This window comes from Streptomyces lacaronensis (genome assembly GCF_047337785.1).
In the GTDB taxonomy this organism is placed as follows: domain Bacteria; phylum Actinomycetota; class Actinomycetes; order Streptomycetales; family Streptomycetaceae; genus Streptomyces; species Streptomyces lycopersici.
The window spans coordinates 9,789,579-9,847,249 of record NZ_JBLHDK010000003.1; the positions used below are offsets into that span (position 1 = coordinate 9,789,579).

Consider the following 57,671-nt stretch of genomic DNA (forward strand, 5'->3'; position numbering starts at 1 on the left):
CCTCGGCGTAGGCGAGGATCACCGAGACGTCGTCCTGCATGGCGAGCCAGTGGACGCACTCGGCGACGTCGGTGCCCGCCTCGTTGCCGGTGGACACCCAATAGCCGATGTCCATGTTGCGGCGGCGGCACAGATAGGCCAGGTGCCCACCATAGGCACCGCTCTGACTGACCACGGCGACGTTGCCCCCGGTGGGGATCTCCTCGTCGAAGGCGCTGCTGAAGGTGCCGATGAAACCGCTGGCCGCGTGCAGGAGCCCCAGACAGTTGGGACCGAACAGCCGCAGATTCCCGCGCCGCGCGATCTCGGCGAGCTCTTCCTGGAGCGCCTGGCCGTCCTCGCTCGTCTCCGCGAAGCCGGCGGCGTAGATGACCGCCGCGCCCACGCCCTTGGCCACGCAGTCCGTGACCGCCTGCTTGAGGAGACCCGAGGACAGGCCGATCAGCGCCATGTCCGGGACCTCGGGCACGGCGTCCAGCGACGGATAGGCGTCCAGCCCCTGCACCGTCGCCCGCTTGTGGTTGACCGGGTAGACGGCGCCCTGATAGCCGGCGCGGCGCAGGTAGTGCAGTGCCCGGCCGGAGATCCGGCTGGGGTCGTCCGAGGCGCCGATCACGGCGACCGAACGCGGGCGGAATGCCTGCTCGAAGCCCACGGGTTCGGGCGTGGAAGGCACGGCTGACATGGGGCGGCTCCCTTGGTGCTCTGTCAGTGCGTGTGGTGCGAGTCACCCTGCCGATCCCGTTACGGCCATACAATCCCCAAGCGGAATTCGCCAAGTCTTGATACATGCGAGGTATCACCATGGAGCTGCGGCAGCTCAGGCACTTCCTGGAGGTGGCGGAAACCCTCAACTTCCGTACGGCGGCCGAGCGTCTGCACATGACACAGCCCCCGCTGTCGGTCTCCATCCGAAAGCTGGAGGAGGAGATCGGTGCCAGGCTCTTCCTGCGTTCCACTCACAGTGTCGAGCTGACCTCGGCCGGTGAGGCCGCCCTGGAGCACGCCCGTGCCGTCGTCTTCCATTCGACGGAACTGGCCCGGGTCGCGGAGTCCACGGCAGCGGGGGCCACCGGCAACCTGCGTGTGGGCTTCGTCGGCTCCGCGAAGAACCGGCTGCTGCCCCTGCTGCTCCCCGCCTTCCGCCGGACCTATCCGGGCGTGGCCCTGAAGTTCACCGAGGACACCAATACCGGCCTCATCGACTCCCTGGAACGTCACACGCTGGACGTGTGCATCGTCCGCGTCCCCCTCACCCGGCGCAGCGATCTCCAGTACGTCACCGTCGAGGCCGACCGCTTCGTCCTCGCGCTGCCCACCGGGCACCCCTTCACCCGCCAGAAGCGGATCACCCTCAAGGACATCGCGGACGAGCCGTTCATCGACTACACCCAGCACGCCATTCCCGGCCTGCACGCCCTGTCCACGATGCTGTTCCAGGAGGCCGGGGTGACGCCGAAGGTGGCGCAGGAAGCAGTGCAGGTCGAGACGGTCCTCTTTCTGGTCGGCAGCGGGATGGGCGTCGCCCTCGTCCCCTCCAGCGCCGCACGCAAGGGCCGCGACGGCGTGGAGTTCCGGGAGCTGATCACCTCGGGTCCCCAGCCGCCACTGGGCCTCGCGGTCGCCTGGAACCCGCGCTACCAGAGCCAGGCCGGGATCCGGTTCCGCGAACTGGCCGAAGAAGTAGGCGCGTCCCCGCCCGGTCCCTGAGCCCTTCCCCCTGGTTCGCGGCGCACGGCTCGAAACCGGTTACGTCAGTGGTATGGCGTTGTAACAGTCGCGGCGGAGGCTCATGGCGCACCTCCGGTCTCCTCAGTAACTCGCACCCCCCACGTGACCGGGTTGACCGAACGACCGCTCCCCGGCCGGCGCGCGCCCCGGGGTGCGGATGAGGAGGAATTGATGGCTGCAGAGCAGTCCCCGGCATCCCGTCGCAACTTCCTGAGATCCGTCGGCGTCGCGGGTGGCGCCGGAGTGCTGTACTCGGCGATGGGCGCACTCGGGCTCGCCCCGGTGCCGGACGTGCGGGCGGATGAGTACCGGGCGCCCCAGCGAAGCGACTTCGCGCTCACCGGGCGCGGCGGCAAGCAGGTGCTCGTGCTCGGCGGCGGCATAGCCGGCCTGGCGACGGCGTACGAGCTGGGCAAAGCCGGTTACGACTGCCGGATCCTGGAGGCGAAGGACCGCCCCGGGGGCCGCAACTGGACGGTCCGCGGCGGCACGATGCTGACCGACCTCGACGGGCGTACGCAGACGGCGTCGTTCACCAAGGGCCAGTACATGAACGCCGGCCCGGCCCGTCTGCCGCAGTCCCACGTCACTCTTGAGTACTGCCGCGAACTCGGCGTCGAACTACAGGTGTTCACCAACCAGAACGCCAACGCGTACATCTACCACGAGAGCAGTGCCGCCCTCGCGGGCAAGCCCATGCGCTGGCGCACGGCGAAGGCCGATGTCTACGGCTACATCTCCGAGCTGCTCGCCAAGGCCACCGACCACGGCGCCCTGGACGCGCAGCTCACCGCGCAGGACAAGGAACGACTGATCGCGTTCCTGCAGAGCTTCGGCGCTATCAAGGGCAAAGCCGACGGCTACGCCTACACCGGCACCGACCGGCGAGGCTACTCCGTCGAGCCGGGCGCGGCCTTCGAGGACGGCACGGTCCTTGGCCCGGTGCCGACGCTGTCGGACGTCATCGCCAGCGGCGTGGGGCAGCGCTTCGCCTTCGAACTCGGCTACGACCAGGCCATGCTGATGTTCCAGCCGGTGGGCGGCATGGACGCGATCCCGTACGCCCTGGCCAAGGCGATCGGCCAGAACCGCATCACCTATGGCGCCCAGGTGCTGGAGGTCAAGGACCTGCCGGATGGTGCCGAGGTCACGTACAAGAGCGACGACGGCCGTACCCGCACCCAGCGCGCCGACTTCGTTGTCGCGGCCATGCCGCCGATGGTCATGGCCCGCCTCAAGCACAACCTGGGGACCGACATCACCGCGGCGCTGAAGGACGCCGTCCCGACCCCCGTCGGCAAGATCGGGCTCGAGTACCGCAGCCGATGGTGGGAGACGGACGAGCATGTCTACGGTGGCATCACGCCGACCGACACCGACTTGGCCACCATCTGGTACCCCTCCTACGGCTACCAGGGCCGCCGCGGCACACTCATCGGCTACTACAACTCCGGTGCCGACGCCGTCGCGTACGGCGATCTGCCGCACGCCCAGCGCCTTGCGCGGGCGGTGAGCCGGGGCGTGAAGATCCACGGCGACAAGTACCGCACCGAACTCGATCACTCCTTCAGCGTGGCCTGGCACCGCACGCCTCATATCGAGGCCGGCTGGGTGGGCTGGCCCTCGCAGACCGGTCCCGAGTACAAGCTGCTCAACCAGCCCGCGGGGCATGTCTACTTCGCCGGCGACTGGCTCAGCCATGTCATCGCCTGGCAGCACGGCGCGTTCACCTCGGCCCGCAAGGTCGTGACCGACATCCACGAAAGGGTGATGGCCGCATGAAGCGACGTACGAAGGTGGTGATCGGTACGGCCTTGACCGCCGCGCTCCTCACCGGCGGCACCGCGCTCGCCGAGGGCAAGGGCTGGTGGCCCGGGCCCAGAGAGGTCCGCGTCATGCTGCCCGAGGGCCAGTCCAACCCGGCCATCGCCACGGGAGTGGCGACCGGCGGTGAGGCGGCGATCTACCAGAGCAGCGGCCTTGGCCCGACCGCGCTCAACCCGTCCGCGCCGGCCGGCTCACCCGAGCTCTACACCGACCCGGCCCTCATTCAGGGCGCCACGGGAGTCACGGTCACCGAGGCCCAGGCACTGGTCGTCCTGCGCAACATCAAGGCCAACCTCGAAGCGGCGGGCCTGACCCTGGCCGACGTCATCACCATGAAGTGCTACCTGATGAAACCGCCCGGCGCCGAGACCGCCGACTACGCGGGATGGAACCGCGCGTACCGCCAGTACTTCGCCAACATCGACCTCACCTCGAAGGCGGTCGTCCCGGTCCCGATGGGCACCTCCGCCCCCAAGGCACCGCTGGTCGCCAACAAGGCCCGTCCCGCGCGCGCCACGATGGAGGTCGCGTCGCTGGCCGCCAAGGGCTGGCTGGTGGAGGTCGAGGTCACCGCCGCGTACAAGGCGCGCTGACGGGCGCAGACCCGCGGGGCAACCGCAGCGAGGGGCCGGGCCCGTAACCGGGCCCGGCCCCGAAGCGACGCTGCCCCTGCCGCGCGGCGCCCCCGGTCAGCCGTCGGAGGTGCCGGCCTTCACCGGGCCGCAAGCTGCTCTGAGGCGGTATGCGTCCCACCGTATGCCCACTTCCCGGGCTCATGCGCGTCGCGGGGTCGGCTTGGGCGGTGAGGTCAGACCTGATCGTTCTGCGGTGGGGTGCGCAGCAGGTGCCGTGTGCGGCGGATGACGTCGCGCTGGGCGGGGTTGTACAGCTCCCGTAAGGCCTTGTCGATCGTCCGCCCGATGACGCGCGCGCTGTACGGGTCGTCGAGATGCGGGGCGTTCAGTCCCGGGTGTTCCGCGTGGAGCACGCGAACGTAGGGGACCAGACGCTCGGCCACGTCCTGGCGGGTCCGTTCGTCGGCTTCGGGGGACAGGCCGTTGAACTCTGAGGTCACGGGATCGTCGGGGTGGTTCCGCAGCATTTCCGCGTATGCTTGCCGGCGCTGGGGACCCACGACCCGGGACAGGACGGCGAGGAACGAGCGATCGGCCTCGGGTACGTCCGCCTGGGCGATGGCCGGGGCGAACTCGGGCGGCAGCTCGGACGGCATGGACTGGCGCAGGAACAGACCGATGTCGACGCGGCCTGTTGGAGCCTTCCGATGGTGGCGGTGAGTTCGGCGTCGAGGCCGCGCAGGACCTCCTCCGGGGGACCGTCGGCCTCACCCATGGCGGCGATCTGGGACAGGGAGAACCCGAGGCCCGTCAGGCGGTTGATCCGCAGCAACCGGACCAGATGGGGGACCCCGTACTGCTTGTAGCCGTTGGCGCGCCGCTCCGGCTCCTCGAGCAGTCCGACCTCGTGATAGTGGCGTACCGCCCGCAGGCTGGTTCCGGCGAGCTCGGCGATCTCACGAGTGCTCCATGCCACGACCGTCACCTCGTTCCGAAAGCGTTGCCGCCGACCGCGGTCGGACGGCTTATGCCAGTCGAAACTATGCCGCTGCGGCATGATCAAGCGCAGACACGCCTCGGTGGCCACGAAGGTGGCGTGGATCACTCGCCCCCGGGCGCAAGCCGCCTTCGTGGAACTGCGTGGGGTGCCCGGGGCCGGGCCCCGGGCACCCCACAGGTCAGCGGTATGCGCCGGTCAAGCAGTGCACACGGTGCTCCCGCTGGTGGTGGTGCAGGTCGTGGTGCCCGCGTGCCGGTCGACGGCCGCCTCTTCGGTCTCCATCAGCTGAAGTGCCAGGACTTCTTCCAACTCCATGGGGTTTCCCCTTCTCTTCTCGCTTCTCATGAGAACGGTCGGCCGCGGGTCGCGGTGGACCGTCCCTTCCCGGGGACCGGGAAAGGGCTGTGGGGGCCGCCGCCCGGTTCCTCGCGCGGCCGGTGTCCTGTCGGCGGGCTGCCGGGATCATCCGCAGGGGAGGGCGCCATCGGCGTCGAGGAGGGCGTCGACGGTGAAGAACATGTCGGCGCGGCCGTCCAGCACCCGAGTCAGGGCCAGCAGCACACCGGCCGAGCCGCTCCACAGGTCAGCCGTGAACTTCATCAGGTACTCGCCGTGGAAGCGGGCTCCGCTCGGATCGGACACGGCGTGGCTGAACAGCCCCTTCGCCGCGTGGACTGCCGCCGCGTGCCCGGAGGCCGTGCCGGTCAGCCGGGCGTGCTCGGCCAGGGCGAAGACCAGACCGGAGTGCCCCTCGTACAGGCCCGCGTAGACGGTCGTCGCCACCGTGCTCGCTCGTATCGCCCGGTCCACGGCCACGGCGAGGTTCTCGTCCGCCACCGGCAGGAACCGGGCGCCGACGAGGGCGAAGCCGGCCGAGCCTCGGTGCAGATACGGATACAGGCGCTGGTCCGCGGTGGAGACGCGGAAGCCGATGCCGCCCCCGGGGTAGGGGTCGGCCATGGCCGCTTCCTCCCTGAGGAGGTCCAGGCCCCGCCGCTTGGCGCTCTCGTCGCCCAGCAGTCGGTGGAGGAAGTAGTCGAGCAGCGCGATGCCGACCCGTCCGTGCAGCAGGCCGGTCACGCCCTCCCGCTGCAGGACGGGGGCGAGGTCCGCGCCGTCGGGTATGCGGGCGCGCAGCCGGGCGGCGGCCGTCAGGTGGCTCTCGTCGCCGTCGTGCCCGTACAACGCCAGGTGCGTCAGGGCGACCCCCGCGATGCCCTCGCCGAGGGTGGCCCGCTGTGCCAGGACGGGGTGCTCCTCGGCGGCTTCCAGCAGAAAGCGTGCCTCCTCGACCATGCCGAGATCGGCCAGTACCCAGGCGATTCCCGCGTTGCCGGTGTGCAGGCCGGGGGCGGCGCGGCCGGCCAGCTTCAGGCTCTCGGTGCGCATGCGCTCCAGCACCGCATCCGGAACGGTGCGCTCCGCGAGACGTAGGGCGTGCACGATTCCGGCGGTGCCGTAGGGGACCCCGTGCTGATGGGTGGCGTAGCCGTTCGGGACCGTGGGGAACACCACCCTGCCCTCGGGGTCGGCCATGGCCAGCAGGGCGTCGGCGGTCGCCTGCTGAAGCCGGCGCAGGCATCCTGTCGGGTCGTCGTCCACCTGACGGGGGGAGGGCAGGGGGCTGGCGGCATCCGGGGACGTGAAGGCGGTGGCCCGCGCCCACAGGTCGTGCGGCAGCGGCACCCCGGCGTCCTTTGATATGCGGTGGCTCAGATGGTGCAGTACGGCCGGCTCCCGCTGGATGACGTGGTGCTTCATGCCGAAGGCCAGGAGTTGCGCGAGGGCGGCGAGTCCGTAGCGGTCACAGTACGTCGGGTCCTTGCGCATCCTCTCCTCGAGCCGGTCCGACGGCTCGTCCGGAAAGAAGCCCGGAGTGCCGAAGAGGCCGGCGGGCTCGCCGAGCCGCGCCGCGGTCTCGAAGTCGATCAGCCGCACGTTGTCGTCATCGTCCACCAGCACATTGCGGGGACTGACGTCGAGAAACGCGTAGCCGACGCCGTGCAGCCGCTCCAAACGGGCCGTCAGCCGCTCCAGGATGCGCCGCGACCGTTGCCAGTAGGACCCGTACTCCTCGGCGCCCGCGCCGATGACGAATCCGGGGTGCTCGTGGGTGACCCATTCCAGCAGGGAGCGGCCCGGAACGAGTTCCGTGACCAGATAGCTGTGTTCCCAGTGCCGGAAGAAGCCGAGGGGCTTCGGCGCCAGCCCTGGTGCGTGTTCGTCCAGGGTCCGCAGGACGCGGTGCTCGTGCGCCAGGTAGTCCGGTGCGGCGCCGCCCCGGTGCAGCCCCGTGTGGGGACGCGCTTCCTTGACGAACACCTCCTCCCCGGTGTCGGTGGTCACGGCCCGGTACGCGCCGCCTCCGTTGGAGTGCCGCAGCACCTTCTCGAAGCGCAGGCCCTCGAATGAGACGCTGTCCGCTTCCGGAGACGACTTCCGCGGCTTCTTCGGCGTCTGCGGACTCCGTGGGCGGCCCGGAGTGTCCGCCGCATTCGCGAAAGGATCGGTTATCCCCGCCGGCAGGGTGAAGCTCAACCCTCTTACATCGGGCACCAGTTGCCCGGTGGCGTCCGGCACCATGAAATCCTCGACACCGTCCGGCAGCATCCCCGTCCTCGCCGGACGTGGTACGGGCCAGCGCCTCCATCAGCTTCCTGGCGGCAGCCTCGTCGGGTGGGTAGGCGGCGATGAACTTCCCGCTCTGCGGACGGTAGGCCTGCTTGTGGTGGAGCATGATGAAGAACAGCGACGAGCGCAAGTGCTTGAACGGGACTTCCCGCTCCACGCACACGGCCGCGGCGGCGTCGAGCACGTCCTGAGCCCGCTTGTAGGACGCGGATACATGGACCTTCCAGCCATGGGTCACCGTCGGCGCGCCCGGCGGCCTGTGCATGGCCCAGATTCCCGACTGGTTCCGCCTCCAGTCGTCCGGGACCACGCTTGCTCGGTAAACGGTCCCGATATCCTCGGCCTCTTCCAACGGGCGGTAGAAGTCTCGGTGCGCTTGCACATAAGGCAAGTAGTCCATCGTGCCACCTGATTGCCTCGTTGCCGGATGGTGCGTCAGAGCGAAAGCGATCGGAATTCCACTGGTCCGGACCTGGCCCGCGTCGATACGGAACCCGGGTCCTTCCGGCACTCGAGCGCCGACGGTCGACAGTCAAAACCGTGCCGCCACGGCATGGTCAACCACTGTCGCGCGGAGAGGACGCTCGCGAACGGGCGCGACTCGCCCGCTTGTTCCGATCAGGTTGCTGAGTTGGGCGTTCTCTGTCGCTGGTGAGGCAATCGGAGAGGTGTGGTGTGGTACTCGCTGAGCAGCCCACAGAGCATCTGCCGGTTGGCGCCACCGCCGCACGCCGGCCCAAGCAATGCCCGCGCCTGGTCCCGCATCCGCCGGCGAAGATCAGCGGCACCTCAGCGAGGGGCCGGGGCCACCACGCCTTGTGCGCGTAGCACGGCGATGTCGTCCTCGGTGACGCCGAGTTCGGCGAGCAGGGCGTCGGTGTGCTGACCGAGTGCGGGGATCCCACCCATCGGTGGCTCGTAGCCGGCGATGACCGGAGGTGGAAGCAGAGCGGGTACCCGACCGTGAGGTGTGTCGATCCGGCGCCACCGGTCGCGGGCCATCAGATGCGGATGGGCTATGACCTCGCTCGGTGTGTTGAACCGGGCATTGCCGATCCCCGCGGCATCCGCGTCGCTCTGCACCTGCGCCAGGTCATGGCGTGCGCACCAGTCGGCGATCTCCGCGTCCAGGAACTCACGGTGCTCGGCCCGGCCGGAGGTGGTACGAAAGCGTTCGTCGTCGGCCAGGTCGGGCCGGCCGAGAAGGTCACGCGCGAATCGCCGCCATTCGCGGTCGTTCGTCGTGCCCAGGACGACGGTCTGGCCGTCCGCCGTGCGGTAGGCGCCGTACGGCGCCACCGCGGGCGAGCCCATGCCGACCGGTTGCTGGTCCACACCCGTGTGCAGCGTGTAGGTGAGCTGATACCCCATCAACTCCGTCATGGTGTCGAACAGGCTCACCGCGACCGCGGCGGGGCCGCTGCCATGGCCGCGCTCCTTGCCGCAGAGCAGCGCCAGGACCGACAACGCGGCATACAGGCCGGTGCACACGTCGGCCATCGGCGGACCGGGCTTGGCCGGCGCACCGGGAAAGCCCGTCATCGCGCATGCGCCCGACTCGGCCTGGACCAGCAGATCGTAAGCACGCTTGTGGGACAGCGGGCCTCCCGGCCCGTAGCCGTCGATCTCCACGGCGATGAGTTCCGGGTGGCTGACGGCGAGGTCGGCGGGCGCGATACCGAGCCTCGCCGTGGCACCGGGAGCAAGATTGGAGACCATCACATCCGCGCGGTCGAGCAACCGGTGGAGTACCGCCATCCCGGCCGGATCCTTCAGGTTCAGCGTGACCGACTCCTTGCCCCGGTTGACCCATACGAAGTGCGCCGCCATGCCGCCCACCACATCGTCGTAGTGACGGGCGAAGTCACCGCCTTCCGGGTTCTCCACCTTGATCACCCGAGCCCCGAAGTCACCGAGGGTGCGGGTGCAGATGGGGGCCGCCACCGCCTGCTCCAGGGACACCACCGTGATGCCCGTCAGTGGCCCGGCCGGCTTGGCCTCGTCACGAGCGGTTGGTCTCGGGTCGGGGCGTTCCGCCCCCTCGGTGTCTGCCACGCTCACCCGATCACCCTTCAGGGTCCGGGGAGGAAAGCCGGACCTCGCCATAGGTTTCTCCTCGACCTTGTCGTACCTTCTGTGCCGGGCGCGTCGGTGCTGTGGCCCGCGCAGCCCGCCTCATGCCCCGTACGGGCCGGTGGCCTCGCGCGCCTCGCTCATGAGGTCGCCGGCGCGTCCGTCACGCGTGCTCCCGCAGCAACTGCCTGCCCACGATGAGCTTCTGGATCTCGCTCGTCCCCTCGTAGATGCGGAACAGCCGCACGTCGCGGTAGAAGCGCTCGACGGGAACGTGGCGCATGTATCCCATGCCCCCGTGTATCTGGACGGCACGGTCGGCCACCCGGCCCACCATCTCGCTGCAGAACAGTTTCGTGGAGGACGGCGCCAGCCTGCGGTCCTCGCCCGAGTCGTACGCGCGGGCCGCCTCCAGCACCATGGCGCGGGCCGCGTACATCTCGGCGTGCGACTCGGCGAGCATGGCCTGGACGAGCTGGAACTCGCCGATGGGACGTCCGCCCTGCCGGGTGACCGAGGCGTGCGTGACGCTTTCGTCCAGGATGCGCCCGGCCAGCCCCACACACATCGCCGCGACGCTCAGACGTCCCCTCGCCAGCGACCGCATGGCGGTGCGGAATCCCTCTTCCTCGTGTCCTCCGACGAGGGCGCTCGCGGGAAGGCGTACGTCGTCGAAGAAGACCTCCGCGCTCAAGGCCCCCGACTGGCCCATCTTGTGGTCCCTCGGTCCCACGGTGACGCCGGGGGTGTCCGCGTCGACGGCGAAGACGGAGATCCCCTCGGCGCCCGTGTTCTGCGGCCCGGTGCGGGCGAACACCATGAACACACCGGCGAGCGGGGCATTGGTGATGAACCGCTTGCTGCCGTTCAGGACGTAGCCGCCCCGGTCGCGTACGGCACGGGTCCTGATACCGCTGGGGTCCGAGCCGGCCTCCGCCTCCGTGAGCGTGAACGCGGCGATCAACTCCCCGGCCGCCATCCGAGGCAGATAGCGCCGCTTCTGCTCCTCGGTGCCGGAACTCGCCAGGAGCTGGCCGGCGACCCCGTTGTTGATGCTGAACATCGAACGGAACGCGGGCGTGGTCCAGCCGATCTCCAGGGAGAGGCGTACGTCCTCCGTCATGGAGAAGCCCAGCCCGCCGTATTCCTGGGGCAGCGCGTAGCCGAACAGGCCCATGGCCGCGGCCTTCTCGCGGAGGTCCGCCGGGATCTCGTCCTTCTCCTCGATCTCGTTCTCGCGCGGGACGACCTGCTCGCGCACCAAGGCCCGCACCGCCGCCAGAACGGCGTCGAACTCGTCTGGTTCCATTGGCTTTTCGCACTCCTCGGTTGTGGGTGCCTTATCGAGCGGGCCCCAGGGCTCGGACTGTTTGGACCGCTCCGGCTGCTCCGGCTGCTCGGGCTGCTCCGGCTCAGCGGGGAAGGAGTTCCAGGACGGTGGCGTTCGCCATGCCGCCGCCCTCGCACATCGACTGCAGGCCGTAGCGGACGCCGGCGGCTCGCATGTGGTGGAGCAGCGTCGTGGTCAGCCGGGCGCCGGAGGCTCCCAGGGGATGGCCGAGCGCGATGGCGCCGCCGTCCGGATTGAGCCGGTCCGGATCGGCGCCGGTCTCGGCGAGCCAGGCGCAGGTCACGCTGGCGAACGCCTCGTTGATCTCGAAGGCTCCGATGTCCTCGATGCCCAGACCGGCGCGCTTCAGAACCTTCTCGGTGGCCGGGATGGGGCCGGTCAGCATCGTCACGGGGTCGACTCCGACGACGGCGAAGGAGTGGAAGCGGGCGATCGGGCGCAGACCGAGTTCACGCGCCTTCTCGCCGCTCATGACCAGCAGCGCCGACGCACCGTCCGATATCTGCGAGGAGTTGCCGGCCGTGACCACGCCGTCCTCGGTGAACGCGGGCTTAAGACCCGCCATCGTGGCGGCCGTTCCGCCCCGCCGTACTCCCTCGTCCGTGTCGACGGTGCGTACGGCGCCGCTCTCATCCGGTACGTCCACCGGCACGATCTGTGACGTGAACCGCCCCTCGTCGATCGCGGCCGCCGCGTTGGCGTGGGACCGCAGACTGTGCGCGTCGAGTTGCTCCCGGCTCAGCCGCCAGCGCCGCGCGATTTCCTCCGCGCCCAGCCCCTGGTTGAACCGTGAGACGCCGTACCGTGCCCGTACGGCCGGGCCGAAGGGTTCGCCGGGGCCCCGCTCGCGGCCGGAGCCCAGCGGAACGCGGCTCATCGACTCCACGCCGCCCGCCACCACGATGTCGTACTGGCCGCTCATCACTCCCGCGGCCGCGAACTGCGCCGCCTGCTGCGAGGATCCGCACTGCCGGTCGATGGTGACGCCCGGCACCTCCTCCGGCCATCCGGCGGCCAGGACGGCGTAGCGGCCGACGCAGCCGCCCTGCTCACCGGTCTGCGAGACGCAGCCCCACAGCACGTCCTCGACCAATACCGGGTCCAGGTCATTGCGTTCGGCCAGGGCCCGCAGCACTACGGCGGACAGGTCTACCGGGTGAATACCGCTGAGCGAGCCGTTCCGCTTGCCCATGGGGGTACGGACGGCGTCCACGATGACCGCGTCACGCATGTCAGACCTGCCTTTCCGCCGTGTCCGGCGCGCCGGTTTCCTGTGTGCCCGAGGGCGGTTCGCCCGGGTCCCGAGTCGTCCGGGCCAGGCGGCGGAGCTCTGTTTTCAGCACCTTTCCGGCCGCGGACAGGGGAAGTTCGTCGACGAAACGGACCTCTCTGATGCGCTTGTACGGCGTCACGCGCTCCGCGACGTACTCCATCAGCTCCTCGGCCATCGCGCGCGGCTCGGCGGCGGGGACCACGAAGGCGACGGGGATCTCGCCGACGGCAGGCACCGCCTTCCCCACGACCGACGCCTGGAGCACTGCCGGGTGTCCGCCGAGGATGTCCTCCAGCTCGCGCGGGTACACGTTGTAGCCCTTGTAGATGAGCATGTCCTTCGACCTGCCGGAGACGTACAGGAAGCCGTCCGCGTCGAGGTGGCCGGTGTCGCCGGTGCACAGCCAGCCGTCGACGAACTGCGCGGCGGTCTCGTCCGGGCGGCCGAGGTAGCCGGAGGCCACCTGCGGGCCCCGCACCCAGACCTCGCCGCGCTCGCCCCGCGGCACCTTCCGGCCGGGATCCAACGGGTCCCGGATCTCCAGCTCGGTGTCGAACAGGGGAACCCCCTGGCTGCCCGGCTTGCGCAGCCCGGCCTTCGCGATCGGGCCGCTGGACACGGTCGCCGTCGCCTCCGTCAGGCCGTACCCCTCGATGACGGCGGCGTTGGGGAAGACCTCTGTCAGCTGCTCCAACGAGTGCGTGTCTATGGGGGCGCCACCCGACACCACGGCCTTGACCGAGCTGAGGTCCCGCGTGCGGATGCCCGGTGTCGCCAGCAGGGCGTGATAGAGCGCCGGGGCGCCCGGGATGTACGCGATCCGGTGCCGTTCCACCTGCTCCAGGTACGACTCCGCATGGAAGCGGCCGCTCAGGATGGTGGTGGCGCCACATAGGAGGAAGAAGTTGAGGCTGATCAGGCCAAGGGCGTGGAACAAGGGCGAGATGCACAGCGTGGCGTAGGTACCCGGTGCCAGGGCGTAGTCGCCGGAGGTCTCCAAGGGGTTCAGCACCACACCGCCTTCGCTGTCGAGCCCGGGGAGCGCCCCGGAGCGCCAGCAGGCGACCTGGATGGTGTTGGCGACGATATTGCGGTGCAGTATGCGCACTCCCTTGGGTGCTCCGGTGGTTCCGCCGGTGTACCCGTACTGGGCGACGGAGTCGGTGGGGACCAGCACCTCTGGCGGGTGGGTGCTCTGGCCCGCGACGAGGTCCGCCAGGGCGGTGCCCGCCTTCCCGAACAGCTTCGCGCAGTCGTCCGGCCTGTCGGCCGGGGCCGATGCGCTGGGCGGCACGATGACGACCAGCCGGACCGGTAGCCCGTCGATCGCCTCGGCCAGCACCGGTGCCGGCTCCGGATGGGTCACCACGGCCGCCGCGGAGCAGTCGGCGAGCTGGGCGCGCAGGGCCCTGGCCGGCTGGGCGGGGTTGGCCGGGCAGACTGTCGCGCCGGCGAGTGTGATGCCGTAGTAGGCGACGGCGAACCACAGGGTGTTCGGCAGGTGCAGGGCGACCACGTCACCCTGCCGTATGCCGCGCGCCCTGAGGCCGCGTGCGAACGCGGCAGCCTGTTCGTACAGGCCGGTGAAGGTGAGGACCTGGTCGCCGTCGCGTATGGCCGCCCGGTCGCGGTAGCGGCGGGCCGAGCCGGCGAGCACCGCGCCGAGCGGGACATCGGGGTAGTCCAGGCGGCGAGGCAGTCCCGCGGGCCAGTAGTCGGTCATGTGCCGCTCCCTTCACGCGCCGGCCTGCGGCCTGTCATGCAGGGCTTTCGCGCGGTACGCCGGCTCATCGCACGACCTCCGCGTCGAAGAGCTTCTTGATCTGCTCGGGGTCCCGGCCCGTCTCGGCGAGGACCTGCGTTGTGTGCTCGCCCGGAAGGGGGGCCGGCCGGACGTGCCGGCGAGGGGTGGAGGAGCCGAACCGGGGGGCCGGGGCGGGCTGGAGGACTCCCGTGCCGTCGGTGAGGAAGGTGCCGCGTGCGGCGTTGTGAGGATGGAGCGGTGCCTCCCGCAGGGACAGCACGGGGGTGACGCACGCGTCGGCGTCGGCGAAATCGGCGGCCCAGTCGTCGCGGGTCCGGGCGGCGAAGACCTCCGCCAGGCGCCGCCGCATGACCGGCCATCGGGAACGGTCCCACTGCCCGGCGAAGTCGGCATCCGCGACCAGGCCGAGCCGTTCAAGGAGGGTGGCGAAGAAGGGCGCCTCGATCGCGCCGACCGCGACGTACTGGCCGTCGCGGCAGCGGTAGACGCCGTAGAACGGGGCCGTGCCGTCCAGGTAGTTGACGCCCCTGCCGTCGGTCCACCGCCCCTGGTGCAGACGGCCGTAGATCATGGCCAGCAGCTGAGCCGACCCGTCCACCATGGCGGCGTCCACGACCTGGCCTTTCCCGGTGGCGCGTGCCTGCACGACCGCGCACAGCACACCGAAGGCGAGCAGTGCGCCACCGCCGCCGAAGTCGCCGAGCAGGTTGAGCGGCAGGACCGGCGGACCGTCGGCCTCTCCGATGGCCCCCAGCGCCCCCGACAGGGCGATGTAGTTGATGTCGTGCCCGGCCCGCGGCGCCAGCGGCCCGTCCTGCCCGAATCCCGTCATCCGTCCGTAGACCAGGCGCGGGTTGCGGTCCAGGCACGGGCCGGGGCCCACACCGAGCCGTTCGGCCACCCCCGGCCGGAAGCCCTCCAGAAGGACATCGGCATCCGCCACCAGGTCGAGGACGGCGGCGACGCCTTCCGGGTGCTTGAGGTCGATGGCGGCCGAGCGCCGGCCCCGGTGCAGGACGGGATCGGGCCTGCCGGCCACCTCCGACGGGCGCTCGACACGGATCACGTCCGCACCGGCGTCGGCGAGGAGCATGGCACAGAACGGCCCCGGCCCGATGCCCCCCAGCTCGATGACCCGCACTCCGGTGAGCGGCCCCGGGGCCGCATCGGGTACGGCTCCATTGGCACGTTTCTGGTCTTGTTCCTCGTTCACCGGCCGCTCACCGGCCTCGCCAGACGGGAGCACGCTTCTCGGTGAAGGCCGACGCGCCTTCCCGAGCGTCATCCGAGTTGAACACCAGCTCGGTGATCGGCTTCTGACGGCCGAACAGCTCATCGCGTGGCCAGCCTGGAGACTCCACGAGGATACGTTTGGTGACCCGTACGGCGAGCGGACCGTTGGCGGCGATGGCGGAGGCCAGCAGCCTCGCCTCCTTCAGGGCGCCGCCGGGTGGAGTGAGCCGGTTGACCAGCCCGAAGTGGTGAGCCCGTTCTGCGGTGAAGAGGTCACCGGTGAGAGCGAGTTCCATCGCGATCTGGTACGGGATCCGGCCCGGCAGCCGCAGCAGTCCCCCGCCCACCGCCACCAGACCGCGCTTGACCTCGGGCAGCCCGAACTTGGCGTCCTCGGCGGCGACGACCAGATCACTCGCGAGGGCGATCTCGCATCCGCCCGCCACGGCGTAGCCCTCGACGGCGGCGATCAGCGGCTTGCGCGGCGGGGTCTCGGTGAGGCCGGCGAAACCGCGCCCCTGCACGTGGGGGCGCTCGCCCCGCAGGAACGCCTTGAGGTCCATGCCCGCGCAGAAAGTGCCGCCCGCGCCGGTGATGATGCCGACCGCGAGGTCGTCACGCTCGTCCAACTCTTCCAGCGCGGATGCGATCGCCTCCGCGACGGCTCGGGTGACCGCGTTGCGGGACTCGGGCCGGTTGATGGTGATGACGGCGATGCCGTCGCCGTACTCGACCAGTACTTCGTCTGCCACGGCAGCTCCTTTACGGTGGCCAAGCGGTGGTCGCGGTGGGGGAGTAGCGGCCCTGCGCCGGCCTTCAGCGCGGGGCCATGCGGATCGCGCCGTCGAGGCGGATCGTCTCTCCGTTGAGCATCGGGTTGTCGATGATGTGCAGGGCGAGTTGTGCGTACTCGTCCGCCGCGCCGAGGCGCGGCGGGTGCGGCACCGCGGCAGCGAGCGCGTCGAGCTTCTCCTTCGGCCTCCTGCCGAGCATCGGTGTGTCGAACAGGCCGGGCGCGATGGTGACGACCCGGATGCTCTTGCTCGCCAGATCCCGGGCCGCGCACACGGTGAGGCCGGCCACTCCGGCTTTCGACGCCGCGTACGGGGCCTGTCCGATCTGCCCCTCGAATGCCGCGACCGACGCCGTCATGACCACCACTCCGCGGTCGCCGTCGAGCGGTTCGTTGCGGGCCATACGGGCGGCGGCGAGCCGGAGCACGTTGAAGGTGCCGATCAGGTTGACGTCGACCACGGCGCGGAAATGGTCGAGATCACCGGCGGTGCCGTCCTTGTTGACCACGCGGAGCGGACCGCCGCGGCCCGCGCAGTGGACGACCGCGCGCAGCGCTCCTGTCCGCTCGGCGGTGTCGAGGACGGCGGTCATGTCCTCGGTGCTCGTCACGTCGGCGGGGACGAAGACGGCCTCGGGGCCGAGGTCGCGGACGGCGCGGTCGCCGTCCGAGGAGGGCAGGTCCGCGATGGTGACGCGGGCGCCGGCTTTGAGGAGCCGCCGTGCCGTCGCCAGGCCGAGCCCCGACGCGCCGCCGGTCACCACTGCGGATATTCCGCTGGTCTGCATGGACACTCCAGTCGGTCGAGCCGGTGTCGGATCTGCCGCCGCCGGGCCGCGAAGGCTCGGCGACTGCCGTCGTATGCCGGGCCACGGGCCCCGGCCGTTGCGGTCGGGACCGCAGCCGATGGGGTGAAGTTACTTGTCGAACGATCGTTAAATTAGGCCGCCATCTCACCCACTGTCAATGACGGCGACGAAAAGTGCGGGCGACCTACCGGGCCGGCGCCTCCCCGTGCCCGACCATGGCGAACGCCAGCCGCACGTACCGGTCGCACAGCTCCGTGGTCCCGAGGTCGCCGGACGGGTCGTACCACTGGGCGACGGCGTTACACATCGCCATGATCGCCCGGCGGGCGTCGTCCGGGTGCGGGGTCCGGAAGACTCCGGCGGCCATGCCGTCGTCCATGGCCTTCTGGAAGAGTCCCGATACGGCGTGCCGTCTTGCGATGATGGGGTTGCGGTACTCGGGTTCGAGGTAACGGAGTTCCTGGAGGGTCAGCAGACTTTCGACCTGCCGCCGGACCCGGTAGTCGACCGTCACCCTGACCAGGGCGGCCAGCCGCGCGGCGGGGTCGTCACCGGCCTGGGCCAGTTCCTTCTCGCAGTGACGGAAGTAGTCGTCGAGCGAGTCCTCGATCAGGGCGTGGAAGAGCTCCGCCTTGCCTGAGTAGTAGTAATAGAGGGCGGACAGACTCATGTCGGCCCGCTTGGCGATGTCACGAATGGAGGCGCCGAAGTAGCCGCGCTCCGCGAAGACGTCTCGTGCGGCGTCCATGATGGCGTCCCGGCCGTTTCCCCGGGGGCCGGAGGGACCGTTGTCCGCCGCCTTGCCTCTCTTGCCCGCCGCCTTGCCGCGCTTGCCCGCCGCCTTGCCGCTCGTCGCATCCATGGCCTCAGCCTCCCAGAACGAACGAACGATCGGCAAAGCCGCCCCCTGCCATGCGGAGCCGAGGGCCGGCGCACCGCCACCGCCGGCCCGCCGGCCCGCCGGGCACAGTCCCCAGTGTCATCCGGCCGACGGAACCTTGTACTCCTTCGCCAGGTCGGATGCGAAGAAGTCACCGAGTGGTTCGACTCCGGCGAAGACACCCTTGTCCACGCCCAGCACCTGGGCCTCGCGTGAACTGGGCTCAGAGGGATCGGAGAAGTCCTGGGGCGGGAGCAGGCCGGGTAGCGTGAAGTCGGTGACAGCGCTGCGGGCCTTGAGCACGCCCGGGCGGGTGAGGTCATCGCAGCTCTTGCCGAGGATCTCGGCGTACAGCTTGGTCATGGCGTAGGCGTGGACGACTCCGCTGCTGGCCTCCGGTGCCTTACCGTACTGGTCCTTCCAGGCAGCGGCCAGCTTGCGAGCGGAGGCGGTGTCCGCGCCGAGGGCGCCCAGCCCGGAGAGCCTGGTGTAGTGCTCGGTGAGCGCGGGCGCCGCAGACGTCGTGAGCAGGCTGGTGGCGAAGGTCGACACCCCGCCCGTGATCGGCACGTCCATGCCGACCGCCTGCGCCACTGCCGCCACCGAAGCCGCCTGCTTGGGCGTCGAGTCGACCAGGATCGCCTTGACCTTCGCCGACTTGAGCGCGTTGACCTGGCTGGTGAGGTCGGTCGCGGTGGGGTCGATCTGCTGGCCGACGATCTTCAACCCGAGCTTCCCGGCGGCGAACTTACTGCCCCGCAGACTGTTCTCGCCGATTTCTCCCTGGAGATAGATGTGTCCGACGGAATCGCCGCTGCGCAGTTCGCCCTTCCTCACGAGCCAGTCCAGGCCGTTGATCGTCTGGATGTCGTACGTGGCGCCCAGGACGATCAGATGCTCGTTCCCGAGCAGGGTCGAGGCGAACGACGTCAGGCCGGCGAGCTCGTCCTTGGCCTCCATCTTGTCCCGCAGCGCCGTGACGACCGAGGTGCCGAGGATGTTCAGATAACCGAGGACCTTCGGATCCATCTCGTCGTACGCGGCGACGGCCTTCTGCGGATCATAGCCGTGGTCACGCGTGACGAGTGCCAGCTTCCGGTCGCACACACCGCCTGCCGCGTTGATCTCCTTCACGGCTACGTTGCTCGCGTCGAGGATCGTCTTGCCGGTGCCCGCGAACGGGCCCGACAGGTCCATCAGCATCCCGAGCTTGATGGTGGAGTCGCTGACCCCGGGCGCGGTGGCGGCCCCGGCCTTTTCGGCCTTGGTGGAGCAGCCGGCAGCCGCCAGCGTGAAGGCCAGGGCCGCGGCCACCAGGCCGAGTGTGCGCGATTTGTGCATCGTGTGTCTCCTCCTTGAGGAGCGGATGAGGTGGTTGACAGCACACGTCCGGCAAAGTGGGGGTGCGGGACTGGAGTGTCTGAGGCGACGGACGGCTGGGGAGCGGGGGTTCAGGGGGTGGCGGCTGCGGCCGGGCGGCGGCTTCGTAGCGGTCGAACGGCGGCGGCCAGCGCCGCCAGACCGCCCGGCTGGACGATCACGGCCACGATGACGACCGCGCCGTACACGAACTGTGCCGCTGTCGACGCGTCCAGTCCCTGCCCGCCGGCTCCGGTGACGAACGGCAGGGCATCCGCGTAGCGGGAGAACAGCAAGGGCAGCGTCACGACGAAGACCGCACCGGCGACCGCGCCACCCACTGATCCGAGGCCGCCCAGGATGACCATCACCAGATAGTTGACCGACAGATTGAGACTGAAGTAGTCGGGGACGGTGCGCTGGAAGGCCAGTGCCGTGAGCACACCGGCAGCGCCGGCATACATCGACGACAGTACGAAGACGGCTGCCTTGGTGCGTCGTACGTCGACGCCCATGGCGCTCGCGCCGATCTCGCTGTCCCTCATGAGCCTCAGCGCCCTGCCGGGCCGGCCGCGCAGGACGTTGCGGCCCAGCAGCGCCGCCCCGACGGTGACGACGAGGAACAGATACCACTGGCTCTCGGCGGCACCGAACGGAACGCCCAGGACGGTGACGTCCGCCTGGTCGGAGAAGGAGAACCCGCCGATCGACATCGGCACGACGGTCCGGCCCTCGAAGCCGCCGGTCACCGGCTTCATGTTCTGCAGCAGATGGTGGCCGAGGAACACCAGGCCCAGGGAGGCGATGCCCAGGTAGATGCCGCGCAGGCGGCTGGAGACCGGGCTGAACAGCAGGCCGCAGACGCCCGCCAGCAGGACGGCCAGGACTGCGGCGAGAAGCGGGGGGAGGCCGAGACCGGACACCCCGCCGCCGCTTTCTCCGGCCAGGAAGGCATAGCCGTATGTGCCGACGGCGACGAAGAAGGCGTGTCCCAGGGACAACTGTCCCGCCGCGCCGAGCAGGATGGTGAGGCCGATCGCGCCGACCGCGGCCGCCATCGCGAACAGGCCCATGTTCAGCCAGAACGCGGAGACATACAGGGGCAGTGCCAGGAGGACCACCAGGGCGGCGGTCAGCGCGCACAGGGCCGGCACACGCCCTGCCATGGGGAGCCGGGACGTCTCAGGCACGGCTGACCTCCTTCGCGCCGAACAGGCCCGAGGGCCGCCACAGCAGAACGCAGATCATGATCACGTAGGCCACGACGTCCCCAAGCCCTCGCCCGAGGAAGGAGAGGGCATCCTGGTACTCGGCGACGGTCACCTCGGCGATGCCGATGACCAGGCCGCCCACGATCGCCCCGCCGAGCGAGTCGAGGCCGCCGATGATCGCGGCGGGGAGCGCCTTGACGGCCGCGGTCCCGGTACTCACGGCCACGCCGGGGCTGGGGAACGACGCGAGACCGATGCCGGCCGCGACGGCGAGGATGCCGGCCGCGATCCAGGCACCTGCCGACACCCGCTTCAGCCGGACACCGGCGAGCGCCGCGCCCTCCCGGTCCTCGATCGAGGCGCGCATGGCCAGGCCCCAGCCGGTGTGCCGGAGAACCGCGGCGAGACCGGCGATCAGCAGCGGCACGGTGACGATCGTGATGATCACGGACAACGGCAGTACCACTGAGCCGAAGTGGACCACGTGTCCGTCCCAGGGAGCGCCGAGTGGCAGCACGCTCTCCCCGATGCGCCAGCTCAGTTCCGCGGTGAGCACCACGTTGACCCCGATGGTGAGGATCGCCAGCGCGTCATGCTTGCGGCCGTCGACCCGGGACAGCAGCAGTCGCTCCACCGCCAGCCCCAGCGTCCCGGCCGCGACCAGGCCGAGCGCCACGGCGGCCGCGAAGCCGATGTGCGGGCTGGTCTGCGCCACCACCCACACGCCGAAGAGCACAAACGAGGCGTGCGCGAAGTTCACCGTGCGGGTCGCCTTGAAGACGATGACGAAGCCCAGGGCGATCAGGGCGTACAACAACCCCAAAGACACACCGTTCAGAAGGATTTCGACTCCGCGGGTCATCACGACAACCTCTCCGCCACCTGGTCGTTTCCGGATTCCATGGGCGCTCCCAGATAGGCGCTGATCACTTCCGGATGCTGCCTTACGTGTTCCGGCGTGCCGTCCGTGACGACCTTGCCGAAGTCGAGGACGGTGATGCGGTCGGCGATCGACATGACCACTCCCATGTCGTGCTCGACGAACACCACGGTCAGACCGAGCGCGTCACGCGCCGCGGAGACCAGCCGGGCGAGTTCCACGCTCTCGGCGGTGTTCATCCCGGCGACCGGTTCGTCGAGGATGAGCACCCGCGGCTCCAGGCACAGGGCCCGCGCGAACTCCAGGCGCTTGAGGTCCCCGTAGGCGAGGCTCGCCGCCGGGCGGTGAAGGACATCGGACAAGCCGGCGAACTCCGCTATGTCGCGCACCCGCGCTTCGTGGACACGCTGTTCTCCGCGGCCCAGTCCCAGTGCGGTCGCGGCGATGCCGGACCGGGTCAGCCGATGCCGGCCGACCATGAGGTTGTCGAGTGTGGACTCGACCGGTGACACGACGATGTTCTGGAAGGTCCGGGCGACTCCCCTCCGTGCCACCCGGTCCGGACGCAGGCCCGTCACCTCCTGACCGTCCACCATGATGCGGCCCGAGGCGACACGGTAGATCCCCGACAGGGCATTGAGCAGCGTCGTCTTCCCGGCACCGTTGGGACCGATGACGGCATGAATCGTGCCGGGTCGCACGGTGAATGACACCCCGTCAAGCGCGCGCAGGCCGCTGAACACCACGCTCACGTCCTCGACACGCAGTTCCGGTGCCCTTTGCGTTTGAGTCGTCGTCATCCGGACCACCTGCTCAGCGTCGGCACTTCTCCGGTTACGGGCCCGGGCCGCGGTGCGGATCCTCCGGCGCCCTGGCCGGCGTCCGCGTCCGCGCCCAGGTAGAGGCGGCGCACATCGTCGCTCTGCGCCAGTTCGTCCGTCGGTCCGCTCAGCACCACCCGGCCGAGGTCGAGCACACAGGCCGAGTCGGCGACCGACAGCGCCATCGCCGCGTTCTGCTCCACCAGCAGGACGGGGACCCCTTCCCGGCTGATCTCGCGGATGGTCTCGCCCACGAGATGCACCAGTCGCGGCGCGAGGCCGAGGGACGGCTCGTCGAGAAGCAGGAGTTTCGGCTGCGCCATCAACGCGCGGGCGATGGCGAGCATTTGCTGCTCGCCGCCGGACAACGTCCCGCCACGGGCGCGTCGCCGCTCGGCGAGCCGCGGGAAGAGTTCGTACATCCGACGGCGTGTGCGCTCACGCACCGCCGACGACCGCACGGTGAGCGCACCGGCGTTCAGGTTTTCCTCCACCGTCAGACCGGCGAAGATGTGCCGTCCTTCCGGTACCTGCACGAGCCCGTGCGCCACGGTACGGGCGGTGTCCGCGCCGGTGATCCGTTCGCCACGGAACCGGACGGAGCCTTCGGTGACCCCGCCGCCGTACAGGCCGAGCGTGCCGGAGACGGCGCGCATGAGCGTCGTCTTGCCCGCGCCGTTGCTGCCGAGGAGCGCGACGACGCCGCTGCCGCCGACGTCCAGGGACACCCCCCGCAGAACAGGTGCGCGAGCGCCGTACCGGACGACGAGTCCATCGATTTCGAGCACTTCGGCCTCCCTTGCCGCCCTGAAGCGACGCCGCGCGTCATTCATCGATCGTTCGTTAAGGCCAGCGCGAACGTAGGGTGAGCCACGTCACTCGGTCAAGGTCCCTGCACATGATCCCTTGTAGCCGCACTGCGTGAAGGGTTACGAGATCGCACGGTTCCGCCTGGACAGCGGGGCCGGTACGCTGTTAAACGATCGTTCGATAAATCTGAGTCGGTCGGAAGACGAGGGGCCTTCGCATGCGTATCGGTATGACACTGGATTACAGCGGCGACTTCATCGGATCGGTCGGTGCCGCAAAGGATTTCGAGGCGGCAGGGGTTGAGATCGCCTTCGTGCCGGAGGCCTACTCCTTCGACGCCGTCAGCCGGTTGGGCTACCTCGCGGCTCGTACCGAACGCCTGGAGATCGCCTCCGGAATCCTCCCGATCTTCACCCGTACGCCGTCGCTGCTGGCGATGACCGCCGCTGGTCTTGACGAGGTCTCCGGCGGCCGGTTCACGCTGGGCCTCGGAGCGTCGGGACCGCAGGTGATCGAGGGCTTCCACGGGGTGCCGTACGACGCGCCACTCAGCCGCACTCGCGAGGTGGTGGAGATCTGCCGTCAGGTGTGGCGGGGCGAACGGGTGGTGCACCCGGGCCCGAAGTACCCGCTTCCGCTTCCCGCCGAGCGGGGCACCGGGCTCGGCAAGCCCCTGAAACTCGTCAACAAGCTGGTCCGCTCCCGCATCCCCATCACCCTGGCGGCGATCGGACCGAAGAACGTCGAGCTGACGGCCGAACTCGCCGAGGGCTGGCTGCCCGTGTTCTTCCATCCCGGAAAGGCCGCGGAGGTGTGGGGAGCGGCACTGACCGCGGGGCTGGCCCGGCGCGATGCGGCACTGGGCACGCTCGACATCACGGTGACGGCGCCTCTGGCCTTCAGCGACGACGTGGAACACCTGCTGGACCGAGCTCGGCCACAACTGGCCCTCTACATCGGGGGGATGGGCGCGAGGAACAAGAACTTCTACGCCCGGCTCGCCGGTCGGTACGGCTACGAACGGGAGGCGGCGCACATCCAGGACCTGTACCTGGCAGGAAAGAAGCGGGAGGCCGAAGCCGCCGTTCCCGAAGAACTGTTGAGGGCCATATCCCTCGTGGGGACGAAGGAACACATCGCCGGGCAGCTCGAAGCCTTCGCTGCCGCTGGTGTGACGACCCTGTGCGTGAAGCCGCTGGCCGACACGCACGGGGAACGCCTCAACGCCGTCGAGCGACTGCGCGACATGCTGAGCTGACGCCACGCGCGCGGCACGATGCGGGCAGTCCCTCGGCCGTGCCGAACACCTGCTGGAGCGTTCAGCCCAGCTCAGGGCGCACGCGCCGGGCGACGTGGTCGGCGAGCCGGGCGCCGCCGACCAGGCAGGTGCCTCAATGCGGGGCAGCGAGTGTTTTCGCGTACGATTGATTATCTCAAGCGACGAATCGGTGGTCCTGGGCGGCGATTGGTGCGTGATGTACGACCTTCACCGGCTTCGGTTGCTGCGTGAACTCAAGCACCGCGGCACCCTCGCAGCTGTGGCCTCGGCCCTCTCGTACAGTCCTTCGACCATCTCTTCGCAGCTTTCTCAGCTGGAGGCCGAGGTGGGCGTCCCGCTCCTGGAACCTATGGGACGCAGGGTCCGTCTGACGCCTGCGGCGGAGATGCTGGTCGGGCATATCGAGGTGATCTTGGACCGGCTCGAGCAGGCTGAGGCTGATATCGCGCGGACCAAAACCGTGCTTGAGGGGGACTTGCGGATTGCAACGTTTCAGACGGCTGCCAAGACTCTGGTCCTACCTGCCGTCGAGCGGCTTCAGCGTGAGTATCCGCAGCTTCGCGTCCACGTACATCAGGAGAACGAACGCACACCACTGCGTGCCCTTGTCGCGCACGAATTCGACCTGGTCATCGCCGAGGAGTACCCAGGAGAGGCACCGTCGGCCCTGGCCGGCCTGCACACTCAGCTTCTCCTCGAGGATCCTCTCCTTCTTGCCACCCCACCGGACGGCGAGCCGCCGCGACTCGCGGCTCTCGCGGACCTGCCTTGGGTGATGGAGCCCGAGGGTAATGCCGCCAGGCGCTGGGCCAGCGCTGTCTGCCGCCAAGCCGGCTTTGAACCCCAGGTTCGCTACCAGTCGACCGACCTCACCTTCCATGTGCGATTGATCGAAACGGGGCAGGCGGTCGGATTCCTGCCCAAACTTGCCTGGGGCGTCCACGCTCCTACGGTGACACTTACCGAGCTGACGCCGCCGAACGCTCGGCGCGTCCTCATCGCGACCCGCACCGGCAGCCACGATCACCCGGCCGTCCTTGCTGCCCGCGTCGCGCTCGACCGAATCAGTCGCAGCGCACAGGATCCGGCCCGGAGCTGACGTCCGGGGGTCTCGCGTCGTCCGCAGTCAGATCCGCGCCTTACGTCCGACCGAGGTCCGCGGCGGCTTCGTCACGCTTGGATACGGTTTCCTCCCAGTTCATTGGTCGAAAATACCGATGAGTGCGCATCGATAACGACGACTAGACCGGTCAATGAGGGGGCGCCTACTATTCCAGGACCGCGGGCATCGGCCACCCTGAGATCTGGGATACGGCCGACGCGGCCCGTGGCTCATTCGTATTGGTCGTCGGTCTACCCACACTGTCGTGGCTGCCTTGCCGGCGCTCTCGCCGCAGGCCGATCAGATATCCCCGCATGCAATTCTCGGAGAGGCCATGACACCACCCCGTGCACCTTGGCGCGTACGCCGCCATCCTGTTCGCCTGTCGCGACTGCTGGGAGCGGTCATGATCTCGATCGCCCTGCTCGGCGTCGGGGCAGCGAGCGCTCCGGCGTACGCGGCTGGTGACCGGATCGTGCAGGGAACATTGCGCAACTCTGCCGACAACAAGGCACCAGTCGCTGGGGTGAAGATCCGCGTCCAGACCAGTACAGGGAAGACCTACACGGGCGCCAGCAACGGCCAAGGCCGGTTCGCGATCACTGTGCCCGGCAGTGACCCGGGCACCCTGACCGTCATCCTGGACACAAAAACGCTTCCCGATGCTGTGCAGCTACGCGACGGAGCGTCGAACACCTTGCGGCCAATGGGCAGCCTGAGCACGATCACCGTCAACTTCCCCCTCGGTCCCGATACGCGTCAAGTGTCGACAGTGTGGGACCAGATCCCTCAACTACTTTACAACGGCCTGCTGTTCGGTCTGGTGCTGTCATTGGGTGCTCTTGGCCTGTCCATGGTGTTCGGCACGACGGGACTGTCGAATTTCTCCCACGGTGAGCTGGTGACCTTCGGGGCGTTCGCCACCTACGTCGGCAACCGGGTCGTAGGGCTGCCCATCGTCGTGGCGGTGGCGATGGCGGTCGTGCTGTCGGCACTGCTCGGCTACCTGAACGAAAAAGGTTTGTGGAGTCCACTCCGGCGCCGCGGAACGGGACTGATCGCCATGATGATCGTATCGATCGGTCTGCAGTTCCTTCTCCGGAACTTCTACCAGTACTTCACAGGTGGCCGCGCCTTGACCTACCGCGAATACGTCACGCCCGTCGGCCGAGACGCCTTTGGCTTGTTCACCTATACCAGTCGAGATGTCGTCATCATCTCGATCAGTGGGCTCGCGCTCGTCGCGGTGATTCTTGCTCTGCAATATACCCGACTCGGTCGCGCCACGCGCGCGGTGTCGGACAATCCGGCCCTCGCCTCTGCGACGGGGATCAACGTCGATCGTGTCATAGCCACGGTGTGGATCGTGGGCACCGCGCTGGCGGGACTGAGCGGGGCGTTCTTGGGATTCTCCCAATCGGTGACCTACCAGCTGGGAGCGCAGGTGCTGCTGTTGATCTTCGCCGCTACCTGCGTCGGAGGACTGGGATCAGTGTGGGGCGCGGTGATCGGCTCGATCATCATCGGGCTGTTCGTGGAGACCTCAACGTTGGTCATCCCATCGGAACTCAAGTTCGCAGGTGCGATGGTTCTGCTGGTGCTGGTGCTGCTCGTCCGACCACGAGGCCTGCTCGGCCGCGCCGAGAGGGTCGGGTGAGGACATGGACTTCATCGGCGCCGTCACGGGGGCACTGCACGATGGCTTCGGCTATCTGGCCGTCTCGTTCTGCTTGGCTGCGATCGGTTTGAACATTCAGTTCGGCTACGCCGGGCTGGTCAACTTCGGTCAGGCCGCCTTCTTGTCGGTAGGCGGTTACATCATGGGCGCGGCGATCGCCACAAGCGGAGTTCCCACCGTCCTCGCGATCCTGCTCGCGATCGCCTGCAACGTGGCGTTGGCATTGGTATTGGGTATCCCTACCCTGCGTCTTCGGGCGGATTACCTGGCGATCGTCACCATCGCGGCGGCAGAGATTCTGCGGCTTGTGTTCGGGACGTCGTTCCGGACGTACTTTCACGGCAAGGACGGTGTGACCGGTTTTACCGCCGGGTTCCGAAGCCTCAACCCGCTGCCGGACTACGACGGCTTCGTCCTGACCTACAGCCGGGACGAGCTGTGGACAGTCATTGTCGGCTGGTGCCTGGTCATCATGATCAGTCTGCTCACCTGGGCCCTGATGCGATCACCGTGGGGAAGGGTTCTTCGGGGCATCCGTGAAGACGAGGATGCGATGCGGTCTCTGGGCAAGAACGTCTACGGCTACAAGATCCAGGCCCTCACCCTCGGTGGAGTGGTCGGATGCGCCGGAGGTTTCGTGGGCGCGTTCGGGGCCGCTTCGGTCCAGGCCGACACGTTCAACCTGGACTTCACCTTCATCGCCTTGACCATGCTCATCCTCGGTGGCGCCGCTCGGGTCCTCGGTCCGGTCGTCGGCGCGGTGATCTTCTGGGCGATCCTGTCGTTCCTCGGATCGGTCCTGACGCAGTTGGCGGGCTACCCGGTCGTGGCGCGGTTCATGAACGCCGACCAAGCATCAACCATCCGGCTGATGTTGGTCGGACTGGTGCTGATGCTGCTGATGATCTACCGGCCGCAAGGCATCTTCGGTGATCGAAGGGAGATCGCGCTCGATGCCCACTGACAACTTCCCCACTGACCACCTCTCCTCGGGCACCGCACCCAAGGATGACGCCGCTGCCGGTGACACGTCCCAGCCAAGGGTTCCCGACCCCGGCGCCGGGGAGAACAAGTCGATGCGCCAGTGCCGGACCGCTTTGCAGTCGGTGCCGCATGAGCCTGGCGCTGCCAAACCCGACCCCGTTGTGGTCGTGAACGGAATTCGCCGCACCTTCGGAGGCCTCACCGCGGTCGACGTGGAACATCTCGAGATCCAACGTGGGGTCATCACCGCCTTGATCGGACCCAATGGTGCAGGCAAGACCACGTTGTTCAACGTGCTCACCGGCTTCGATCAACCCGATGCCGGTTCCTGGTCCTTCGACGGGACACCGCTCAAAGGCAAGGCAGCCTACAAAGTGGCACGCCTCGGGATGGTCCGGACCTTCCAATTGACCAGAGTGCTCTCCAAATTGACAGTGCTGGAGAACATGCGGATGGGCGCCACAGGTCAGCGTGGCGAACGCTTGTGGGCCGCCGCGCTCCCCACCCTGTGGCGGGCGCAGGAACGAGACATCACCGACCGGGCCCGGGACCTGCTCAAGCGGTTCAAGCTTGACGCCAAGGAGGGAGATTTTGCCGGGTCCCTGTCAGGCGGCCAGAGAAAGCTGCTGGAGATGGCGCGAGCGCTCATGGTCGAACCGAAGCTGGTCATGCTCGACGAACCCATGGCCGGCGTCAATCCAGCGCTGAAGCAGTCCCTGCTCGGGCATGTGAAGTCGCTGCGGGATCAGGGAATGAGTGTCCTGTTCGTCGAACACGACATGGACATGGTGCGAGAGATCTCCGACTGGGTGGTCGTCATGGCCCAGGGCAAGGTAATCGCCGAGGGACCGCCCGCATCCATCATGTCCGACGAACGTGTCATCGATGCCTACCTCGGAGCTCACCACGACGCCGACATCAGCGAGCTCGAACGTGTGATCCAGGTGGAGAACACGCACGACCATGCCGAGCGGATGGTCGACCGGGAGGTCCCGAGATGACTTCTGCCCATCACGGCCCATCGGACGCCCAGGTCACCGATCAGGGCGAGATCGTGGCTGAAGCCGACCCCAACGCCCCCAAGATCGACCAGGCAGCTCGGACAAGGCATCTGCAGGCGGCCGAGGGCGCAGCCCTTCGCGCCGACAATCTGATCGCTGGGTACCTCCCCGGAGTCAACATCCTGAACGGCGCCGATCTGTACTGCCAACCCGGCGAGTTGGTCGGCATCATCGGACCCAACGGCGCCGGCAAGTCGACACTGCTCAAAGCACTCTTCGGGCTCGTCAAGATCACCACCGGGACGGTTCGCCTGCGGGGCGAAGAGGTCACGAACCAGCGCGCCGACGCACTGGTGTCCCAAGGGATCGGCTTCGTACCCCAAACCAACAACATTTTCCCCTCGCTCACCATCGAGGAAAACCTGCAGATGGGGTGCTATCAGAACCCCAAGAAGTTCGCCATCCGGTTTGCGTTCGTGACCGAGCTGTTCCCCGCGCTGGGTCGGCGCCGCAAGCAACGGGCCGGGCAACTGTCAGGCGGTGAGCGGCAGATGGTGGCTATGGGCCGGGCTCTGATGATGGAACCCTCCGTGTTGTTGCTCGACGAACCCTCGGCGGGCCTGTCTCCGGCCATGCAGGACGAGGTGTTCGTCCAGACCCGAGCCATCAACCGCACCGGTGTATCAGTCGTCATGGTCGAGCAGAACGCACGCCGCTGCCTGCAGATCTGCGACCGCGGATACGTCCTCGACCAAGGACGCAACGCCTACACCGGGTCCGGCCAGTCGCTGGCCCGAGACGCCAGGGTGGTGGAGCTGTATCTCGGCACCTTGGCCAATGCCGTCCGGGCAGACAGCACACCTGCCGACAGGCGGAACTAGGACCACGACCACACATGTTTGCCGGTCGAACCTCCCATCGCGTCCGCTCCTGACATCCGTCACGACACGGTCGTGCACCACACCAATAGCGCAACAGCCATCACCCACACTTGGAGGCCTCATGTCGCTCCTGCGACGCAGCACCTGGATCGCCGTTCTGGCCTCCGCCGCGCTGGCGACCACCGCTTGCGGCAGCCCCACCTCAGCGGGCAGCGAGCCGGCAGCCAGGGCGGGCACCCAGCTCTACTTCGTAGACGGCAACACCGCCGACTACTCCGGTGATTTCGAGCCGGGCACTCTCAACGGTGTGCGCGCCACCCTGCCCGGCGGCAAGATCGGCGACGAGTTCCGGCAGAGGATCCTCAAGATCAACAGCAAGGTGAAGGACTTCACCTACGCTCCGGAGGCCTACGACGCCACGATCCTCTCAGCCCTGGCCGCGGTCGCCGCCAAGAACGACTCCGGCAAGGCGATCGCCGAGAAGGAGATCGGCATCACCAGGGGTGGGACAAAATGCACCAGCTTCAAGCAGTGCGCCGACCTACTCGCCGACGGAACGGACATCGACTACGACGGCGCCTCTGGCTCGATCGAGATGAACTCGACAGGAAGCCCGTCCGCGGCGACCGTCGGCATCTACCAATTCGGGCAGGACAACAACTACAAGAATGTTGGTTACGTTAACGGCACCACCCCGGACAAAGCCAACATCCGAACCGACCAGAAGGTCAGCGGCCCCATCCCCAAGGGGGACGGCACCCTTACGTTTGGCACCCTGCTCCCTGCCACCGGGGACAGCTCCTTCCTCGGCGCCCCGCAGTTCGCCGGCGTGGACCTGGCTATTGAGGAAATCAACAAGGCCGGGGGTGTGCTGGGCAAGGATGTGAAGCAGCTGAAGGGAGACTCCGGTGACGGGTCGCCGAACATCGCGCCATCCGAGACCGACAAACTGCTCCGCGGTGGTGCTGACGTCATCGTCGGCGCCGCTTCCTCGTCGGTGTCGCTGTCGGTAATCGACAAGATCACCGGGGCCGGCGTCGTCCAGATATCCGCCGGAAACACCTCGACTGCATTCGACACCTACCCCGACCACGGCATGTACTTCCGCACGGCTCCCTCCGACGTCCTGCAGGGGCAAGTGATGGCCCAGACCGTCAGCGAGGACGGTCACGGCAACATCGCGATCCTGGCCCGACAGGACGCCTACGGAGAGGCATTGGCGAAGAACGTCCGCTCCTTCTACGAGGAGTCCGGCGGCAAAGTCGTCTCCTATGTCCTCTACGACGCGAACGCGGCCAACTACACGGCCGAGGTGGAGAAGTTGAAGGCCCAGCACCCGGACGCCATCGTGCTGATCTCGTTCGACGAGACGAAGAAGATCGTCCCGGAACTCATCAAAGCCGGTATCGGCCAGAACGGCTGAGCCCGTGCCTGGCTGGTGGCCGTGGCTCCGGATCCGCCCCGGAGCCACGACCACCCAGAAGACCGTGTCGCCCGTGTAGTGGAGATTCGCATGACCACCAGACCAAAAGCCATGCCGGCCGCCACCGCTGAGTGCGGTGCCGACCCCGACTTTGACACGGTGTACGACCGTGCCAGTTTCGGGTCAGCCAAATGGGCCAACCAATGGGACGAATATTCACCGCGTGTCCAGGGCGAGGATCTGCTGTCGCTATGGACGGCCGACATGGACTTCCGGGCGCCGACGACCGTCATCGACCGACTGCGCGCCGCTGTGGACCACGGTATCTACGGCTACACCCTGCGAGACCCGGAACACTTCCAGATCGTGCGGAACTGGTTCACCGTCAGGCACGGCTGGACACCACCGGTGGAAACGCTCCTTCCGGCCCCTTCGATCATGTCCTCGGTCGCGGCCATCTTGCGCACCTTCACCGCGCCTGGAGATGGGGTGATCGTCCAATCACCGGTCTACTCACCGAATTTCGAGGTCATTACCGGAAACCACCGGCGGCTGCTCGTGAACCGGCTCCGGCTCATCGACAACCGCTACGAGTTCGACCTCGACAACTTGGCCGAGCTGGCCGCATCCGGCGCGAAGGTGCTATTGCTCTGCAATCCCCACAATCCCTCGGGCCGGAGCTGGACAGCTGACGAGTTGCTCGCTGTGAACGACATCTGTGCGCGCTACGACCTTCTAGTGATTTCTGATGAAATCCACTGCGACATCCGACTGAACGGTCGGCCCCACGTGGTCTACGCCTCGATCAGCAGCGACGCCGCCCGCCGGGCATTCATCTGCACTGCCCCCACGAAGACCTTCAACCTTGCAGGCCTGCCATCGGCCACAATCTCGGTTGCCGATCCAATCCTGCGTTCGGAAATGCTGAACACCATGCGGGCATCATTCATGACCAATGCGCATTACTTCGGTCGTCTCGCCTTAGAGACTGCCTATACCACGGGTGGTCCGTGGCTCGACCGGCTGACCGACTATGTCAAGGGCAACGTGGCCTTCGTGCAGGAGTTTCTCCAAGAGAGGCTGCCCGAGATCACCCCGATGCCGCCGGACGCATCGTTCCTGGTTTGGCTGGAGGCTCGTGAGCTTGACTCTCGTGTGGGCGGGTTGCACCAGTTCCTTGTCGACCGTGCGGGCGTCAATCTCTACGCCGGCCGGGTCTACGGCCCTGGAGGAGAGGGATACCTCCGACTCAACGTCGGTTGCCCGCGGAAGGTGCTGACTGAGGCGCTCGAACGCGTCGACCGTGCCCTGTCGCGATAGCACTCATCGGCCTCACCGCCACGAGTGCACGAGTGACTGCCCACAGCGAGGGTCTGTCCGGGTGGTTGGAGGTCGAGCCCGGTCTTGGCGATGAGCCCCTCGATGGGGGGCGGTACCGCATCCTTTTCAGCCGCGTCTTCACCAACGCGGTGAGCCGGCCGAGGCTGGGGTCTTCCCGGTCACGCCCGGCACCCTGTCAAGGCCTCTGTGTCTTGCGGGGGCCAGGGAAGCCAGTTGGCCCGCGAGGCGACCCCGGTGTGTCGATTTCAGGTGAATCGTTCCGGCTGTCACTCGTACGAGCGTGGTCTGGTGGTGCGTTGTTTCCGGGCCCGTCCGCGTGACCATGCTCGTCTCACGACGTTGGGGCCGGACGACAAGGAAGCTGTGCGGCACGGACGGCACGGAAGCGAAGTCGCGGCGACTCCGTCTCGGGCCGTCAGTGGTCATGGTCAGGTCCCAGCACCAGAGCCCAGGACAGAAGCTCTGGGCAGGGCGAGCACAGGGCGGGCCTATGCATCTGACTCCACATGAACAAGAACGCCTGATGATCCACGTGGCGGCGGATGTCGCCGAGAAGCGGCGAGCCCGGGGGGTGTTGCTCAACTACCCCGAGTCAGTGGCGCTGTTGACCGCGCATGTGTATGAGGGTGCCCGGGACGGCAGGACCGTCGCCGACCTCATGTCTTCCGGGCGGAAGCTGCTCACCCGGGAGGAGGTCATGGAGGGCGTCCCGGAGATGATCGAGAACGTACAGGTGGAGGCCACGTTCCCCGACGGCACGAAGCTGGTCACCATCCACGATCCCTTTCCTGGAGTGGGCAAGGACGAAGAGCCAATCGTCTGTCCGGGAAAGGTCGACTTCTCCCCCCGTGAGGGAGACGAGGTCGTGGTCTTCAACGAGCGCAACCGACAGGAGAAGGAGGTCACGAAGCTGACGGTCACGAACCCGACCGACCGCCCCATCCAGATCGGTTCCCACTACCACTTCGCCGAGGCCAACGACGGGCTGGAGTTCACTCGCCAGCAGGCGTGGGGCAAGCGTCTGAACGTCCCCGCCGGCAGCTCCGTACGGTTCGAGCCCGGCATCACCGAAGAGGTCGAGCTGGTGCCCATCGAGGGTGAGCGTGTGGTCCACGGTTTGCGCGGAAAGGTCAAGGGCCTGCCCGAGAAGATCGACGGCTCGCTCGACAACACCACGGGTTCGTTCGACAAGAAGCAGGTGTGAAGTCCATGGCTCAGTGCCCCGACTGTTCCTGCTGCCACGAAGAGCCGAAGCCTTTCGACCCCCTGACCCGCGCCGCCTACGCGGACCGGTTCGGCCCGACGACGCGCGACCGTATCCGCCTCGCCGACACGGCACTGCGGATCAAGATCGAGGACGACTGGTCGGGCGGACCCGGACGCAGCGGCAACGAGATGGTCTTCGGCGGCGGCAAGGTGATCCGTGAATCGATGGGGCAGTCCATCGCGGCGCGTGACCCGGGCGGGGACAAGAACAGCAAGGCCGCCGAGAGCCGCGTCCTGCCGCCCGACACCGTCATCACCGGCGCTGTCGTGCTGGATCACTGGGGCGTCGTCAAGGCCGATGTCGCCATCCGTAACGGCGACATCGTCGCGCTCGGCAAGGCGTACAACCCCGAGACCATGAACCGTCTGCACGAGAACGGGGTCAGCCACAACGGCATCGGTCCGACGCCCACCGACTTCGCCATCGGTCCGGATACGGAGGTCATCGCGGGCAAGGGCAGGATCCTCACCGCCGGCGGGATCGACACGCACGTCCACTTCATCTGCCCCGACCAGGTCGATGAGGCGCTGGCCGCGGGCGTCACCACTCTCATCGGCGGCGGCACGGGTCCGGCAGAGGGCAGCACGGCCACCACCGTCACCCCCGGGTCCTGGCACGTCGACCGTACGTTTGAGGCGCTGGACGCCTTCCCGGTCAACATCGGGCTGCTCGGCAAGGGCGCCACGATGTCGGAGGAGTCCATGCTCGGCCAGGTGGACGCCGGTGTCATCGGGTTCAAGGTTCACGAGGACTGGGGTGCCACCCCCGCCGTCATCGGTAAGTGCCTGGACGTCTGCGAGCAGACCGGCGTCCAGCTCGCGCTCCACGCTGACTCGCTGAACGAGGCCGGTTTCGTCCAGGACACCATGGACGCCATCAAGAAGCGTTCCATCCACGTCTTCCATGTCGAGGGCGCCGGCGGTGGCCACGCCCCTGACATGATCAAGATGGTGAGCGAGCCGAATGTGCTGCCCGCGTCCACCAATCCCACTCGGCCGCTGACCGTCAACACGGTCAAGGAACACTTCGACATGGTGATGGTCTGCCATCATCTCAACCCGAAGGTGGAGGAGGACCTGGCCTTCGCGGACTCCCGGATCCGGCCCTCCACGATGGCCGCCGAGGACATCCTGCACGACCTCGGTGCCATCTCGATCATGTCCTCGGACGCTCAGGCCATGGGCCGCATCGGCGAGATGATTATGCGCACCTGGCAGACCGCGCACGTCATGAAGGTACGCCGCGGTTTCCTGGAGGGGGACCTGCCGGAGGAGAAGGCGAAGAACAAGAAGCCGGTGGAGAAGCCGGTGGACAAGACGCCGGAGGCTGAGGCGCCTCTGGCCGACAACAGGCGCGCCCGCCGGTACGTCGCGAAGTACACCATCAACCCGGCGCTCGCCCAGGGCATCGACGCTGTCGTCGGGTCGGTGGAGACCGGCAAGCTGGCCGACCTGGTGCTGTGGGAGCCGAAGTTCTTCGGAGTCAAACCCCACATGGTCATCAAGGGCGGACAGATCGCGTACGGGCAGGTGGGCGACGCCAACGCCTCCATTCCCACCCCGCAGCCGGTTCTGCCGCGCCCGATGTGGGGAGCCACGGGCCTGGCACCGGGCACCATCTCCTACAACTTCGTCACGCAACGGGCCATCGACAGGTTCGCCGCCCGACAGGCCGATCACGTCGGCACCAAGAAGACCACTGCTGCCGCAACCAAGCAGGCAGACGACAGTGGCCGCCCGGAACGACGGGCGTTGAACAAGCAGTTCAAGGCCATCAAGGACACGCGCCAGGTCAAAAAGGCCGACATGAAGGAGAACAACGCCACCCCCGATGTCGTGATCGACCCTGACACCTACGAGGTCATCGTGGGCGGCGCGAAGGTGACAGATGTGACGACATTTGTCGAAGGGCGGATCGTCGACCGCGCCTACGTTTCCGAACTGCCCATGGCGCAGCGCTACTTCCTCTTCTGAGCTTCCGAAAGAGGCACCACACGGTGACACAGAAGCGAACCATGAAGAAGCGGAATGAAAGGTGATCTGCGAAAGATGAATCGCGCCGCGCTGCTCGTCCTGGCCGACGGCCGGTTCCCCGCCGGAGGGCACGCGCACTCCGGCGGAGCCGAACCGGCTGTGGCCGCGGGTCGCATCAAGGATCCGGACTCGCTGGAGGACTTCTGCCGGGGGCGGCTGCACACCGTGGGCCTGGTCGCGGCGGCACTGGCCGCCGCGGCCGCCGCCGGCCACGACCCGCTGGAGCTGGACGAGGCCGCCGACGCCCGCACCCCGGTGCAGGCCCTCCGGATCACCGCCCGCAAACTCGGGCGGCAGATGATGCGGGCGGCCCGCGCCACTTGGACGTCGGCTGAGCTGGACCAACTGGCCGCGCACCGGCCACAGGGCGCCCACCAGCCGGTGGTCTTGGGTCTGGCCGCCCGGTCGGCCGGGCTGGCCCCGCTGGACGCGGCGTATGCGGCTGGGTACGAAGCGGTCAGCGGGCCGGCCACGGCGGCCGTCCGGCTGCTGAGCCTGGACCCGTTCGACGCCACCGCTGTCCTCGCTCGCCTGGCCCCCGAGCTCGACCAGACCGCAGCCGCAGCCGCCGCAGCAGCCCAACGCATCCCCGAGGAGGGGATGGACGCGCTGCCCGCCGCCTCCGCGCCGCTGCTCGACATCACCGCGCAGCAGCACGCCGCCTGGGCGGTACGCCTGTTCGCCTCCTGACCAGCCATACCACGAGGCCACGAACGACAGGAGTTACGCATGCATGTCGATCACGATCTCGACGAGCAGTTCCCCCACAGGCACACCTACGGCGCCCCCGGCCCGAAGCGCCCCGACGGTATCCGACGCGCCCTGCGCATCGGCCTGGGCGGGCCAGTCGGCTCGGGCAAGACCGCCACCGTCGCCGCCCTGTGCCGGGCCCTGTGCGACGAGCTGTCCATCGCCGTGGTCACCAACGACATCTACACCCGCGAGGACGCCGACTTCCTGCTCCGCGAAGCCGTCCTCCCGCCCGAACGCATCAAGGCCGTCGAAACCGGTGCCTGCCCGCACACCGCGATCCGCGACGACATCTCCGCCAACCTCGAGGCCGTCGAGGGCCTGGAGGACGAGGTCGGCTCTCTCGACCTGGTCCTGGTGGAGTCCGGCGGCGACAACCTCACCGCCACGTTCTCCAAGGGGCTGGTCGACGGACAGATCTTTGTCATCGACGTGGCCGGCGGAGACGACATCCCGCGCAAGGGCGGCCCGGGCGTTACCACCGCCGACCTCCTCGTCATCAACAAGACCGACCTCGCCCCCCACGTCGGCTCCGACCTCGAGGGCATGGCCCGCGACGCCAGGGCCCAGCGTGGCCACCTCCCTGTCGCCTTCACCTCCCTCAAGAGCGAGGGCGGCATCAAACCGGTCGCCGACTGGGTCCGCGAACGCCTCACCGATTGGACCGAGGCCCCCGCATGACCCTCGCAACCCCACCAACGAGGGCTGCCGCCGAACGGGGTGCCACGGGCGTACGGGCTACCGCTCGCATCTCGGCAGCCACCAGAGGCGGTACCACCACCGTGCCCGTCCTCGACGGCGACGGGCCTTTCGAACTGCGGCGCCTGCGCTCACGAGGGACCGAGGCGCGGGTTTGTGTCGTCGGCGCGATGAGTGCCCCCCTCGGCGGCGACCGGCTGCGCATCGAAGCCACCGCCCAGCAAGGCGCCGTGCTGCATATCACCTCCGCCGCCGCGACCCTCGCCCTGCGGGGCCCAACGCCCGAGCACGCCACCTACGACGTGCGGCTCACCGTGGGAGAACACGCACAGCTCCGCTGGCTGCCCAAGCCGCTGATCTGCGCGACCGGCAGTGATCTGCGGCAGACCTGGACCATCGACCTCGCCCCCACCGCGAGGTTCGTACTGCGCGAAGAACAGGTCCTCGGGCGCACCGGAGAACCGCCGGGCCATGTAGCGACTCGTCTCACCGTGCGACGCGGCGGGCGCACTCTGCTGGACCAGCAGGCCGAGTACGGACCAGGTGGGCCCGCCTGGGACGGCCCAGCGGTCCTCGCCGACAGCCGCGCGACCGGGCAACTCCTCATCGTCGACCCGGCCTTCGAGCAGACGCCCCCCGAAGTCCACCTGCTCGGTGGCACCCCGGAAGACGGCCAGGGCGTGCTGACACCGCTCGCCGGCCCGGCCGCACTGATCACCGCTGTCGCCCCGGACGGCCTTCGCCTGCGTCACCTTCTCGACGCGGCACAAGTATCGCGGCTCGGAGCGGCGTGATCGTCTGAGGATGCCAGGACGGCCTGGCATCCGTCAGACGACGCGTTTTCCTGCTCGACTACTCCGCCGGCGTCGCCGCCGACCTCTCCTGTACGAGGCGCGGAACCAGGACCCGTGTGGAGCAGACGGTGCGTGGTCGGCCGCGGCGTTTGGGACGGGAGGCCTTCGCGTGGCGGCGGCGGAGCAGGTCGCGGCGGCGGAGCAGGTCGCGGTGCCGGAGCAGGAGGGCGGTGCGGGGTACTCCACGCGGTCTTCGCTCAGGTATTGGGGGGCTCGAACTCACGGCCCCGGTGCACTCCCATGGGTGGTTTCTTCATGTAGCAGTCATATAGGGCCGATGTGGGGAGAAGGCAACACGCCATGATGCTGGTTCGTCGAGGAAGGACTTTTCATGCGCCATCGTGCTGTGTCCATCGCGGCCGTGGTCTGCGTGTGGTCTTCGACCGCAGCTGTGTCCATTGCCGTAGCCGCGGACGTTCAGGCTCCCGTCGGGGACCAGGTCAGGTGGTGTCTGCCTGCCGCCGCGGCGCAGGAGTTCGCGGCCGCCGGAGGCGCCGCCGCGTTCATGAAGGCGTTCGGTTCGGAAACGGTGCCGGTCGGCTCTCCCTTGGCCACGATCGCCGGACGCGTTGACGCGTCGTCGATGCCGGACTAGGGGGACCAGGCGTGAGCGGCGGTCCTTCGTGCCCCGAGCCCCCTGAAGGTAGCCGACCGAGCTGTGCGAGGCGGCTCCTGCGCTGGGCGCAACAGGTAGGTCTTGCGGGCAGCGCCTCGGAACAGCGGCGACTGGCTGCCATGGGGCTGGATGTGCTCGCAGAGCGGATGGTGCCGACAGCGGACGAGCCGGATGTGGCGTTGACAGCGCAGTGGTCCGCGTTCATCTGCCTGGTCGACGACTACTTCGATCGTGACCTGCGGGGAACGCCGACTTCGCGCGCCGAGTCCGTCCTGCAGCGCTTGCTCGGCGTACTCGCCGGGGAGGAACCGCAGCCGGACAGCACAGGTCCCGAGGTGGCGTTGGCCGACCTGTGGCGACGTACAGCTCCGCGGATGTCGCCACGGTGGCGTGATCGGTTCATCGCCGACTACACCGACTTCAGCCGGGCCACGTGCGAGGAAGCCGTCCACCGCGAGCGGCGTCATCAGCTGCCCCTGGATAGTTACGTGGCACTGCGCCGGCGGACCATCACGGTCCTTCCGATGACGGACATCGTGGAGTGCACGGCTGCGGCCTCTCTGCCTGATTCACCTGAACTGCTCGAGCAGCGTGCTGAAGGAGCGCGTCTGTGGGCGTTCCGGTGCGCCGCCGCCGATGTCGTCGGCTGGACCAACGACCTGGCCTCCGCCGAGGCTGACCGCAGCCAGGGGCAGAACAACCTGCTGACAGTGCTGGAACGTGAGCGGGGATGCTCCTTCGCCGAGTCGCGTACGGAGGTCGTGAGCATGCGAGACGCCAGGCTGAAGGACTTCCGCAGCCTCGCCTTGAAGCTTTCGGACGGGCGAGGCGTGCCCTCGTCGGCACACGTTTCCGTAGCCGCCTACACCGCAGCCATCTGCGACGTGGTGAATGCTTCGTTGTACTGGCTCGGCCGAACCGGGCGGTTCGACGCCCAATGGCTTCCACCGCACGCTGTGTCATCCCAGCCCGGAGCTGAAGAGGGACGACGGACATCACATGAGACCTCCTGAAGCCGGGTACGTCCTGCCCGACTGGCCGGCCAGGCTGTTCCCACCCGGTCTCGGTGCCGCCCGGGCTCGTCTGACGGATTGCCTGCTGCGGCGCATCGGGCTGGACGGTGCCCTGCGCGACCCCTGCGAGAGCCGAGTACTCGAATCCGCCTTACTTCTGGCCCTTTTGGACCGGACCGGACGGTCCTGCGAGCTTCGATCAGCGCGCAGCCGGGTCGTGCGCTACCTGCGTCAGCCGCACCGTCATGGCAGTTCGTGGGATGAGGCATTCACCGCGATCGTTTTGAGGAAGCGGACGCAGGTCGCATCAGCCCATCGGGCTGCTGATGATTTCGCGGCGCGGGCACCGCGGTTCACCGGGCCGCGAAAGCGCCTGGTGTTCCAGGCGATTCTCGTCATGCTGGGTTCCGAACCTCTCCCTGATGGATGTGAGCTGTTCCCACCCCACGGTCTCCATCCGTGGGCGTCGATGCAGGTCACTGCGGCCAAGGTGGTCCTCGCCGACGCAGCGGCCCGGTCGGACATGATCGGCAGCGAAGACGTAGCCCTGTTGCTGTCCACGCAGCGTCCCGGTGAGGTGTGGGAGGGCAACGTGCTCATCCACCTTCTTGTCCTGCACGCGCTGTCTCGTGTGCCGGGCAACGTCACCACCGTGAGGGACGGCATCCGAACCGCGCTGCTGCATCAGCGAGACGACGGCGGTATCCCGTTCGTCACGGACACCGACACGTGGACCGCCGTCACTGCCGGCCTTGCTCTGCGTACCGCCGGTGCCCCGCGTGGCTCCCTTGAGCGGATCGCTCAGCACGTGCTGCGGCTGCAGCATCCGAGCGGGGGCTGGTCCTATACGGATCGTGCCCGGCTGGCCGATACCGATTGCACCACGGTGGCCCTGGAATTCCTGCACGAAGCGGATCCGCACGTCTTCCGCAACCCGGTCCAGCGCGGTATCAAGGCCCTGCTCTCCGTGCGTGGAGGGGACGGCGGGTTCCCCACCTACGCCGGTACTCCTTCAGAAGCGTGCATGACCGCCGCAGTGATCAACGTTCTGGCGACGCAGGGCTCCCGGTACCAGCGCGTCATCGGCGAGGCCATGACGTTCCTTGCCGGTAGTCAGAAGCCCGACGGTTCCTTCCCCCCGGGCTGGAGCGACAGCCGGCTTCACACGCTCTTCCGCGCCCATCTGGCTACCAGGCCCTTCACCGCGGGCAGGGCCCCGGTTGTGCGTGAACGAATCGTCCGGCTGGTGCGCTCGATCCAGAACGAGGACGGCGGCTGGGGCAAGGAGGACGGCATACCGAGCGACGTCATCAGCACCGCCTACGGACTGATCGTGGCAGCCGGTCTGCCCGACCATCTTCCCGCCGTCCGGGCCGCGGAGTATCTGCTCTCGCAGCAGCATTCCGACGGCAGGATCGATGCGCCGCCTGACATGGTCGGGCCCAGGCCGCTCCCGTACCACGTTCCCATGCTCTCCGACGCCTTCCTCCTCCTCTCGTGGGCACACCTCACCCGCCGCGTCACTCCTTGAGGAGCTTGCCGTTCCAGGGCAGCACCGCAGTCCATCGCACTCGGAAGGACCTCATGATGTTGCTCTTCCACCGCGGGCGGCTCAGGCCGACGACCGCCGCGGATCTTCCCTGTCGCCCCGGAATGAGCGGGCGTCCCGGTTGATCCGGCCTGCCGAAGCCTTCCCTCCTGCCCCGCGCCTGCTTGGAGAAGACCGTGTCTTCACGCCCCACCCCGGTAGATCTGACCATGCACCACATGGCACAAGTCCATCCCTCGATCGCTCAGACCGTCGGAGTCGTGCTGCACCTCGAAGGCACGCCCCCACCTCTCAAGGAACTCCTCGGCCACCTTCAGGTGAACCTGCACCGTTTGCCCCGTCTCACGCATTACCTCCACGGCTCGGGGCTCAAGGCCCGATGGCAGCACGACCCTGCTCCCGACCTGAACACACGCGTCATGGAACGCGCCATCCTGCCCGGGGACGAAACTCTCGACGCGGTCCTTCAGGAACTCGTGACCCACCCGCTGCCCACCCATGGCCCGCTGTGGGACGTGTCGCTGATCACCGGCTACTCACCCGGCCGCTACGCCATCTGCTGTCGCGCACACCACAGCACCCAGGACGGCATGGGCCTCCTCAACACCCTTCAGACCCTGTTCGGCGCAGCCCCTTCACTTACCGCCGAATCCGAATCCGAACCCGAACCGCGCCCCGAAGCCCTCAGCTACCTCGGCGCCATGCGCGACACACTGGCCGCCTGCGCCGCGGGCGGCATCTGGAACGACCCCGCGCATCCCCTCACGGGCAAGCGCATCACCAGTTGGTCACACGTACCCACCCAGCAGCTGCGCACCGCAGCCATCCCCCACGGCGGTGACACCAACGACGCCTTCCTCACCGCCCTGAGCGGAGCCTTGCGCACCTGGTGCTCCGAACACTGGCCACGGGGTGCCGGTAAACCGCTGCCGGCCATCACGATGGTCAATCTGCGCCGACCGGCGGAGCGAGACCGACCCGGCAATCTGTTCACGTTCGCACCCGCACCTCTGCCCTGCCACGAGCCGGCAGTCGACATCCGCCTCAAACACGTCATCGCCGCCACCAAAGCCGTCAAAGACCCTTCACGGCGAGCCGCGATGCGCGTGCTGATGGATCGCACGCCAGCGCGGATCTTTCACTTCTTGGCCACCCGGCTCACCACCCCGGACAGGGCAGCCATCAGCACCTCTTACGTTGCCCTCCACCGGCCGCTGGTCTACCGGGACGATCCCGTCACCCGTATCCAGCCGTTCAACTGGCTCCCGCGTAACCAGCCCGCATCCATCGTCGCCTGTAGCTACAACGGCACCACCAGCGTCTGTTTCATCACCGACGCGGCAGCCCCCGGCCTGCACCAACTCCCGTCCCTGTTCGAAGAGGCAGTACGAGAGCTCTCCACCCAGCCGAGCGGCGCGCAAACCCACGTCCCTCCCGAACAACCGACGGCACCCGGCAAGGGAGAAGTCCCGGCCTCGCCCACCGGGGCGGACGGCGGACCCCCCGTCGCCATCGACTTCCCCTACATCAGGAACATCCTCGTCGATCAGGCCGCCCTGCCCCCGACGCCGATCACTCCGGAGGCGACACAGGCCCAGGCGGGCATCGACTCGATGGCCATCACCGTGCTCTCCATGACACTCGAGGACCGCCTCGGCCTCGTCATCGCCGAACGTGAACTCGCGCAAAGGCCCACCGTCGCCGCACTCGTGGATTTCGTTGCCCAGCGCGCCGCCGCGCACGTCCGCTGAGCGCCGGCGGGCGTCCACCATCCGTCAGCGTCTGACGGCCTCGGCACAACGAGCCTGGACGACCACCCCCAGCCGCGCCCCGGCCCCGTCATGCGGAACGCAATGACAAGGGCTCGGGGACGACCCCGAGCCGGCCGTGAAAGGACCGAGAGGACACACCGATGACGTATGACGGACCCAACGCCGCACCCACTCGGCGCGACAGCCCATCGTCACGTGTGGCGGCGCGGCTGATTGGGCTGGGGTCCTGGCTTCCATCCCGTGTCATCACCAATGCCGACCTCGCCCTCACCCTGGACACCTCGGACGAGTGGATCCGAACGCGTATCGGCATTGCCACACGACGTATGGCCGACCGTGACACAGCCACCAGCGACATGGCCGTAGAGGCCGGATCTCTTGCGATGAAGTCCGCGGAGGTGGCCCACGTCGACGCCGTGGTGCTGGCCACCGCGACACCCGATCACCCTGTGCCCAGTACCGCGCCGGTGGTGGCCCACCGCCTCGGCCTGCCCTGCGTCCCGGCCTTCGACGTCGGCGCCGGCTGTTCCGGTTTCCTCTACGCAACCACGGTCGCCGCGGGACTCATCCACTCCGCCACCGCCCAAACCGTCCTGGTCATCGGTGCGGAAACAATGTCGGCCATCACCAACCCCACCGACAGAACCACGGCACCGATCTTCGGCGATGGCGCGGGAGCAGTCGTTCTGACGGCGGGCCGGGCAGAGGACGCGGGGGCACTGGGACCGGTCGCATGGGGGAGCGACGGAGCACACACCGAGGCTCTCTGCATCCCGGACGGGGGCTCGCGTCATCCCTCACCGGGACCGACAGTCAATGACAGTGGCCGGTACGTCCACATGCGGGGCAATGAAGTATTTCGCCACGCGGTGCGCCGTATGAGCCAGGTGGCAAAGGACGCGACCTCGGCCACCGGGTGGGGCCCCGAAGACATCGACCGGCTCATCGTCCACCAAGCCAACGCGCGTATCGGCGCAGCGGTGGCCAACGCCCTGGGCATCCCATCGGATCGTGTGCCATCCAACATCAGCCACGTCGCCAACACCTCCGCGGCTTCCATCCCCCTGCTGCTCACACACGCCGCGGCCCAAGGGCAACTGGTAGCAGGAAACCGAGTCCTCATGGCCTGCTTCGGTGCCGGGTTCACCTGGGCAGCCTCCACCCTGACGTGGCCGAAGAACCTCAAAGCCCTCGCTGGGAACGCCACTGCCCCCGGATGCGCCATCACGTAACCCCGGATGTGGCATAAGTTACGGCGCCCGTCGACCGGGGACGAAGAGCCGTAGCCGCCACACGTGACGCCCACGACATGCCGGGTCGGCGGCGTTAGCCCTGGTCGGCGTTGAGTGAGGCGGTGTGCTCCCGCACCTGCTGCGGTGTCATGTAGGCGTCGGTGTGTTCGAAGTGCCGCAGCGACGGCTGTTCCTCAGCGAGGAACCCGATCCGTACGAAGTCGTCGCCCGCGACTGCGTTCAGTATCCAGTTCGTCAGCGCCCGCGCCTTGGCGACATTGGTGCGCATCGCCCCCACGTGGTATCCCCGGGCCACCGCCTGCGCGGGCATCCCGTGCAGCTCGATGCCCACCGGCTTGGCGACCGCGTCCCTGCCGCCCAGGTCGACCACCAGACCGAGGTCCCTGTGCCGGTAGGACCGAAGGGGCTCGCCGCGGAGCGCGGCGATGACGTTGTCCGCCACTGTCCTGGCCTGCCGGTGGGCGTGCTGCGCAGTGGGCGGGCAGACCGCGCCGTCGCCTCCCTCCAGGTCGGGTACGGCGGCGCCGTCGCCCAGCGCGAAGACGCCGTCGAAGCCGGGCAGCGTCATCTGCGCGGTGACGGCGAGCCGTCCATGTACCGTCTCGGCCCCCAGCGTTCCCACCAGCGGGCTGGCGACCACTCCCGCGGTCCAGATCAAGGTCCGGGAGGGGACGACCCGGCCGTCGGTGAAGGTGACCTGGTCCGGCCTCGCCTCGGCGACGGACACGCCGAGCGAGATATCCACCCCGCGCCGCTGAAGCACCTCCATCGCGCTGCGGCCGAGCTTGTCGCCCAGCTCGGGCATGAGTTTCGGCGCGATGTCAATCAGGTGCCACCTGATCAGGTTTGGATCGAGCCGTGGGTAGCGCCGCACCGCGTGGGTGGTGAGCCGCTGCAGGCAGGCCGCCGTCTCAGTGCCCGCGTAGCCGCCTCCGACGACAACGAACTGCAGCCGGGAGACCTTCTCCCGCTCGTCGACAGCGGCATCGGCCAGGTCGAGCTGGGCGATGACGTGGTCCCTCAGGTACGCGGCCTCGGCGAGCGTTTTCATGCCGCGCGCGTGTTCCTTCAGGCCGGGGATGTCGAAGGTGCGGGTCACGCTGCCGGGCGCGAGCACGATGTAGTCGTAGCGCTCGTTCGTCAGTTCCCCGGTGATCCGGCGGACGACGCAGACCTTCGCTCGGGCATCCACGCCGATGGCGAGGCCCGGGATGATCCTGGTTCGGTACCTTCCGCGGCGCAGCGAGAGCGCCACCGACTGCGGAGTGAGCACGCCCGCCGCGACCTGCGGCAGCAGCGGCAGATACAGCTGGTAGGAGACCGGTGTGACGAGCGCGATGTCCGCGTCGCCGGGAGCCAGCCGGCGCTCCAGACGGCCTACGCAGGCGACGCCCGCGAAGCCTGCGCCCACGACGAGAATCCTGAGGCGCGCCACGGTGTCCCTCCCTTCTCGGGAGCTGCGTTTGCGGGACGCCGACTCATCGCGGTCGGCTTTACAAGGCTCCGGGATTCGGTTCCTATCACCCATCCTCGTGGCTCACGGCAAGATGTGCGCGTCGGCGTGAGGAGGCTTGGGCCCCAGCGACAGCTCCGGGAAGCGAACCGGGGCTGGTCGCGCCTCCGCTGTGGACCCGGACGGCAGCCAGGGAATTCCGGGGCTTCCTGGCGGTGCACTTCGAAGAGCGGCCCAGTCTCCGACTTGGGTTCTCACGCTTGCCGTCACGACCGAGCAGGCGGGGACGGCCGGGTGGACTGCCCGCGCTGCGGTGGGGCAGCGGGAGGGCGAGCGGGGCCCGATGGTGTCAGGGGCTCACTGGGTCCGGCCGAGACCCCTCGGTGGGGTCCGCGGCAGACCGCGCACATGGTCGCGGCGCCTGGTGTCCGCCCGTCCTCGGGTGCGGCGCACCGCGGATCACGAGGTCGGATGGCTACTCTGGATCCGCGAGCTGGAGGAGGTCGCGTCTGTATGGGTGACGGGCACGCGCCGGGGCTGTCCGGGCGGGAGGACGTGCTCGGAGCCGACTGGGGGAGCCATCGGCCCGCGGTCTTCGGTGTGGCCTACCGGCTGCTGGGGAGTGTGGCCGATGCCGAGGACGTGACCCAGGATGTGTGGCTGCGGGCGGCCGGAGCGGATCTGGGGGAGGTCGGCGATCGGAGGGCCTGGTTGGTCACGGTGGCCGCGCGGCGTTCGTACGACATCCTCAAGAGCGCCCGTTTCCGCCGGGAGACCTATGTCGGGCCGTGGCTGCCGGAACCGCTGCCGACGGGGCCGGACGCAGCGGAACCGGTCCTTGTCGACGAGTCCGTCAGTTCGGCGATGCTTCTGATCATGGAGGAGCTGAGCCCGCCGGAGCGGGTGGCCTTCGTCCTGCACGATGTCTTCGGTTTTGCGTTCGGTCGGATCGCCGAGGTGCTGGATGCTTCCGTGCCGAGTGCCCGGCAGCTCGCCTCGCGGGCACGGCGGCGGGTGGCCACGGCGAAGCAGCCCATGCCGCAGACGCCGAAAGCGGAGCGTGAACGCGTACTCGCGGTCTTCCGCGCCGCGTACGAGGCCGGGGATCTGGCCGGCCCGGTGAGGCTGCCGCACCCGGACGCTGTCTACGTCACCGACGGCGGCGGCAAGGCTGCCGCGGCGCGCGAGCTCATCCATGGTGGTGAGCGCGTCGCCGAGGTGATGGTGCGGGTGGGCCGCCAGTGGCGTCCGGACCGCATCGACCTTGTCGGGTTCGGTGGCGAGCTCGCCCCGGTGTTCCACCGGGAGGACCGTGTCTACTCCGTGGACCCGCTGCAGATCACAGACGGTCTGATAACCGCGTACCGCAGGGTCGGCAACCCGGACAAGCCTTCTCACCTCTGAGCCCCTGCTGCGTTACTCCGCCGACGAGCCGCGATGAGCCCTGTGTGAAGGGGCTGCGCGCTCATGCGCCCTTCTCCAGTAAGGACCTTTATGCAAGCCATCACTGTTCGAGACCGTGACGCCGGTCTCGCCGGGCTGTCCCTGACGGACATGCCCTACCCCCACGCGGCCGAGAACGACGTCATCGTGCGGGTGCACGCCGCGGGCTTCACCCCTGGGGAGCTGGACTGGCCGCGCACATGGACCGATCGCGCGGGCCGCGACCGGACGCCGAGCGTGCCCGGGCATGAGCTGTCGGGTGTCGTCGAAGAGCTGGGGTTCGGCACCACCGGCTTGAGTGTCGGGCAGAGGGTGTTCGGCCTGGCGGACTGGGCCCGCAACGGCTCGCTCGCCGAGTACGCCGCGGTGGAGGCCCGCAATCTCGCGCCGCTGCCGACGGACGTGGACCACATCCTGGCCGCCGCACTGCCGATCTCCGGGCTGACCGCATGGCAGGGCCTGTTCGACCACGGCCGCCTGGCCATGGGCCAGACCGTCCTCATCCACGGCGCCGCGGGCGGCGTCGGCTCGATCGCGGTACAGCTCGCCCGCGAGGCCGGCGCCCGGATCATCGGCACCGGCCGGTCCGCCGACCGGGACAGGGCGCTCGCGCTGGGCGTCGACGCCTTCCTGGACCTGCGGACCGAGAAGCTGGAGGACGTCGGCGAGGCCGACGTCGTGTTCGACGTGATCGGCGGCGACACCCTCGACCGCTCGGCCGCCCTGGTCCGGGCCGGCGGCGCGTTGGTCACCATCGTCATGCCGCCCAAGGTCCGGCCCAAGGACGGGCGGGCCGTCTTCTTCGTCGTCGAACCCGACCGCGCCCGGCTCAGCGACCTCGCCACGCGAGTGAGGGACGGCCGGCTCAAGCCCGTCGTCGGCGCCGTACGGCCACTCGCCGAGGCAGCCGCCGCATTCGCCCCCACCACCCGCACCCCGGGCAAGACGATCATCCACGTCGCGGAAGACCGAACAGGAGCCCCATCGTGACCGGAATGCGGATCGCCGGTGGCCTGCTGGCCGTCGCCACGCTGACCGCGGCCACGGGCTGCACCGCCGCGGACCAGCCCGCCCACGCCAGGACGCCCGCCGCGGCCGTGACATCGAAGCACCCCACCGAAACCGTCAAGCCCCTGCTCCAGCAGGCCCTCCCGAATGTGAAGGGCAAGACGTTCACCTCGGTGGTCGTCGACTTCCCGCCCAACGCACGCGCGATGCCGCACCGGCACGGCAAGGCGTTCGTCTACGCCTACGTCCTCGAAGGCACCGTGCGCAGCAAGCTCGCCGGCAAGCCCGTGCGCACCTACCGCCAGGGCGAGACTTGGGTCGAGCGGCCGGGCGCTCACCACGTCCTGACCCAGAACACCAGCCGGACCGAACGGGCCAAGCTCCTGGTGGTCTACGTCTCCAACACCGGAGACAAGCTCAAGGTCGACGACCCGAGGTCGTAGCCCGTCTCTCAACGTCTCTCACGGCGGCGCAAGGCGACCCGAACGCATCGAAGAAACATGACCAACACGATCCGCGCCTCCCGGATCACCACACGCTACGGCGCGGGGCGAGGCCGCCCGGGCACACGCGGACCTCTAAGCGCGCCGGATCACCAGTACGGCCACGTCGTCGAGGTGATCCACCGCGACCGCGGCGTCGAGGATTCGGTCTGCCGTCGCCTCGACGTCGAGGTGGTCGTGGAGGGCCTGGCCGGCCAGCGTTCCCGCTCGTTCCAGTCCGGCTTCCAGGGTGAGCCCCGGCCCTTCGACGACGCCGTCCGTGACCAGGACCAGCGCGGTGTTCTCTTCCAGCGTGAAGGTCTCCTCGGGGTAGTCGGTCTCGGGCACGACTCCCAGTACCGGCCCGCCGGAAAGTGTGCGGATGTCGTGGCTGCCGTCGTCGCGTGCCAAGAGCAGCGGCACGTGGCCCGCGCTGGTGCCGATGACCTGTCCGTCACGCGGATCGATGCGCAGCATGGTGCAACTGGCGAAGCGTGGCGTGTCCATGGTGACGAGCAGCTCGTTGGTGCGTGTCAGCACGGCTCCCGGCCCCGGTTCGTGGGTGGTGATCGCGCGCATGGACGAGCGCACCTGTCCCATGAAGGCCGCGGCGTCCACGTCGTGCCCTTGGGCGTCGCCGATCTCCAGTGCGACCGCACCGTCGGGCAAGAGGAACGCGTCGTACCAGTCTCCACCGATATCGAGCCCGTGCCGGCTGGGCTGGTAGCGGGCGGCGATCTTCAGGCCCGGGAGGTGGTCGGGCAGTGTGGGGAGCATGCTCTGCTGGAGCGCTGTCGACAGGTCGATGTGGGCTTGTTGCAACCTGATGCGCCTGAGTGCCTGGCCTGCCAGCTCGGCCAGAGTGGTCATGAAGGCGAGCTGCTCCGGGGACGGTGGGCGCTCGCTGTCGTATGTCACCGCCCAGGCCCCCAGCGGCCGGTCGCCCACCGGGCTGAGGGGGGTGATCGACATGGCGAGGTCGGGGCCTTGCCGCCGGAAGGGCAGGCTGTCTTCGTGCGGCCAGCGACGGGCGAGCTCCTCCTGGCTGGGGAAGAACTGCGGCTGGCCGGTGCGGATCGCACTGGGCAGCGGACGGTCCTCATCCAGCGACAGGCCGTGCAGGGCGTCGGCCTGCCACGTGGGGATCTGGGCATCCGAGGAAACCCGCAGGCGCCCGTCGTCGACGAGCGCGAAGAGGGCGCCGGTACCGCCGAAGGCCGCGGCCAGCCGGGTCAGGACGACCTGCTGCAGTTCCTGCTCGGTGGCGGCGGTGAAGAGGGCGGAGGAGAATGCGGCGATCTCCTCGGTGCGCTGCCGCTCAGCACTCACGGCGGCCAGCATTTCCTCCCGGTGCGCCTCCATCCGGGTGTCGTCGCGGATCACCCCGAAGACCCTTTCGGGACCGGCATACCCCAATGTGACCCTGCGAGTCTGGCTGGCCAGTACGCGCCAGCCACCGTGCTCGGTAAGGAACCGCGACCTGATCCAGGGGGACTGGGCGGCGTCCGAGCGCAACAGCTGCCGCAAGCCCTTGCGGTCATCAGGGTGGACCTGCCGGATCACCGTGGACAGGGACACGGACGCTTGCGGGAAAAGCGCGGCCAGAGCGGGTGCGCCGCCCATCCACTCCACCTGGTGCTCATGGGGCGAACACATGCACAGGCCGAGGCCGGCGGACCTGGCCGCAAGCTGGAACGGGATCAGCAAACCGCCCAGGTCGTGCTTTGCGTCCAACGAGTGCACCCACACAAGCTGCTCGCCACCTGCGGGATCCCTGACTGGCCGCGCCTCGACAAGGCAGACCACAGATGCTGTGCCTGTCCCGGGGAACTCCAGCACACGCATCGCAAGCCTCTTCGTCGTGGCCCCGTGCGTCAGCAGGTTTTGAGCCGCGAGGCGCTGATTGTCGGGCAGGAGATCGCTGAAGGCGCGGCCTACGCACTGTTCCCGCGGCCTGCCCAGCGCCGTGGCCATCGCGGCGTTGAGGCGGCGGATGGTGCCATCCAGGGTCAGGAGAGCCGACGGGGTAGCCCTCTCAAGGAGTTCATCCGATGCGTCCATCTGCCGCTCCCCGGGAAACCTCGAGCGAGACAACGTCAACCAGTGCGGCGGCCGAAGCTGAGCTGAGCGGTGGCTCAGCTTGCAATTTCATAAGGGCGAGCAGTACAGGTGGCGGTGGACTACGCGCGCTGTACGGTCTGCAGAGATTCGGCAGCCGTGAGCAGGGAAGCCCCCAGCAACACGATGTCTTTCACCAGGAACTGGCCGGCGAGAGAGAGCTTTGGTTCTCCGCGCCTCTCCTGCCATGCCTCGGGCGTTGTGGCCAGGAAACTGAGAGTCGTGGCGAATATCCCAGCGGCCCCCAGGCTTCCTAGCGCCGAGGCTCTCGGCGCGAACGGTCTCGCCGCAATCAGCGATCCCGCAACCATCTCTGTGACACCGATGACCCTGGCCAGTTTTTGTTCGCCGAGTCCGGTGAGGAGTCGCGAGAATACAGGGCTCGCGGTGACCAAGGGCCGAATGTTCTCGACCTCGTAACTTTCGAACTTGAGCCGCCCAATCGACAGGAGATTGAGCGCCAGTCCATAGCGGATCGTTGAGAATCCTGTACTCTGAAGGCCTTTACCGACCGTGGAACGCATTCTCATACGGGTGTCCCTTCACATGCGCACCGAAGAACTCCCTACGTATGCTCAGCGTACGCCAGGTCCCACCTACTGGCACGCCGACCCCGGAGCCTTTTCCGTATTTTCCATTAAGAGGATGCCTTATCTGGTGAAGTGCGGGTACTCAATCCACGCCCTCCGACGCCCTCGCGCGATTACTTCGCTTTATTGCCCGCGGAGCGCAGGTTCCCGGGTTCTCGCAGGCCACGCCGACCCGGGCGGCAGCGTCGTTCCGGAACCGCTTCCGGAAGGCAACGAGCAGCATCCGGTCCTGGAAGGCAGGCTCCACGGCCGGCCCCGGCGTACTTCGTCGGCGCCCCCCACGACGCAGCGCGGTCACCAACTTGCCGAAGCAGCGCGAGCGGGAGGGCCGCCGCCCGTGCCGGGTCCAGGCCTCGGGCAGAGGTGCCGCGTCCGCGGCTCACAGCAGCACCTGCTCGGCCCACAAGCCGCTGTGACCGGGCAGCGGAGCACCGTGGGCCGGCACCGGGTCACCCACGGCAGGGGCCGTGACGCCCGGCCCCACGGCGACGACACGACCTGCGCCCCCCACCCCGAGGGCCGCCGGAAGGCGCAGGCCCACGTCCCCTTTACCGGAGGCAAGCAGCTGGTCCCAGGCGCCGACCCGGCCGTCCCGGCCCGCGCGCCCCCGGACGCCGGGGCCCCGACCGCGCGATCCGCGGCCGGGCCCTTCGGCTTTCGGAGAGGTCAGCGGCCCGGGTCGAAGCGGCCGTCCATGATGGTCCAGCCCGCGTCGACCACCAGATTGGTGCCGGTGACGTAGGACGCGGCGTCGCAGGCCAGGAAGGCGACCGTGGAGGCGACCTCGTCCGCGCTGCCCCAGCGGCCGAAGGCCGTGTGCGCGCTGTACGCCTCCCTCGTCTTGACGTCGTCCCACAGCGGGCGGGTCAGCGGGGTGTCGATGACCCCTGGGGCGATGGTGTTGACCCGTACGCCCCGCGGGCCGACCTCCGTGGCCAGTCCCCGCACCATCTGCAGGATGGCCGCCTTGGTGGACGCGTACACTCCCAGACCGGGCTCGACCATCAGCGCCCGCATCGACGAGCAGGCGATGAGGCTGCCGCCGCCCTGCTCCGCCATGACGGCACTCGCCTCCTGGAGGAAGAAGAACGTGCCCTTGAGGTTCAGATCGACGATGCGGTCGAACTCTTCCTCCGTGTACGCGGCGAGCCGCTTGCGGATGTTGATCCCGGGGGTGGTGACGCCGATGTCGAGCCGGCCGTAGGTGTCCACGGTGGTCCGTACGGCCTCGGTGACCTGTCCGCGGTCGCTCAGATCCGCGCCGACCCCCTCCGCCGTACCGCCCTCGGCGACGATGCTCTCAGCGGTGGTCTTGGCGCCGGCGCCGTCGAGGTCGGCGCAGATCACTCGGGCGCCGAGACCGGCCAGCATCCGTGCCGTGGCCTCGCCGAGGCCGGACGCCGCCCCCATGACCAGGGCCGATTTGCCGGTGAGGTCGAACAGGGCGCGGTACCGATTCGTCATCGTGGTGTCTCCAGTGGTGTGCGGTGAGGGATATGACAGAAGTGGGTGTGGACGGGGGAGTGGGGCCGGTGCGGCGTTGCGGGCTCAGGGAAGCATCCAGCCCAGGATCGGAGTGGACTGGAGCAGGACGATCAGCGCGATCAGTGTCAGCAACGCGAGGCTGTAGCCGATGACCTTGCGGAAGATATCGCCCTCCTTGCCCTGGACACCGACCACCGCGGCGGCGATCGCCAGGCTCTGCGGGGAGATCATCTTGCCGACCACCCCGCCGGAGGAGTTGGCGGCCGCCATCAGGTCGAGGGACAGACCCGTCTGCTGCGCGGCGGTGACCTGAACCGCTCCGAAGAGGGCGTTGGAGGAGTTGTCCGACCCGGTGATCGCGACCCCCAGCCAGCCGATGACGGGGGAGAACACGGCGAACGCCGAGCCCATGGCCGCCAGTCCGCGGCCCAGGGAGCCGGTCTGTCCGGACAGGTTCATCACATAGGCCAGGCCCAGAACGGACAGCACACAGACGATCGTCCAGGTGAGTTGCTTCACCGTGGTCCCGTAGACGCGGGCCGCTTCCCCGGGGCCGATCCGCAGCAGCAGAACGCTGATCAGCGCGGACACGAACAGTAGCGTGCCCGCCGCGGGCAGGAAGTCGAAGGTGAAGACGGTGGCGACGGGCGCGCCCTGCGCTCCGGTGATGTTCAGGCCGGGCCAGTCGAAGTGGAGGGCGGCAGAGCCGAGAAGCTCCTTCACGGCGTCCGACTGGGCGATGACGAAGACGGCGATCACCGTCACATACGGGAGATAGGCGAGGATCACGCTCCGTCGGCTGTCGCGCGGCACGTCGGCGACCGGCGTGGGCGCGGCGTCAGCCGGGTCGCCGGGCGCTCCGCCCGCGGCCACGGCAACCGATGACGCGGCATGGACCGGTGGCGCGATGCGCACGGAGCCCGCTTCCGTGAGTGCCCGGACCGGCCGCCAGACGCGCAGGAATCCGACCAGGGCCGTGGCACAGCACAAGGCCGCTCCGATGTCGGCGAGTTCGATCGAGACGAAGTTGGCGAAGACGAACTGTCCGAGCCCGAAGGCCAGTCCCGCGACCAGTGCGGCGGGCCAGACCTCTCGTAGACCCCGGCGGCCGTCCACGAGGAAGACGAGCACCAGCGGGACGATCGTCGCGACGACCGAGGTCTGGCGGCCGATGATCGAGCCCAGCGTGTGGAAGTCCCGTCCGGTCACCTGCGCGAGCGTGGTGACCGGCGCGGACAGCGCGCCGAACGCGACCGGTGCCGTGTTGGCCACCAGAGACGCCACGGCGGCGCGCAGGGGCGGCAGCCCCAGGCCGACGAGCATGACGGCGCTGATCGCCACGGGAGTCCCCGCCCCGGCCAGCGCTTCGAGGAGCGCACCGAACGCGAAGGCGATGATGATGACCTGGATCCGGTGGTCGTCGCTGATCCCGGCGAAGGATCTGCGCAACACCGCGAAGTGCCCGGTGCGTTCGGTCAGTCTGAAGATCCACAGCGCGTTCATCAGAATCCAGATGACGGTGAGGAAGCTCGCCGCCGCCCCGTAGCCGGCGGCGCTGAAGGTCTGGCCGACCGGCATGCGATAGACCGCGAACGCGATGACGATCGCCGTTCCGAGGGCGGCCGGCCCGGCCCAGTGCGCCTTCCACCGGAGCGCGCCGAGGAGGACGAAGAGAACGAGCAGGGGGAGGGCGGCGACCGCCGCGGAGAGGCCGAGCTGTCCCCATACGGGATCGAAGTTCTGCTGGTACATGGACACCCCATGGAAGAGTCGGAAGACCGGGGCCGTCCGGGCAAGGAGCGGTCGCGATGGCGGAGGTGCTCCTTGGCCGGGGGATGAGGGGGCGGTGATTCCTCGGTGACTCGAGCCTTCACGCCTCGGTGCGGCGAGTGCGGGTGTCAGGCGATGGAGTGTTCCGCCGGAGGGCCGTACGCAAGAGGTACGTACCGGGAGACGCGTGCGGTCTACGCGGGGGGAGCGGCCAGTTCGCCGCCCAGGGCGAGCTGGTCGTGGGCCAGCTCGGTGAACTGGACGCGCACCAGATGGCGAGGCGCGCCGAGGACCTCGACCACGGCGTCGGTGACGATTTTGGCGAACTCCGCGCGCTGCTCACGCGTGCGGCCGGCCAACAGCTCGATCGTGATGTTGGGCATGGCTCTCCTGAGGTCGGGGGATGTGCGGGCGGGGATTACGCGGACGCGATCGGGTCCGTTTCCCCGAGGAGCGCGAGCACGGCAGCGGTGTCCAGGAACAGTGCAGGGATCAGCCGGGTGCGGAAGAGGGCGAGGATGGCGCGGGCCTCCTCGGCTGCCGAGGTGTCGATGACCGGTACGGGGAGCGTGGTGGCCAGGCCGGTGGCCGTCGTGAGGAGCCGCCGGCGCGCGGCGGCGTACCCGGCATCGCGCGCGACCGGTCCGAGGTGATCCCACGCCCCGGTCATGAAGGCGGGCCAGTTGCCGAGCGCGCGGTAGAAGCTCAGCACGCGGGGGTGGTCGTGGGTGGCCCGGATCTCCTCGTACACGTGCGCCAGTTCCTCGGTCGGCGAGGTGCCGTCCGGGGTGACGTTGACCGTTCCGGGCCGGATGCCACGGGGGCCGGGGTCGGGTGCCTCCGGACGGGCCGCACGGCCGCCCACCGTGAGACCCCCGTACCAGCACGACGTCAACAGCAGGACGGTGGGCAGGAGTTGGTGGAAGGTGATCGTGTAGCGGCGGATCAGGTCGGTATCGGCGTCGTCGGCACCGGTGCGGAGCGAGGGATCCGGCGCGGGAAGCAGCTCGGCCGGTACCCGCAGGGCCGCGGCGGCCTCGCTGAACGCGGGCGAGCCGAGGACCGGCTTGAACGCGTTCCACGCCGGTACGAGATAGTCCGGCCAGTTCGCCAGGGCCGGGAAAATCGGGCTTACGAAGGGCACGCCGAGGTATCCGGGCACCTCTTCCAGTACCGTGGCCGCCTCGGGGGTCAGATCCGGCTTGGCGGGCAGTGTCGGCAACAGGGCGGCGCCGCGCTCGGCGTCACTCCGCTCCCTCGCTGCGGCCGTTTCCGAGTCGATCGCTTTCGAGTCGGTCGTCTCCACATGAGTCACTTTGTGCTCCGGCCCTTTCGTGTCGATGTCCTTGCAGCTCCCCGCGGACGGCCCGCGCGCCGGCTGACTGCGTGATCGGCGTCCTGGGGGGCGCACCGGAACGGCGCCGCGGCACCCAGACTGCATCCTGTTTAGGATACAAACTTGGATCCAAGGCAACAAGCATGTGTTTCACGTGAGTTCCGGCACCGCCGTCCGGGCCGGTCCCGCGGATCGGGTCAATGCGGATCGGGTCAATGCGGATCGGGTCGATGTGGATCGGGTCAATACGGGCGCTGCCCCGGCCTCCGGCGAGATGCGCGGCTCAGGAGAGGTGAAGATTCCCCGGCGCCCGTACGGCGTCCATCCTGCGCGACGCCGCGGCCTGCACATCCTCGACATGGAGCCTGGCCTGACGCTCCGCCTGCTCGCGGTCACGGTCCAGCAGGGCGGCGATGATCTTCTTGTGGCCTTCGACGCAGATGACGGCCTCGTCCCGGGTGAACAGGGCGGCCATGTTGTAGGTGATACCGAAGTCCCGGTTGCGCAGCCACTCGTCGAACAGCCGCTGGTTGGCCGAGGCCCGCACGATCGTCTGATGGAACTCCCGGTTCAACAGGCCCAGTTCGGCGCCGGGCCTTGCCACATACTCCTCGACCGGGTCCTCGTAGAAGGCGGAGATCACGGCGAGCTGCTCCTCGGACGCGCGCACGGCCGCCAGTCCGGTGGCCATCGCCTCCAGTGCGCAGCGCACCTCGTAGATTTCGCGGATCTCGTCCGGCGTGTGCTCGCGTACAACCCAGCCCTGCCGCTCGCGCACCACCAGGCCCTGGTCGACCAGGCGCATCAGGGCGGCCCGTACGGGCGTCCGGCTGGCATTCAGCTCCGAGGCGACCTCGTCCTCGGGGAGCCGCTGGTTGGGACGGTAGACCCCCTGGAGGATGGCGGCGCGCATGTGTTCGTACGCGCGGTCGCTGAGGGACTCCCCGCTCCCGGCACGGGGGCGCCTGCCACGAGTGCTGGTCTCCCGCGTGCCCGCCCGCCCAGGTCGCTCGACCATTGCCTCTCCTCCGCCGCGTCCGGACCACAAGTATTCCAGGTCGGCGAAGGGACGCTGCGGGCCCTGGGCGTGGTGAGGACGAGGTGGTCGTTGTCGACGGCCGGGCCGGACCTGTCCGAGCGCGGGGATGAGGGCGGTGACGTAGTCGGACCCGCCGTCGTCTTTCGCGCGTCGCGCGGTGGTCACACGCGTCATGTCGATGTCCGTCATGAGCCTTGCCGCTCTTCCGTTCGGGGCAGTACGCTCCCGGCAGAATTGAAGTTAGTTCAACCTCCGTCTTTCGCGTGCGATCCGGCGCCCGGGTCGCCGTGGGACGACGACCCTCACGGCTGTCCGACCCGACCGATCACGCGCAGCATCGCGCCAAGGGGAGTCGCACATGTCCACCCAGTTGACCGATCCTTCGCCGTACCGCCTGTCCGAGTCCGCAGCGAGGCGTCCACGACGGCCG

Annotated in this window: 48 protein-coding genes and 2 pseudogenes (2 of these 50 cut by a window edge); 24 read left to right on the forward strand and 26 right to left on the reverse strand. The window is 68.6% G+C overall.

Annotation, left to right across the window (positions count from 1 at the left end; all coding sequences use genetic code 11):
* Positions 1–685: the 5' portion of an acetate--CoA ligase family protein gene (locus tag ACMTAK_RS42675; RefSeq protein WP_413811094.1), read on the reverse strand. 1,454 nt of this gene lie to the left of the window's left edge; 685 of the gene's 2,139 nt are visible here — the first part of the coding sequence; the start codon lies at positions 683–685; the stop codon falls past the left edge of the window.
* 104 nt (positions 686–789) lie between these two features.
* On the opposite strand from ACMTAK_RS42675, the gene ACMTAK_RS42680 reads away from it, so the two are divergent.
* From ACMTAK_RS42680 to ACMTAK_RS42690, 3 genes are all read left to right on the forward strand, one after another.
* Entirely contained in the window at positions 790–1,710 is a 921-nt protein-coding gene (locus ACMTAK_RS42680) for a LysR family transcriptional regulator (protein WP_413811095.1), read from the forward strand.
* 192 nt (positions 1,711–1,902) lie between these two features.
* Positions 1,903–3,513, forward strand: a complete 1,611-nt coding sequence (locus tag ACMTAK_RS42685) for a flavin monoamine oxidase family protein (protein WP_413811096.1) — start codon at positions 1,903–1,905, stop codon at positions 3,511–3,513.
* Positions 3,510–4,151: a Rid family hydrolase gene (locus tag ACMTAK_RS42690; protein WP_413811097.1), complete on the forward strand. Its 642-nt coding sequence runs from the start codon at positions 3,510–3,512 to the stop codon at positions 4,149–4,151. The genes ACMTAK_RS42685 and ACMTAK_RS42690 overlap by 4 nt, the downstream gene beginning before the upstream one ends.
* A 215-nt stretch (positions 4,152–4,366) precedes the next feature.
* Here the strand turns inward: ACMTAK_RS42690 and ACMTAK_RS42695 are convergent, their stop codons facing one another.
* The 17 genes and pseudogenes from ACMTAK_RS42695 to ACMTAK_RS42770 form a co-directional block, all read right to left on the reverse strand.
* The gene (locus ACMTAK_RS42695; RefSeq protein ID WP_413813291.1) at positions 4,367–4,789 is read right to left on the reverse strand and encodes a hypothetical protein; all 423 of its coding nucleotides are present in this window, start codon (positions 4,787–4,789) and stop codon (positions 4,367–4,369) included.
* A gap of 176 nt (positions 4,790–4,965) precedes the next feature.
* Positions 4,966–5,190: pseudogene (locus tag ACMTAK_RS42700) on the reverse strand (MerR family DNA-binding transcriptional regulator); the annotation flags it as partial.
* Positions 5,191–5,595: 405 nt separating this feature from the next.
* The gene (locus ACMTAK_RS42705) at positions 5,596–7,743 is read right to left on the reverse strand and encodes a protein kinase domain-containing protein (protein ID WP_413811098.1); all 2,148 of its coding nucleotides are present in this window, start codon (positions 7,741–7,743) and stop codon (positions 5,596–5,598) included.
* 13 nt (positions 7,744–7,756) lie between these two features.
* Positions 7,757–8,164: pseudogene (locus tag ACMTAK_RS52750) on the reverse strand (class III lanthionine synthetase LanKC N-terminal domain-containing protein); the annotation flags it as partial.
* A 389-nt stretch (positions 8,165–8,553) separates the two neighbouring features.
* Positions 8,554–9,825 (reverse strand): CaiB/BaiF CoA transferase family protein, encoded by a 1,272-nt coding sequence (locus ACMTAK_RS42710; RefSeq protein WP_413811099.1) that lies wholly within the window; start codon positions 9,823–9,825, stop codon positions 8,554–8,556.
* Between the two features lie 175 nt (positions 9,826–10,000).
* Positions 10,001–11,146, reverse strand: a complete 1,146-nt coding sequence (locus ACMTAK_RS42715; protein ID WP_413811100.1) for an acyl-CoA dehydrogenase family protein — start codon at positions 11,144–11,146, stop codon at positions 10,001–10,003.
* A 103-nt stretch (positions 11,147–11,249) separates the two neighbouring features.
* Positions 11,250–12,419: a thiolase family protein gene (locus tag ACMTAK_RS42720; RefSeq protein ID WP_413811101.1), complete on the reverse strand. Its 1,170-nt coding sequence runs from the start codon at positions 12,417–12,419 to the stop codon at positions 11,250–11,252.
* A gap of 1 nt (position 12,420) precedes the next feature.
* Complete coding sequence (locus ACMTAK_RS42725; protein ID WP_413811102.1) at positions 12,421–14,184, reverse strand: class I adenylate-forming enzyme family protein; 1,764 nt, start codon at positions 14,182–14,184, stop codon at positions 12,421–12,423.
* Positions 14,185–14,248: 64 nt separating this feature from the next.
* Complete coding sequence (locus ACMTAK_RS42730; protein WP_413811103.1) at positions 14,249–15,439, reverse strand: CaiB/BaiF CoA transferase family protein; 1,191 nt, start codon at positions 15,437–15,439, stop codon at positions 14,249–14,251.
* 7 nt (positions 15,440–15,446) lie between these two features.
* On the reverse strand, positions 15,447–16,211 hold the full coding sequence (locus ACMTAK_RS42735) for a crotonase/enoyl-CoA hydratase family protein (protein ID WP_413811104.1): 765 nt from the start codon (positions 16,209–16,211) through the stop codon (positions 15,447–15,449).
* A 64-nt stretch (positions 16,212–16,275) separates the two neighbouring features.
* Complete coding sequence (locus ACMTAK_RS42740; RefSeq protein WP_413811105.1) at positions 16,276–17,040, reverse strand: SDR family NAD(P)-dependent oxidoreductase; 765 nt, start codon at positions 17,038–17,040, stop codon at positions 16,276–16,278.
* A 205-nt stretch (positions 17,041–17,245) separates the two neighbouring features.
* Positions 17,246–17,923, reverse strand: a complete 678-nt coding sequence (locus tag ACMTAK_RS42745; RefSeq protein WP_413811106.1) for a TetR/AcrR family transcriptional regulator — start codon at positions 17,921–17,923, stop codon at positions 17,246–17,248.
* A gap of 117 nt (positions 17,924–18,040) precedes the next feature.
* Entirely contained in the window at positions 18,041–19,282 is a 1,242-nt protein-coding gene (locus ACMTAK_RS42750) for an ABC transporter substrate-binding protein (RefSeq protein ID WP_413811107.1), read from the reverse strand.
* A 110-nt stretch (positions 19,283–19,392) separates the two neighbouring features.
* Positions 19,393–20,490 (reverse strand): branched-chain amino acid ABC transporter permease, encoded by a 1,098-nt coding sequence (locus ACMTAK_RS42755; protein WP_413811108.1) that lies wholly within the window; start codon positions 20,488–20,490, stop codon positions 19,393–19,395.
* Complete coding sequence (locus tag ACMTAK_RS42760) at positions 20,483–21,373, reverse strand: branched-chain amino acid ABC transporter permease (RefSeq protein WP_413811109.1); 891 nt, start codon at positions 21,371–21,373, stop codon at positions 20,483–20,485. Before ACMTAK_RS42760 ends, ACMTAK_RS42755 begins: the two co-directional genes overlap by 8 nt.
* Positions 21,373–22,191, reverse strand: coding sequence for an ABC transporter ATP-binding protein (locus ACMTAK_RS42765; protein ID WP_413811110.1), 819 nt, complete (start codon positions 22,189–22,191; stop codon positions 21,373–21,375). The genes ACMTAK_RS42760 and ACMTAK_RS42765 overlap by 1 nt, the downstream gene beginning before the upstream one ends.
* Positions 22,188–23,045: an ABC transporter ATP-binding protein gene (locus tag ACMTAK_RS42770; RefSeq protein ID WP_413811111.1), complete on the reverse strand. Its 858-nt coding sequence runs from the start codon at positions 23,043–23,045 to the stop codon at positions 22,188–22,190. The genes ACMTAK_RS42765 and ACMTAK_RS42770 overlap by 4 nt, the downstream gene beginning before the upstream one ends.
* A gap of 194 nt (positions 23,046–23,239) precedes the next feature.
* Between ACMTAK_RS42770 and ACMTAK_RS42775 the strand changes: the two genes are divergently transcribed.
* From ACMTAK_RS42775 to ACMTAK_RS42855, 17 genes are all read left to right on the forward strand, one after another.
* A complete protein-coding gene (locus ACMTAK_RS42775; RefSeq protein ID WP_413811112.1) occupies positions 23,240–24,280 on the forward strand; it encodes an LLM class F420-dependent oxidoreductase in 1,041 nt (346 codons plus the stop codon).
* Positions 24,281–24,416: 136 nt separating this feature from the next.
* A complete protein-coding gene (locus ACMTAK_RS42780; protein ID WP_413811113.1) occupies positions 24,417–25,400 on the forward strand; it encodes a LysR substrate-binding domain-containing protein in 984 nt (327 codons plus the stop codon).
* Between the two features lie 409 nt (positions 25,401–25,809).
* Entirely contained in the window at positions 25,810–27,060 is a 1,251-nt protein-coding gene (locus tag ACMTAK_RS42785) for a branched-chain amino acid ABC transporter permease (RefSeq protein ID WP_413811114.1), read from the forward strand.
* A gap of 4 nt (positions 27,061–27,064) precedes the next feature.
* On the forward strand, positions 27,065–28,045 hold the full coding sequence (locus ACMTAK_RS42790) for a branched-chain amino acid ABC transporter permease (protein ID WP_413811115.1): 981 nt from the start codon (positions 27,065–27,067) through the stop codon (positions 28,043–28,045).
* Positions 28,035–29,066, forward strand: coding sequence for an ABC transporter ATP-binding protein (locus tag ACMTAK_RS42795; RefSeq protein WP_413811116.1), 1,032 nt, complete (start codon positions 28,035–28,037; stop codon positions 29,064–29,066). Before ACMTAK_RS42790 ends, ACMTAK_RS42795 begins: the two co-directional genes overlap by 11 nt.
* Positions 29,063–29,947 (forward strand): ABC transporter ATP-binding protein, encoded by an 885-nt coding sequence (locus ACMTAK_RS42800; protein WP_413811117.1) that lies wholly within the window; start codon positions 29,063–29,065, stop codon positions 29,945–29,947. The genes ACMTAK_RS42795 and ACMTAK_RS42800 overlap by 4 nt, the downstream gene beginning before the upstream one ends.
* Positions 29,948–30,068: 121 nt before the next feature.
* Positions 30,069–31,370, forward strand: a complete 1,302-nt coding sequence (locus tag ACMTAK_RS42805; protein ID WP_413811118.1) for an ABC transporter substrate-binding protein — start codon at positions 30,069–30,071, stop codon at positions 31,368–31,370.
* Positions 31,371–31,460: 90 nt separating this feature from the next.
* Positions 31,461–32,690, forward strand: coding sequence for a MalY/PatB family protein (locus tag ACMTAK_RS42810; RefSeq protein WP_413811119.1), 1,230 nt, complete (start codon positions 31,461–31,463; stop codon positions 32,688–32,690).
* A 511-nt stretch (positions 32,691–33,201) separates the two neighbouring features.
* Positions 33,202–33,915 carry an urease subunit gamma gene (locus ACMTAK_RS42815; protein WP_413811120.1) on the forward strand — a complete coding sequence of 238 codons (714 nt, stop codon included), beginning with the start codon at positions 33,202–33,204 and terminating at the stop codon, positions 33,913–33,915.
* 5 nt (positions 33,916–33,920) lie between these two features.
* A complete protein-coding gene (ureC, locus tag ACMTAK_RS42820) occupies positions 33,921–35,951 on the forward strand; it encodes an urease subunit alpha (protein WP_413811121.1) in 2,031 nt (676 codons plus the stop codon).
* Positions 35,952–36,026: 75 nt separating this feature from the next.
* Entirely contained in the window at positions 36,027–36,701 is a 675-nt protein-coding gene (locus tag ACMTAK_RS42825) for an urease accessory protein UreF (protein ID WP_413811122.1), read from the forward strand.
* Positions 36,702–36,740: 39 nt separating this feature from the next.
* A complete protein-coding gene (gene ureG / locus ACMTAK_RS42830; protein WP_413811123.1) occupies positions 36,741–37,442 on the forward strand; it encodes an urease accessory protein UreG in 702 nt (233 codons plus the stop codon).
* A complete protein-coding gene (locus ACMTAK_RS42835) occupies positions 37,439–38,254 on the forward strand; it encodes an urease accessory protein UreD (RefSeq protein ID WP_413811124.1) in 816 nt (271 codons plus the stop codon). Before ureG ends, ACMTAK_RS42835 begins: the two co-directional genes overlap by 4 nt.
* Before the next feature lie 666 nt (positions 38,255–38,920).
* Complete coding sequence (locus ACMTAK_RS42840; protein ID WP_413811125.1) at positions 38,921–39,943, forward strand: terpene synthase family protein; 1,023 nt, start codon at positions 38,921–38,923, stop codon at positions 39,941–39,943.
* Entirely contained in the window at positions 39,930–41,474 is a 1,545-nt protein-coding gene (locus ACMTAK_RS42845) for a prenyltransferase/squalene oxidase repeat-containing protein (protein ID WP_413811126.1), read from the forward strand. Before ACMTAK_RS42840 ends, ACMTAK_RS42845 begins: the two co-directional genes overlap by 14 nt.
* A gap of 182 nt (positions 41,475–41,656) precedes the next feature.
* Positions 41,657–43,243 (forward strand): wax ester/triacylglycerol synthase domain-containing protein, encoded by a 1,587-nt coding sequence (locus ACMTAK_RS42850; protein ID WP_413811127.1) that lies wholly within the window; start codon positions 41,657–41,659, stop codon positions 43,241–43,243.
* 218 nt (positions 43,244–43,461) lie between these two features.
* Positions 43,462–44,496, forward strand: a complete 1,035-nt coding sequence (locus ACMTAK_RS42855; protein ID WP_413811128.1) for a beta-ketoacyl-ACP synthase III — start codon at positions 43,462–43,464, stop codon at positions 44,494–44,496.
* Between the two features lie 94 nt (positions 44,497–44,590).
* Here ACMTAK_RS42855 and ACMTAK_RS42860 read toward each other — a convergent pair whose 3' ends face one another.
* Positions 44,591–45,952: an NAD(P)/FAD-dependent oxidoreductase gene (locus tag ACMTAK_RS42860; protein WP_413811129.1), complete on the reverse strand. Its 1,362-nt coding sequence runs from the start codon at positions 45,950–45,952 to the stop codon at positions 44,591–44,593.
* 531 nt (positions 45,953–46,483) lie between these two features.
* Here ACMTAK_RS42860 and sigJ point away from each other — a divergent pair.
* From sigJ to ACMTAK_RS42875, 3 genes are all read left to right on the forward strand, one after another.
* Complete coding sequence (gene sigJ, locus ACMTAK_RS42865) at positions 46,484–47,374, forward strand: RNA polymerase sigma factor SigJ (protein WP_413811130.1); 891 nt, start codon at positions 46,484–46,486, stop codon at positions 47,372–47,374.
* Positions 47,375–47,464: 90 nt separating this feature from the next.
* Positions 47,465–48,403 carry an NADP-dependent oxidoreductase gene (locus tag ACMTAK_RS42870; RefSeq protein ID WP_413811131.1) on the forward strand — a complete coding sequence of 313 codons (939 nt, stop codon included), beginning with the start codon at positions 47,465–47,467 and terminating at the stop codon, positions 48,401–48,403.
* A 5-nt stretch (positions 48,404–48,408) separates the two neighbouring features.
* Positions 48,409–48,864 carry a cupin domain-containing protein gene (locus ACMTAK_RS42875; protein WP_413813167.1) on the forward strand — a complete coding sequence of 152 codons (456 nt, stop codon included), beginning with the start codon at positions 48,409–48,411 and terminating at the stop codon, positions 48,862–48,864.
* A 135-nt stretch (positions 48,865–48,999) separates the two neighbouring features.
* Here the strand turns inward: ACMTAK_RS42875 and ACMTAK_RS42880 are convergent, their stop codons facing one another.
* From ACMTAK_RS42880 to ACMTAK_RS42910, 7 genes are all read right to left on the reverse strand, one after another.
* Positions 49,000–50,964, reverse strand: coding sequence for a SpoIIE family protein phosphatase (locus ACMTAK_RS42880; protein WP_413811132.1), 1,965 nt, complete (start codon positions 50,962–50,964; stop codon positions 49,000–49,002).
* A 119-nt stretch (positions 50,965–51,083) separates the two neighbouring features.
* Positions 51,084–51,545 carry a YkgB family protein gene (locus ACMTAK_RS42885; RefSeq protein WP_413811133.1) on the reverse strand — a complete coding sequence of 154 codons (462 nt, stop codon included), beginning with the start codon at positions 51,543–51,545 and terminating at the stop codon, positions 51,084–51,086.
* A 732-nt stretch (positions 51,546–52,277) separates the two neighbouring features.
* Entirely contained in the window at positions 52,278–53,075 is a 798-nt protein-coding gene (locus tag ACMTAK_RS42890) for an SDR family NAD(P)-dependent oxidoreductase (protein ID WP_413811134.1), read from the reverse strand.
* Between the two features lie 84 nt (positions 53,076–53,159).
* Positions 53,160–54,848, reverse strand: a complete 1,689-nt coding sequence (locus ACMTAK_RS42895) for an L-lactate permease (protein ID WP_413811135.1) — start codon at positions 54,846–54,848, stop codon at positions 53,160–53,162.
* A gap of 212 nt (positions 54,849–55,060) precedes the next feature.
* Positions 55,061–55,249 (reverse strand): 2-hydroxymuconate tautomerase, encoded by a 189-nt coding sequence (locus ACMTAK_RS42900; protein WP_413811136.1) that lies wholly within the window; start codon positions 55,247–55,249, stop codon positions 55,061–55,063.
* A 35-nt stretch (positions 55,250–55,284) separates the two neighbouring features.
* Entirely contained in the window at positions 55,285–56,172 is an 888-nt protein-coding gene (locus ACMTAK_RS42905) for a halocarboxylic acid dehydrogenase DehI family protein (protein WP_413811137.1), read from the reverse strand.
* Positions 56,173–56,485: 313 nt separating this feature from the next.
* Positions 56,486–57,220 carry a GntR family transcriptional regulator gene (locus tag ACMTAK_RS42910; protein WP_413811138.1) on the reverse strand — a complete coding sequence of 245 codons (735 nt, stop codon included), beginning with the start codon at positions 57,218–57,220 and terminating at the stop codon, positions 56,486–56,488.
* Between the two features lie 379 nt (positions 57,221–57,599).
* Between ACMTAK_RS42910 and ACMTAK_RS42915 the strand changes: the two genes are divergently transcribed.
* Positions 57,600–57,671: the 5' end (the start) of a hypothetical protein gene (locus ACMTAK_RS42915; protein WP_413811139.1), read on the forward strand. It continues 90 nt past the right edge of the window; 72 of the gene's 162 nt are visible here — the first part of the coding sequence; it begins with the start codon at positions 57,600–57,602; the stop codon falls past the right edge of the window.

Excerpts from the sequence above, each read along its gene's own strand:
- ACMTAK_RS42870 (WP_413811131.1), top strand. The coding sequence starts at position 47,465 with ATGCAAGCCATCACTGTTCGAGACCGTGACGCCGGTCTCGCCGGGCTG.
- ACMTAK_RS42895 (WP_413811135.1), bottom strand. The coding sequence starts at position 54,848 with ATGTACCAGCAGAACTTCGATCCCGTATGGGGACAGCTCGGCCTCTCC.
- ACMTAK_RS42770 (WP_413811111.1), bottom strand. The coding sequence starts at position 23,045 with ATGAATGACGCGCGGCGTCGCTTCAGGGCGGCAAGGGAGGCCGAAGTG.
- ACMTAK_RS42900 (WP_413811136.1), bottom strand. The coding sequence starts at position 55,249 with ATGCCCAACATCACGATCGAGCTGTTGGCCGGCCGCACGCGTGAGCAG.
- ACMTAK_RS42705 (WP_413811098.1), bottom strand. The coding sequence starts at position 7,743 with ATGCTGCCGGACGGTGTCGAGGATTTCATGGTGCCGGACGCCACCGGG.
- ACMTAK_RS42680 (WP_413811095.1), top strand. The coding sequence starts at position 790 with ATGCGAGGTATCACCATGGAGCTGCGGCAGCTCAGGCACTTCCTGGAG.
- ACMTAK_RS42760 (WP_413811109.1), bottom strand. The coding sequence starts at position 21,373 with ATGACCCGCGGAGTCGAAATCCTTCTGAACGGTGTGTCTTTGGGGTTG.
- ACMTAK_RS42885 (WP_413811133.1), bottom strand. The coding sequence starts at position 51,545 with ATGCGTTCCACGGTCGGTAAAGGCCTTCAGAGTACAGGATTCTCAACG.
- ACMTAK_RS42780 (WP_413811113.1), top strand. The coding sequence starts at position 24,417 with ATGCGGGGCAGCGAGTGTTTTCGCGTACGATTGATTATCTCAAGCGAC.
- sigJ (WP_413811130.1), top strand. The coding sequence starts at position 46,484 with ATGGGTGACGGGCACGCGCCGGGGCTGTCCGGGCGGGAGGACGTGCTC.
- ACMTAK_RS42800 (WP_413811117.1), top strand. The coding sequence starts at position 29,063 with ATGACTTCTGCCCATCACGGCCCATCGGACGCCCAGGTCACCGATCAG.
- ACMTAK_RS42715 (WP_413811100.1), bottom strand. The coding sequence starts at position 11,146 with ATGGAACCAGACGAGTTCGACGCCGTTCTGGCGGCGGTGCGGGCCTTG.
- ACMTAK_RS42690 (WP_413811097.1), top strand. The coding sequence starts at position 3,510 with ATGAAGCGACGTACGAAGGTGGTGATCGGTACGGCCTTGACCGCCGCG.
- ACMTAK_RS42790 (WP_413811115.1), top strand. The coding sequence starts at position 27,065 with ATGGACTTCATCGGCGCCGTCACGGGGGCACTGCACGATGGCTTCGGC.
- ACMTAK_RS42725 (WP_413811102.1), bottom strand. The coding sequence starts at position 14,184 with ATGACCGACTACTGGCCCGCGGGACTGCCTCGCCGCCTGGACTACCCC.
- ACMTAK_RS42785 (WP_413811114.1), top strand. The coding sequence starts at position 25,810 with ATGATCTCGATCGCCCTGCTCGGCGTCGGGGCAGCGAGCGCTCCGGCG.
- ACMTAK_RS42890 (WP_413811134.1), bottom strand. The coding sequence starts at position 53,075 with ATGACGAATCGGTACCGCGCCCTGTTCGACCTCACCGGCAAATCGGCC.
- ACMTAK_RS42695 (WP_413813291.1), bottom strand. The coding sequence starts at position 4,789 with ATGCCGTCCGAGCTGCCGCCCGAGTTCGCCCCGGCCATCGCCCAGGCG.
- ACMTAK_RS42745 (WP_413811106.1), bottom strand. The coding sequence starts at position 17,923 with ATGGATGCGACGAGCGGCAAGGCGGCGGGCAAGCGCGGCAAGGCGGCG.
- ACMTAK_RS42815 (WP_413811120.1), top strand. The coding sequence starts at position 33,202 with ATGCATCTGACTCCACATGAACAAGAACGCCTGATGATCCACGTGGCG.
- ACMTAK_RS42880 (WP_413811132.1), bottom strand. The coding sequence starts at position 50,964 with ATGGACGCATCGGATGAACTCCTTGAGAGGGCTACCCCGTCGGCTCTC.
- ACMTAK_RS42685 (WP_413811096.1), top strand. The coding sequence starts at position 1,903 with ATGGCTGCAGAGCAGTCCCCGGCATCCCGTCGCAACTTCCTGAGATCC.
- ACMTAK_RS42875 (WP_413813167.1), top strand. The coding sequence starts at position 48,409 with ATGCGGATCGCCGGTGGCCTGCTGGCCGTCGCCACGCTGACCGCGGCC.
- ACMTAK_RS42810 (WP_413811119.1), top strand. The coding sequence starts at position 31,461 with ATGACCACCAGACCAAAAGCCATGCCGGCCGCCACCGCTGAGTGCGGT.
- ACMTAK_RS42910 (WP_413811138.1), bottom strand. The coding sequence starts at position 57,220 with ATGGTCGAGCGACCTGGGCGGGCGGGCACGCGGGAGACCAGCACTCGT.
- ACMTAK_RS42795 (WP_413811116.1), top strand. The coding sequence starts at position 28,035 with ATGCCCACTGACAACTTCCCCACTGACCACCTCTCCTCGGGCACCGCA.
- ACMTAK_RS42740 (WP_413811105.1), bottom strand. The coding sequence starts at position 17,040 with ATGCAGACCAGCGGAATATCCGCAGTGGTGACCGGCGGCGCGTCGGGG.
- ACMTAK_RS42825 (WP_413811122.1), top strand. The coding sequence starts at position 36,027 with ATGAATCGCGCCGCGCTGCTCGTCCTGGCCGACGGCCGGTTCCCCGCC.
- ACMTAK_RS42720 (WP_413811101.1), bottom strand. The coding sequence starts at position 12,419 with ATGCGTGACGCGGTCATCGTGGACGCCGTCCGTACCCCCATGGGCAAG.
- ACMTAK_RS42835 (WP_413811124.1), top strand. The coding sequence starts at position 37,439 with ATGACCCTCGCAACCCCACCAACGAGGGCTGCCGCCGAACGGGGTGCC.
- ACMTAK_RS42750 (WP_413811107.1), bottom strand. The coding sequence starts at position 19,282 with ATGCACAAATCGCGCACACTCGGCCTGGTGGCCGCGGCCCTGGCCTTC.
- ACMTAK_RS42845 (WP_413811126.1), top strand. The coding sequence starts at position 39,930 with ATGAGACCTCCTGAAGCCGGGTACGTCCTGCCCGACTGGCCGGCCAGG.
- ureC (WP_413811121.1), top strand. The coding sequence starts at position 33,921 with ATGGCTCAGTGCCCCGACTGTTCCTGCTGCCACGAAGAGCCGAAGCCT.
- ACMTAK_RS42765 (WP_413811110.1), bottom strand. The coding sequence starts at position 22,191 with ATGACGACGACTCAAACGCAAAGGGCACCGGAACTGCGTGTCGAGGAC.
- ACMTAK_RS42775 (WP_413811112.1), top strand. The coding sequence starts at position 23,240 with ATGCGTATCGGTATGACACTGGATTACAGCGGCGACTTCATCGGATCG.
- ACMTAK_RS42805 (WP_413811118.1), top strand. The coding sequence starts at position 30,069 with ATGTCGCTCCTGCGACGCAGCACCTGGATCGCCGTTCTGGCCTCCGCC.
- ureG (WP_413811123.1), top strand. The coding sequence starts at position 36,741 with ATGCATGTCGATCACGATCTCGACGAGCAGTTCCCCCACAGGCACACC.